This is a genomic window from Clostridium oryzae, assembly GCF_002029235.1.
In the GTDB taxonomy this organism is placed as follows: domain Bacteria; phylum Bacillota; class Clostridia; order Clostridiales; family Clostridiaceae; genus Clostridium_AE; species Clostridium_AE oryzae.
The window spans coordinates 1-57,671 of record NZ_MZGV01000021.1 but is presented as its reverse complement, the minus strand read 5'-3'; the positions used below and the strand labels follow the sequence as shown (position 1 = coordinate 57,671).

The 57,671-nt window shown below is 33.6% G+C and carries 49 protein-coding genes and 1 riboswitch (1 of these 50 running past the window's edge); of the genes, 43 read left to right on the top strand and 6 right to left on the bottom strand.

The window, feature by feature from the left end:
* From CLORY_RS11195 to CLORY_RS11170, 6 genes are all read left to right on the top strand, one after another.
* Positions 1–425, top strand: partial view of an ABC transporter substrate-binding protein gene (locus tag CLORY_RS11195; protein ID WP_079424349.1) — the end only. 874 nt of this gene lie to the left of the window's left edge; 425 of the gene's 1,299 nt are visible here — the last part of the coding sequence; the start codon falls outside the window, past its left edge; it ends in the stop codon at positions 423–425.
* An 87-nt stretch (positions 426–512) separates the two neighbouring features.
* Positions 513–2,291, top strand: coding sequence for a sensor histidine kinase (locus tag CLORY_RS11190; protein ID WP_079424347.1), 1,779 nt, complete (start codon positions 513–515; stop codon positions 2,289–2,291).
* Positions 2,292–2,294: 3 nt separating this feature from the next.
* Positions 2,295–3,608, top strand: coding sequence for a response regulator transcription factor (locus CLORY_RS11185; RefSeq protein WP_079424345.1), 1,314 nt, complete (start codon positions 2,295–2,297; stop codon positions 3,606–3,608).
* A gap of 143 nt (positions 3,609–3,751) precedes the next feature.
* Positions 3,752–4,570, top strand: a complete 819-nt coding sequence (locus tag CLORY_RS11180) for a carbohydrate ABC transporter permease (RefSeq protein WP_079424343.1) — start codon at positions 3,752–3,754, stop codon at positions 4,568–4,570.
* Positions 4,571–4,581: 11 nt separating this feature from the next.
* Positions 4,582–5,418: a carbohydrate ABC transporter permease gene (locus tag CLORY_RS11175; protein WP_079424341.1), complete on the top strand. Its 837-nt coding sequence runs from the start codon at positions 4,582–4,584 to the stop codon at positions 5,416–5,418.
* 315 nt (positions 5,419–5,733) lie between these two features.
* Positions 5,734–8,169, top strand: a complete 2,436-nt coding sequence (locus CLORY_RS11170; RefSeq protein ID WP_079424339.1) for a glycoside hydrolase family 94 protein — start codon at positions 5,734–5,736, stop codon at positions 8,167–8,169.
* A 53-nt stretch (positions 8,170–8,222) separates the two neighbouring features.
* On the opposite strand, the gene CLORY_RS11165 is transcribed toward CLORY_RS11170, so the two are convergent.
* A complete protein-coding gene (locus CLORY_RS11165; protein WP_079424337.1) occupies positions 8,223–8,858 on the bottom strand; it encodes a RusA family crossover junction endodeoxyribonuclease in 636 nt (211 codons plus the stop codon).
* A gap of 309 nt (positions 8,859–9,167) precedes the next feature.
* Here CLORY_RS11165 and tsaD point away from each other — a divergent pair, with 309 nt between their 5' ends.
* Genes tsaD through CLORY_RS11150 form a run of 3 tightly spaced genes read left to right on the top strand, consistent with a single transcriptional unit; the run spans position 9,168 to position 12,989 of the window.
* A complete protein-coding gene (tsaD, locus tag CLORY_RS11160; protein WP_079424335.1) occupies positions 9,168–10,190 on the top strand; it encodes a tRNA (adenosine(37)-N6)-threonylcarbamoyltransferase complex transferase subunit TsaD in 1,023 nt (340 codons plus the stop codon).
* A 13-nt stretch (positions 10,191–10,203) separates the two neighbouring features.
* On the top strand, positions 10,204–11,265 hold the full coding sequence (locus CLORY_RS11155; protein ID WP_079424333.1) for an alpha/beta fold hydrolase: 1,062 nt from the start codon (positions 10,204–10,206) through the stop codon (positions 11,263–11,265).
* Positions 11,265–12,989 carry a MutS-related protein gene (locus tag CLORY_RS11150; RefSeq protein ID WP_079424331.1) on the top strand — a complete coding sequence of 575 codons (1,725 nt, stop codon included), beginning with the start codon at positions 11,265–11,267 and terminating at the stop codon, positions 12,987–12,989. The genes CLORY_RS11155 and CLORY_RS11150 overlap by 1 nt, the downstream gene beginning before the upstream one ends.
* Positions 12,990–13,194: 205 nt before the next feature.
* On the opposite strand, the gene CLORY_RS11145 is transcribed toward CLORY_RS11150, so the two are convergent.
* Entirely contained in the window at positions 13,195–14,226 is a 1,032-nt protein-coding gene (locus CLORY_RS11145) for a M42 family metallopeptidase (RefSeq protein ID WP_079424328.1), read from the bottom strand.
* A 326-nt stretch (positions 14,227–14,552) separates the two neighbouring features.
* Here CLORY_RS11145 and CLORY_RS11140 point away from each other — a divergent pair, with 326 nt between their 5' ends.
* From CLORY_RS11140 to CLORY_RS11095, 10 genes are all read left to right on the top strand, one after another.
* Complete coding sequence (locus CLORY_RS11140) at positions 14,553–15,809, top strand: ATP phosphoribosyltransferase regulatory subunit (protein ID WP_079424326.1); 1,257 nt, start codon at positions 14,553–14,555, stop codon at positions 15,807–15,809.
* Positions 15,810–15,819: 10 nt separating this feature from the next.
* Positions 15,820–16,452, top strand: coding sequence for an ATP phosphoribosyltransferase (hisG, locus tag CLORY_RS11135; RefSeq protein ID WP_079424324.1), 633 nt, complete (start codon positions 15,820–15,822; stop codon positions 16,450–16,452).
* Positions 16,453–16,780: 328 nt separating this feature from the next.
* Positions 16,781–18,067 carry a histidinol dehydrogenase gene (gene hisD / locus CLORY_RS11130; RefSeq protein ID WP_079424322.1) on the top strand — a complete coding sequence of 429 codons (1,287 nt, stop codon included), beginning with the start codon at positions 16,781–16,783 and terminating at the stop codon, positions 18,065–18,067.
* Positions 18,068–18,664 (top strand): imidazoleglycerol-phosphate dehydratase HisB, encoded by a 597-nt coding sequence (gene hisB / locus CLORY_RS11125; protein ID WP_079424320.1) that lies wholly within the window; start codon positions 18,068–18,070, stop codon positions 18,662–18,664.
* 21 nt (positions 18,665–18,685) lie between these two features.
* Complete coding sequence (hisH, locus tag CLORY_RS11120; RefSeq protein ID WP_079424318.1) at positions 18,686–19,297, top strand: imidazole glycerol phosphate synthase subunit HisH; 612 nt, start codon at positions 18,686–18,688, stop codon at positions 19,295–19,297.
* A gap of 18 nt (positions 19,298–19,315) precedes the next feature.
* Complete coding sequence (hisC, locus tag CLORY_RS11115) at positions 19,316–20,374, top strand: histidinol-phosphate transaminase (protein WP_079424316.1); 1,059 nt, start codon at positions 19,316–19,318, stop codon at positions 20,372–20,374.
* 29 nt (positions 20,375–20,403) lie between these two features.
* Positions 20,404–21,165, top strand: coding sequence for an imidazole glycerol phosphate synthase subunit HisF (hisF, locus tag CLORY_RS11110; RefSeq protein ID WP_079424313.1), 762 nt, complete (start codon positions 20,404–20,406; stop codon positions 21,163–21,165).
* 25 nt (positions 21,166–21,190) lie between these two features.
* The gene (hisI, locus tag CLORY_RS11105; protein ID WP_079424311.1) at positions 21,191–21,523 is read left to right on the top strand and encodes a phosphoribosyl-AMP cyclohydrolase; all 333 of its coding nucleotides are present in this window, start codon (positions 21,191–21,193) and stop codon (positions 21,521–21,523) included.
* A 28-nt stretch (positions 21,524–21,551) separates the two neighbouring features.
* A complete protein-coding gene (gene hisE / locus CLORY_RS11100; RefSeq protein ID WP_079424308.1) occupies positions 21,552–21,869 on the top strand; it encodes a phosphoribosyl-ATP diphosphatase in 318 nt (105 codons plus the stop codon).
* 234 nt (positions 21,870–22,103) lie between these two features.
* The gene (locus CLORY_RS11095; RefSeq protein WP_242954397.1) at positions 22,104–23,534 is read left to right on the top strand and encodes a S1C family serine protease; all 1,431 of its coding nucleotides are present in this window, start codon (positions 22,104–22,106) and stop codon (positions 23,532–23,534) included.
* A gap of 43 nt (positions 23,535–23,577) precedes the next feature.
* Here the strand turns inward: CLORY_RS11095 and CLORY_RS11090 are convergent, their stop codons facing one another.
* On the bottom strand, positions 23,578–25,494 hold the full coding sequence (locus tag CLORY_RS11090; protein ID WP_079424306.1) for an ABC-F family ATP-binding cassette domain-containing protein: 1,917 nt from the start codon (positions 25,492–25,494) through the stop codon (positions 23,578–23,580).
* A 230-nt stretch (positions 25,495–25,724) separates the two neighbouring features.
* On the opposite strand from CLORY_RS11090, the gene CLORY_RS11085 reads away from it, so the two are divergent.
* The 9 genes from CLORY_RS11085 to CLORY_RS11045 all read left to right on the top strand — a co-directional run bounded on the left by CLORY_RS11085 (position 25,725) and on the right by CLORY_RS11045 (position 35,216).
* Complete coding sequence (locus tag CLORY_RS11085; RefSeq protein WP_079424304.1) at positions 25,725–26,381, top strand: redox-sensing transcriptional repressor Rex; 657 nt, start codon at positions 25,725–25,727, stop codon at positions 26,379–26,381.
* 142 nt (positions 26,382–26,523) lie between these two features.
* Entirely contained in the window at positions 26,524–27,306 is a 783-nt protein-coding gene (locus CLORY_RS11080; RefSeq protein ID WP_079424302.1) for a short-chain-enoyl-CoA hydratase, read from the top strand.
* Positions 27,307–27,356: 50 nt separating this feature from the next.
* Positions 27,357–28,496: an acyl-CoA dehydrogenase gene (locus CLORY_RS11075; protein WP_079424300.1), complete on the top strand. Its 1,140-nt coding sequence runs from the start codon at positions 27,357–27,359 to the stop codon at positions 28,494–28,496.
* A gap of 20 nt (positions 28,497–28,516) precedes the next feature.
* Positions 28,517–29,296 (top strand): electron transfer flavoprotein subunit beta/FixA family protein, encoded by a 780-nt coding sequence (locus CLORY_RS11070; protein ID WP_079424298.1) that lies wholly within the window; start codon positions 28,517–28,519, stop codon positions 29,294–29,296.
* A 270-nt stretch (positions 29,297–29,566) separates the two neighbouring features.
* Positions 29,567–30,568, top strand: coding sequence for an electron transfer flavoprotein subunit alpha/FixB family protein (locus tag CLORY_RS11065; RefSeq protein WP_079424296.1), 1,002 nt, complete (start codon positions 29,567–29,569; stop codon positions 30,566–30,568).
* A 1-nt stretch (position 30,569) separates the two neighbouring features.
* Positions 30,570–31,418 carry a 3-hydroxybutyryl-CoA dehydrogenase gene (locus CLORY_RS11060; RefSeq protein ID WP_079424294.1) on the top strand — a complete coding sequence of 283 codons (849 nt, stop codon included), beginning with the start codon at positions 30,570–30,572 and terminating at the stop codon, positions 31,416–31,418.
* 390 nt (positions 31,419–31,808) lie between these two features.
* Positions 31,809–32,690, top strand: a complete 882-nt coding sequence (locus CLORY_RS11055) for a sulfide/dihydroorotate dehydrogenase-like FAD/NAD-binding protein (protein ID WP_079424292.1) — start codon at positions 31,809–31,811, stop codon at positions 32,688–32,690.
* A 48-nt stretch (positions 32,691–32,738) separates the two neighbouring features.
* Complete coding sequence (gene gltA / locus CLORY_RS11050) at positions 32,739–34,121, top strand: NADPH-dependent glutamate synthase (protein ID WP_079424289.1); 1,383 nt, start codon at positions 32,739–32,741, stop codon at positions 34,119–34,121.
* Positions 34,122–34,313: 192 nt separating this feature from the next.
* On the top strand, positions 34,314–35,216 hold the full coding sequence (locus CLORY_RS11045; RefSeq protein ID WP_079424286.1) for a DNA-3-methyladenine glycosylase family protein: 903 nt from the start codon (positions 34,314–34,316) through the stop codon (positions 35,214–35,216).
* A 172-nt stretch (positions 35,217–35,388) separates the two neighbouring features.
* Here CLORY_RS11045 and CLORY_RS11040 read toward each other — a convergent pair whose 3' ends face one another.
* Entirely contained in the window at positions 35,389–36,066 is a 678-nt protein-coding gene (locus CLORY_RS11040) for a TIGR01906 family membrane protein (protein ID WP_079424283.1), read from the bottom strand.
* 381 nt (positions 36,067–36,447) lie between these two features.
* Between CLORY_RS11040 and groES the strand changes: the two genes are divergently transcribed.
* The 15 genes from groES to guaA all read left to right on the top strand — a co-directional run bounded on the left by groES (position 36,448) and on the right by guaA (position 55,746).
* Complete coding sequence (groES, locus tag CLORY_RS11035) at positions 36,448–36,732, top strand: co-chaperone GroES (RefSeq protein ID WP_079424281.1); 285 nt, start codon at positions 36,448–36,450, stop codon at positions 36,730–36,732.
* A 29-nt stretch (positions 36,733–36,761) separates the two neighbouring features.
* Positions 36,762–38,393, top strand: coding sequence for a chaperonin GroEL (gene groL / locus CLORY_RS11030; protein ID WP_079424279.1), 1,632 nt, complete (start codon positions 36,762–36,764; stop codon positions 38,391–38,393).
* A gap of 309 nt (positions 38,394–38,702) precedes the next feature.
* Positions 38,703–40,397, top strand: coding sequence for a GspE/PulE family protein (locus tag CLORY_RS11025; protein WP_079424277.1), 1,695 nt, complete (start codon positions 38,703–38,705; stop codon positions 40,395–40,397).
* A 27-nt stretch (positions 40,398–40,424) separates the two neighbouring features.
* Positions 40,425–41,630, top strand: a complete 1,206-nt coding sequence (locus tag CLORY_RS11020; RefSeq protein WP_079424275.1) for a type II secretion system F family protein — start codon at positions 40,425–40,427, stop codon at positions 41,628–41,630.
* 115 nt (positions 41,631–41,745) lie between these two features.
* A complete protein-coding gene (locus tag CLORY_RS11015) occupies positions 41,746–42,189 on the top strand; it encodes a prepilin-type N-terminal cleavage/methylation domain-containing protein (RefSeq protein ID WP_079424273.1) in 444 nt (147 codons plus the stop codon).
* A 268-nt stretch (positions 42,190–42,457) separates the two neighbouring features.
* Positions 42,458–43,594: a pilus assembly protein PilM gene (pilM, locus tag CLORY_RS11010; RefSeq protein ID WP_169911596.1), complete on the top strand. Its 1,137-nt coding sequence runs from the start codon at positions 42,458–42,460 to the stop codon at positions 43,592–43,594.
* A 12-nt stretch (positions 43,595–43,606) separates the two neighbouring features.
* Entirely contained in the window at positions 43,607–44,176 is a 570-nt protein-coding gene (locus CLORY_RS11005; protein ID WP_079424268.1) for a PilN domain-containing protein, read from the top strand.
* Positions 44,163–45,365, top strand: a complete 1,203-nt coding sequence (locus tag CLORY_RS11000; RefSeq protein WP_079424265.1) for a hypothetical protein — start codon at positions 44,163–44,165, stop codon at positions 45,363–45,365. The genes CLORY_RS11005 and CLORY_RS11000 overlap by 14 nt, the downstream gene beginning before the upstream one ends.
* 11 nt (positions 45,366–45,376) lie before the next feature.
* Positions 45,377–46,255 carry a prepilin-type N-terminal cleavage/methylation domain-containing protein gene (locus tag CLORY_RS10995; RefSeq protein ID WP_079424263.1) on the top strand — a complete coding sequence of 293 codons (879 nt, stop codon included), beginning with the start codon at positions 45,377–45,379 and terminating at the stop codon, positions 46,253–46,255.
* A gap of 10 nt (positions 46,256–46,265) precedes the next feature.
* The gene (locus CLORY_RS10990) at positions 46,266–48,584 is read left to right on the top strand and encodes a hypothetical protein (protein ID WP_079424261.1); all 2,319 of its coding nucleotides are present in this window, start codon (positions 46,266–46,268) and stop codon (positions 48,582–48,584) included.
* Positions 48,585–48,594: 10 nt separating this feature from the next.
* Positions 48,595–49,137 (top strand): PilW family protein, encoded by a 543-nt coding sequence (locus CLORY_RS10985; RefSeq protein ID WP_079424259.1) that lies wholly within the window; start codon positions 48,595–48,597, stop codon positions 49,135–49,137.
* A 46-nt stretch (positions 49,138–49,183) separates the two neighbouring features.
* The gene (locus CLORY_RS10980) at positions 49,184–51,424 is read left to right on the top strand and encodes a vWA domain-containing protein (protein ID WP_079424256.1); all 2,241 of its coding nucleotides are present in this window, start codon (positions 49,184–49,186) and stop codon (positions 51,422–51,424) included.
* 64 nt (positions 51,425–51,488) lie between these two features.
* The gene (locus CLORY_RS10975; protein WP_079424254.1) at positions 51,489–52,250 is read left to right on the top strand and encodes a prepilin peptidase; all 762 of its coding nucleotides are present in this window, start codon (positions 51,489–51,491) and stop codon (positions 52,248–52,250) included.
* A 163-nt stretch (positions 52,251–52,413) separates the two neighbouring features.
* A riboswitch (purine riboswitch) is annotated at positions 52,414–52,511 on the top strand.
* A gap of 233 nt (positions 52,512–52,744) precedes the next feature.
* Positions 52,745–54,199, top strand: a complete 1,455-nt coding sequence (gene guaB, locus CLORY_RS10970) for an IMP dehydrogenase (protein WP_079424251.1) — start codon at positions 52,745–52,747, stop codon at positions 54,197–54,199.
* A gap of 14 nt (positions 54,200–54,213) precedes the next feature.
* Positions 54,214–55,746 carry a glutamine-hydrolyzing GMP synthase gene (guaA, locus tag CLORY_RS10965; protein WP_079424248.1) on the top strand — a complete coding sequence of 511 codons (1,533 nt, stop codon included), beginning with the start codon at positions 54,214–54,216 and terminating at the stop codon, positions 55,744–55,746.
* A 79-nt stretch (positions 55,747–55,825) separates the two neighbouring features.
* Here the strand turns inward: guaA and CLORY_RS10960 are convergent, their stop codons facing one another.
* Positions 55,826–56,875: a site-specific integrase gene (locus tag CLORY_RS10960; protein WP_079424246.1), complete on the bottom strand. Its 1,050-nt coding sequence runs from the start codon at positions 56,873–56,875 to the stop codon at positions 55,826–55,828.
* Between the two features lie 22 nt (positions 56,876–56,897).
* Entirely contained in the window at positions 56,898–57,287 is a 390-nt protein-coding gene (locus tag CLORY_RS10955; RefSeq protein ID WP_079424244.1) for a helix-turn-helix domain-containing protein, read from the bottom strand.
* Positions 57,288–57,671 lie beyond the last annotated feature (384 nt).

The window sequence follows — 57,671 nt, the reverse complement described above, 5'->3', positions numbered from 1 at the left end:
ATATTAATGATACATCTGTGGATGTGATACCATTTCCTAAATTTAAAGATGGAAAAGCTGATGAATCTTCCGTTATATATGGCATAGGTAATGGTAACTTTCATATGAGTCAAAAAGCATATAAGAAAAAGAGAAAAGCTGCATTAAAATTACTTAAATTTCTCACTTCCTATGAAAACTCTGTACAATTAATAAGTTCTACGGGAAGTATAAGTAATACGAAGGGAGAAGATGGCAAAATTCAAAACAGATTTTCAGTGCAGGGAAACAACTTAATTAAGCACTCAAAGGAACTGGTAGAACCGGCAGACAGTATTATAAGGAGAAGTTCCTGGGAAAATATACTAGTTAAGAGTTTTCCAGAAATGCTTACTGGAAAGATTAAACCTGAGGATATATTTAAGAAAATCCAACAAAATGACTAGTGGCTAAGTTACTTTATTAGAAATTAAGAATTATGAATGTAATTCTGTTGCACAAAATTTCTACATGGTGAAATGGAATGGCGATAGATGAAAATAATATTTGCAAAAATAGGACAATTTTATAGAAATATGCCTCTTAAGAGTAAGATTTTGTTTATATGCTATGTTCAGGTTTTGGTACCTATGATATTTATAGGTTATAATTCCTATGTAAGATCTTCTATAGCTATAAAAAATAAATCCTTTAGTTATTCGCAGGATGTATTAAAGATGATAGAACTTAGGATAGATGACCTAAGAAGAGATATAGATTCTTTTAATCTTCAATTATTATATGATAATAGAGTGTATGACTTCTTGGTCAGTTCAAAGAAGAGGGATGCACTTAAGAATTATTCTGATACGATTTATACCAGGAATATTCTTAGGGATTCTGTACTTTCAAGAAGTGATATAGAATCAATATGCATCGTGACTAATAGTAGAAATTATATATATTATGATTTTGACAGAAGCAAACCAAGTATATCCAAAAGGCTTCCTTATTCGTATATATATAGTAAGGCTATGAAACAGCGCGGGAAAGCTACATGGGTAGTATATAAGAATAAAGATAATGTAAAAGATATATATGTTGCAAGAATAATATATAATAAAGACGATTATAAACCTATAGGCTTACTGGCACTGATAATTAAAAAGAATTTTATACAATCGCTGTATAATGATTTATCAGAAGACTTTGTACATAATATTTCTATATTATCGTATGATAATGGCGAGATATTAAACAATAAAGGAAATAACAAATACATAAGTGTACTTAGGAAAAGTAAGCTTACAAAGTCCGGAGAGCATTTTATAGATGCCAAAGATAAGATACTTATATCATATGTTGTTTTGAAACAACCTCATTGGAAAATAGTATATCATATTCCTTTTGATAAACTATATTCTGACATAAATAAATTACGATTAGATGTAATATTGATAGTAATTTGGTCTATAGTCATCTTATATGCTGTAAGCAGAATAATGGCCTATGATATTATAAAACCTATAATGAAATTAGTACATGCTATGAGAGATTTTGAAGCTAAGGGTGTTCACCGACCGGTAACGATGAAAAGAAATGATGAGATTGGCTACTTAGGGAATAGTTTTAACAACATGTCTGAGAAGATAGATTATTTATTAAATATGATGTATAAGGAAAAACTTACGAGGAAAGAGGCAGAATTAAAGGCGCTTCAAGCTCAAATTAATCCGCATTTTTTATTTAACACGCTGGAAAATATCAATTGGATGGCTCAGCTGAATGGTGTTAAGGAAATAAGTTCTACAGTTACAGCACTGGCTAATCTTATGGAGGCAAGCATAGGAAAAGGGGACAAACTAATAAGACTAGAAGATGAACTTAAATACATAGATAATTATGTAGAAATAATAAAAAATAGATTTGGCGACAGGCTTGTTGTGAAAAAAAATATTGATGAAAGAGCTTTGAATGTATATATTCCAAGACTTTTGATTCAACCTATCATTGAAAATGCTATAAGTCATGGTATAGAGCCTGTTAGAAGAAATGGGGTTATAGCTATTAAAGCTAAGGTTCAGTATAATGATGTTATTATAGAAATATCGGACAATGGTATAGGTATGGAAGAGAAAGAACTTGAAGAGGTTATTAAGTCTGTAGAGACTGGACAAATAAGCGATAATAAAAACAGTGTTGGACTTAGTAATGTAAATAAAAGAATAAAGCTTTTTTTTGGAGAAGAGTATGGTATCTCTATAAAGAGTCAATATGATAAATATACAAAAATTACAGTTACAATTCCATACGAAGTTAAGGGGGGTAACTAATATATGTTTAATGTACTTATAGTGGATGATGAGGCCATTATAAGAAAAGGTCTCAGAAATATAGTCGATTGGGAGTCTCTTCAATGTATCGTATGCGATGAAGCTTGTGATGGTGTGGAGGGAATGGAAAAAATCAAAAAATTAAAGCCGGACATAGTTATTGTAGATATTAAGATGCCTGGCCTTAATGGTTTAGAAATGATAGTGAATACAAAAGAGATAATACCACATTCTAAAATAATAATACTTACTGGTTACAGAGATTTTGAGTATTTAAAAAAAGCTATTCAATGTGGTGCTTTTGATTATATACTAAAACCTTCAAAGGTAGACGATATAAACTCTATAGTAAGAAGAGCTGTATCAGAACTTGAGAAGGAAGAAGAAACAGTTGAGCAAATGCAGAGTTTAAAGAGGAATATAGAGACTACTATTCCACTTCTAAAACAGAAAATGTTATATGATTTATTGTTTAATGTAAGTGCAAAGAATGAAAAACAGTTAAAAGATACTAAACTTTACGATTTACAAATTGATGAGTTTTATATCCTTGTAATAAGAATTGAAAACAGTGATAATCATGATAATATGAGCATGTATCATTATGGAATAATCAATTCACTAGTAGACATCTATTCAGATCTGTTTATTGTTGATCATATATCTATAAATGAAGAAACGATAGTTTTTGTAATTCAACCGGTGCCAGATATCAGGGATGATGAGGAAATTGAAGGAGTTATTAAAAACAAACTTAGAACTTTAAAAAAGTTGATCAAAGAGTACTATAGTTTTGAAACTGTAGCAGCTCTCAGTGGTAAAGGCAGCGGCAGAGAAGAACTTCATAGAAAGATGAAAGAAGCAATTGCTGCACTTGATGAGAAACTTTTAAACTTTACTATAGATAATAAAAATATAGATATAGATAAGATGAGGTCTATTGACTATAGGGACTGTGAATATAGAAAAGATGAGGGCTCAAGTGAAAAACGTTCTACTTCTCTTATTATAAGGAATGCAGTAGAATATATCTCCGATAACTATACAAACCCGATATCCTTGAATGATGTTGCTGAGCATACTTATGTAAGCAGTTATTATCTTAGCAGAATGTTTACAAAGGAACTTGGAAAAAATTTTGTTGATTATCTAAACGAAGTTAGAATAGAAAAGGCAAAAGAATATTTAAAAGAAGATTATCATAAAACTTATGAGGTAGCTGATATGGTGGGAATAAAGGATCCTCACTATTTCTCAAAACTTTTTAAAAAGTACACAGGACTGACTCCCTCTGAGTTTAAGGATAAAGCAGATTAAAAAGGTTGTAGCAATTTGCTACAACCTTTTTGTACAATAAATCAAACATATATGCAAAAAAATACACCGAATTTGTTCGAGTCAAAAAAGTACACTGTGTATTAAATTGACAAAACCAGGGTACAAGCTGTGCGAAATGAAAGGTGTATTTTTTTGTTGTAAAAATATACAAACTCAGTTTTACAAAATGGCAAGGAAGCATCGTAAGACCTCAATTTATAGGACTTCAGAATTACCAAAGAATCATACATGACACAATGTTTTTTCAGAGTATTAAGAACACTGCTATTATGTGGATAATAAATATCATTCCGCAAATTGTTGTTGCACTTTTTCTTGCAGTTATACTAAATGAAAGAAAAATCAAAGGAAAAGGTATTTTGAGATCTGTATATTATTTGCCTAATCTTGTGACGATGGCTTCAGTTTCTGTATTGTTTTCATTCATATTAGATTGGAAAACAGGATCATTAAATAGAATATTACAAGCTGCACATATAATTAATCAACCTATAAATTGGCTTCAAGATATAACGGCTGCTCGAGGTGCTGTAGCATTCATAAACTGGTGGATGTGGTTTGGGTACAGTATGATTATATTTATGGCCGGAATCAAGGCTATACCAGATGAACTCAATGAAGCAGCTATAGTGGATGGAGCTAATAAATGGCAGACGTTTAAAAACATAACACTACCGCTAATAAGACCTACGATGTTATATATTATGATAACCTCTCTTATAGGTGGAATGGCCATGTTTGATGTCCCATACGTACTTACTAATGGTGAAGGAGCTCCTCAAAATTCAATCTTGACCATGGTAATGTATTTGTATAACACAGCTTTTAAAAATAGATATTTTGGATATGGGGCTACAGTAGGAGTCGCACTATTTATATTAATGAGCATTGCAGTATCTGTTGCATACAAGTTTATTAATAGAAAATCTCTGTATGATTAGAGGTGAAAGTTATGAAAACTAAGAAAAAGAAATTTAGTTTTTCGAGATTAATTCTTTATATATTTTTAATAGCACTAGCTGTAATAAGTTTTGTACCGTTTTATATTATGCTTATCAGTTCAACTCAGACTAATACTGGATTAGCTTCAAGACTTTCATTAATACCAGGCACACAATTTTTAGCCAATTATCATAGAATGATGGCTAGAGTAAATATTTGGACTGGCTTAAAAAACAGTATATTGGTTTCAACAAGTGCCACAGTGTTAGCAGCTTATTTTGGAGCGCTTACAGCTTACGGTTTTGCTAAATTTAAATTTAAAGGAAATGGACTATTATTCGCGGTAGTATTAGTAGCACTTATGGTGCCGCCTCAGCTTGGTATTTTGGGTTTCTATAGAGTATGTAGATTTTTAAATATTGTAGATTCTAGATGGGCACTTATATTGCCGGCGATAGCTACAGCCAATATAGTATTTTTCATAAAACTATACATCGATTCTACTGTCCCGGACTCATTGATAGAAGCTGCTAGAATAGATGGATGCGGTGAGTTCAAAATATTTAACAAGGTTATTTTGCCCATAATCGTTCCATCAGTAGCTACCATGTCTATATTTACATTTATAACTAGTTGGAATACTTACCTCACACCATTAATAGTATTAAATAGTGAAGAGAAGTATACAGTTCCGCTTCTTACGGCGTTAGCTAAAGGTGTGTACCAAACTGACTTTGGAGCTGTATATGTATGTATTACGATGTCGATGCTGCCTATTATGATAGTATTTTTATTCTGTTCAAAATACATCATAGGCGGGCTGACGGTTGGTTCTATAAAGGGCTAGATAACCAATATAATTTTTTATCTAATGTTTTTTAAATAGCTTTTGAGTTTCCTTTATATAAGCATAAAGAGCAGTATTTATATCAAAAAACTGCTTTTTATGCAATTTTCAACGATAAGATGAAAATCCTATAGTGATATGAGAAAATTTGTGGTAGAATATTTCTGTGTTAATTTGTTTCGATTGTAACTATGATAGATAACATGTGTTAAGTAACATTTGCATCTTGTTAAGTGGATGCCATAAAACGTACAAGCTCTTGCTCTTTGTTATCTTGATTATTACTACAATAAAAGAAAGGTGATGAAGTATTACATGAAATTTGGAAAATTTGATGATGCAAACAGAGAATATGTAATAAATACTCCCGAGACTCCATATCCTTGGATAAACTATCTTGGAAGCCAGGATTTTTTTGGATTAATATCCAACACCTCAGGAGGTTACTGTTTTTATAAGGATGCTAGATTAAGAAGAATTACAAGATATAGATACAATAACATACCAGTTGATAATGGAGGACGATATTTCTACATAGTCGATGATAAGGATTACTGGACACACAGCTGGATGCCTGTTAAGAAGAACCTCGATTTTTATGAATGCAGACATGGTCTTGGTTATACTAAGATATGTGGAGAAAGAAATGGAGTAAAGGTAGATCAGCTTTCTTTCGTTCCTATAAATACTAATTGCGAAGTACATAGCATAACAGTTACTAATACTTCAAAAGCAAATAAATCCTTAAAATTATTTTCTTATATAGAATTCTGTCTTTGGGAAGCAAACGATGACATGACTAATTTCCAAAGAAACTATAGTACCGGTGAGGTTGAAGTAAAAGGGTCAGCTATATATCATAAAACAGAGTATAGAGAGAGAAGAGATCATTATTCCTTCTATAGTATGAATGAAGAAATGGATGGTTTTGATACTGATAGAGAAAGCTTTATAGGATTATATAATGGACTTGAAGCACCAAAGGCTGTACTTGAAGGTAAATCATATAATTCCATGGCTTCAGGTTGGTGGCCAATAGCTTCCCATAGAAAAGATATAGAATTAAAACCAGGAGAAAGTAAAACATTAATTTTTGTACTTGGTTATGTAGAAAATGCTGAGGAAGAAAAATGGGAAAGTAAGGGAATTATCAACAAGGAAAAGGCAGAAAAGATAATTTCAAAGTTTAAAACTGTTGAAGATGTAGAAAAGGCTTTCAACGAACTTAAAGATTATTGGACAAAATTATTATCTAAATATCAAGTTAAGAGTAAAGAAGAGAAAATGGATAGAATGGTTAACATATGGAACCAGTATCAATGCATGGTTACTTTTAATATGTCCAGAAGTGCTTCTTATTTTGAATCCGGTATAGGGAGAGGCATGGGCTTCCGTGACTCAAATCAGGATTTACTTGGCTTTGTTCATCAAATTCCTGAAAGGGCTAGACAGAGAATACTTGATATAGCTGCTACTCAATTTGAGGATGGAAGTGCATATCATCAGTATCAACCATTGACTAAGAAAGGAAACAATGATATAGGTTCAGGTTTTAATGATGACCCACTTTGGCTAATAATAGGAGTTATTGCATATATCAGGGAAAGTGGGGATGTAAGCATACTAGACGAGATAGTTCCATTTGATAACAGTGAAACTAATAAAGCAACACTTATGGAACACTTAAAGAGATCCTTTGATCATGTTATAAATAATTTAGGACCTCATGATCTTCCGCTTATCGGAAGAGCTGACTGGAATGATTGTTTAAATCTTAACTGTTTTTCAAAGACACCAGGTGAATCTTTCCAGACTTCTGAAAACCAATCCGGCGGAAAGGCTGAGTCTGTGTTTATAGCAGGTTTATTTGTTCTAGCTGGAAAGCAGTATGCTGCTCTATGCAATTTTATAAAGGACAGCAAGGAAGCTGAAAGAGCAGATAAAGAAGTTAAGAAGATGATTGAGACTACAGAGAAATATGGCTATGATGGAGAGTGGTTCTTAAGAGCTTACGATTTCTATGGAGATAAGATAGGAAGCAAAGAAAATGAGGAGAGCAAAATATTCATAGAGCCTCAAGGAATGTGCGTAATGGCAGGAATAGGAAAAGAAAATGGTCTTGCTGAAAAGGCACTTAACTCTGTTATAAAACATTTGGATACTAAGTATGGTATAGTACTTAATGATCCACCATATTCAAAATATTATATTAACCTTGGAGAAATATCTTCATATCCAGAAGGCTACAAGGAAAATGGTGGAATATTCTGTCATAACAATCCTTGGGTAGCTTGTGCAGAAGCAGAAATAGGAAGAGGAGACAGAGCTTTTGAAATATATAGAAAGATAGCACCTGCATATCTTGAAGATATAAGTGAAATACACAGACTTGAGCCATATGTATATTCACAGATGGTTGCTGGTAAAGCTGCTCCAAGATTTGGTGAAGCTAAAAATTCCTGGCTTACAGGTACAGCTGCTTGGAACTTCATAACTATTTCTCAGTGGATACTTGGAATAAAGCCAGACTTTGATGGACTTATAGTTGATCCATGTATTCCTGCAGTTTGGGATGGATATACAATTACAAGAGGCTTCAGAGATGACGTTTATGAAATAGAAATAAAGAATCCTAACCATGTATGCAAGGGTGTTGCTAAGCTTGTTGTTGATGGTAAAGAAATAGCTGGCAATAAGATACCAACACAGAATGATGGAAAGACTCATAAGGTTGAAGTTGTGTTAGGATAATACAAAGATAAAAATAAAGGTAGAAACCCTGTAAAGAGTTTCTACCTTTATTTTTAAAATAACTTTTTAATACAGTCCTTACATATTCTCATTTTGCCATTATTAGCTGTAACAGAATTTTCAGCATTTATTACTTTATTGCAGATTGAACAGTGTATCTTTGAATCCTCTGCGGCCTCCTTAGTGTTGGCGAATGTAGATTTCTTGGAAAGGTATGAATTTTTTTTATTGCTAGGCGGTCCATATTCCTTTGGTTCATCTAATATCTTTTTTGTACATATTTCGTATTTCATATTATAGCGGCTCTCTCCGAATAGCTCTAATTCAAAGCGGGGATTTTTAGAGTCATAAAATTCTTCTATAATTAACCTTGTGATTTGAGCGTCATTGACGATAAGCCCACTTTTTTCAATACCGTCAAATATACTTTTAGTAATATTATTTGTATCAGGATGCCTTTTTTCACTTTTATAGAATACTTTAAGCACTGCAATAAGGGATTGAGATAGAACTATATTAGGGTTTTGAAGCCTTGCACAAAAAGCAATCTCTTGTTCATATATTGCGTATCTGTCGTGATATTTTCCAGAGTTATATGGAAGAATAGCACGTCCATGCATGTTGAAGAGTTTGAAGTTCGATTTGGATATAGGGGAACCTGTAACGATAACTTTAGCATAATCAAGCATATAAAATCCTCCTCGTGGAAATAATTACTATGTGAAAATTTAATTAATATATATATAAAGTTCCAATTTTTGAAAATTAGTACATATATAGAGCGACAGCCAATAGAAATCAATGATTAATAATAGACTAAAAAATTTTAACTCATAATTTACAATCAAATGTGTTAATAATATAATTATAAATGTTAAAACAAAAAATAACATAAAAATCTTTTTTTTTTGTTTGTTTTTTAAAGATAGATAACCTATAAAGAAAAAATTAATTTTATAAATGAAAATTTACATAAATATATAAGATGAGGCGATATTGTGGATAAAGATATAAATATACTTGCAATAGAGAGTAGTTGTGATGAAACAGCAGCTGCAGTTGTTAGAAACGGTAGAGAGGTGCTTTCTAATATTATAGCATCTCAAATTGATATACATAAGAAGTTTGGCGGAGTGGTACCCGAAGTTGCCTCAAGAAAACATATTGAAGTTATAAATGCAGTAACACAGGAAGCTATAGAAGCTTCAAAGATGAGAATGCAGGACATAGATGCAGTTGCAGTAACTTATGGCCCTGGTCTTGTTGGAGCACTATTAGTTGGACTCCAATACGCTAAAGGACTAGCATATGCATTAAAAAAACCATTTATAGGTGTTAATCATATAGAGGGACATATAAGTGCTAATTTTATTGAACATAAAGATTTGGAGCCGCCGTTTGTGTGTTTAGTAGTTTCTGGCGGTCACACTTTTATTGTATATATGAAGGATTATGGTGTATTTGAAACTATAGGTGAGACAAGGGATGATGCAGCAGGTGAAGCATATGATAAGGTTGCTAGGGCTATAGGGCTTGGCTATCCTGGTGGCCCTAAGATAGATAAACTTTCTAAGGAAGGTAATGAGCAGGCCATCTATTTTCCAAGGGCCAGTTTTCATGATGACTCGTTAGATTTTTCATTTAGTGGGCTTAAGTCTTCTGTTTTAAATTATATTAATAAAATGGAGATGAAAGGTGAAGAAATTAATAAAGCTGATGTGGCTGCTTCATTTCAAAAATCTGTAGTAGATGTACTTACAGAGAATGTTATAAGAACATGTAAGTTAAAGAAAGTTGATAGAATCGCTATAGCTGGTGGTGTAGCTTCGAATTCAAGACTAAGGCAGGAACTCATAGCTGCAGGTGAAAAAAACAATATAAGTGTATTGTTTCCCTCACCTATACTATGCACTGATAACGCGGCTATGATAGGAAGTGCAGCCTACTTCGAATATATAAAAGGAGTAAGGTCGTCTTTAGATATTAATGCTATGCCAAATTTAAAATTGGGTGAAAGATAAGAGTTTATTAGAAATGAGTAAAGGTGATAAAATGAAATTTGCTTCAGCTAGTAATAGCGTTCATAAATATGGAAAAATGAAACCTAAATACAGCAAAAAAATAGAAAAGAAAAAAAGAATATGGGAAATTATTTTTTATTTAATTATAGTACTGCTTTGTGCTGGACTTATATATCAATCCGCCAGTACAAATATGGAGCTGAATAAATATAAAATGGATGGTGAATTAGTATCAGTGGGTAACCATAGACTGTTGGTAAATACCACAGGTTATGGAGATTATTCAGCAGTACTAATAGGAGATACTGGTTCCTATATAGGACAATGGGATAAGGTGAAAAATGGGTTATCGCAAAAGATGAAGGTATTTACCTATGATAGGTCAGGATTTGGGTGGAGTGATTCACCGCAAACTTATCCTAATATATCAAAGTCTGTGGATATGTTACGAGTTGCATTATACAGATCAGGTGTACCAAGGCAATATATTCTTGTTGCTCACGGATATGGCGCTATTTTAGCTGAAAAATATGCTGAAAAGTATCCTGATGAAGTTGTTGGAATTGTGGCTATAGATAGTATTATGGAGAATGACATCCAATCACCAGAGTTTCAGAAGCAGATTTCTTCTAAAATACAAAAGTACAAAATTAGTAAGATAGCTTCTTATTTTGGACTTGTTAGACTAGGTTATAAGTCTAAGCTTATATATCGCAGCAAAGGATATGTGACAAAGCTATCCCAAGAGGATAGAGCACTTTATAATTGTCAGAGGGCTACCTCTAAATACTTCAAAGCATCTATATCAGAAATGAATAATATCAAGAATTATAATGAAAGTCTTCAGAAAAAAAATGCATTAAAGAAAAAATATTTCACAGTTGTAACGCCTGGCAGAAAATATAAGGATGCTTCTAAAAATTCAGCTTATATTGAACAGCAGAAAAAACTATTAAGTATGTCGAAGGAATCACAGCAAATTGTAGTTAGGGATAGCGGAAGTTACGTTCAGGTATTTGACCCTAATGTAGTAGTAGATGCAGTAAACAGCATACTTCAGGAGGTAAATAGATAATGGATAAAGATTATATTTATGATAGGGCTATGAAAGGGCTGTTTGCAATAGCTGCTTTAACAGGATACTATTTTGCAGTAAATGGATATAATAAGGATCCTAAACTTTATTACGGACTTATTTTATCAGTCATATTTGCTGCGGCGGGTTATTATGCCAAGAAAAAAAGAGATCATTATAGAATGATAGATATGCTGAAGAAAAGCTGGCCAAAACAGATTGAAAAAAAGAGATATCTTAAATTTGTAGGAGGATATTTCTATAAAAAGTGCGAGCAGAATTCAGAACAAATCATAGATGATCAGACTTGGGACGATCTCGATATGGATGAGGTATATACCCTTTTAGATAGAAATCTGACTACTGCTGGAGAACATGTTTTATATGATATGCTGAGAAGGCCTAAAAGTGATAGAAAAGAACTGATAGAAAGAGATAAGATTATTGATAATATTATAAAAAATGTTGAGCTTCGCCAACAACTACAGGTAGCTCTAAATTATACTGGAAGATTGAGAGAAACAGATATAGTAGAGCTGCTTTACAATGATATGGAGGTTCAGTTTCACAAAAAAATTATTTGTAATATTATGGCTGCAATGCCTATAGCAATTCTTTTTACTATACCTATTTTTAAAGAGTTTGTTATATTTTTAGAAATTTTAGTATTTGCCATAAATTGTTATCTTCATATTTCATATACCAAGGAAAAAGGTAGATTTAGTGTTACGGCAATGAGATACCTTACAGATATCATAAACACTGCAGGATCTATTTCAAAAATAAATGAACCCTTGCTTAATGAACAGTTAAGTAAACTTAAAGTACTATATAATAAGTGTAAATCTATGGCTAGAAGTGCATCAGGTGTTGGAATACAAGAGGGTATAGATGTCATAGGAGACTATTTTAGATTAATGTTTCTTTTTGAAGAAAGAAATTTTTATAAAGTAATAGATGACATAAAAAAATTAAAGAATGAATTGTTTGAGTTATATGGTATTGTTGGAGAAATTGACGCATTAATTTCTATAGCTTCCTATAGGGAAGACATTAAGGAATATAGTAAGCCTAACTTTTGTGCAGATCCTAGAAAGCTTGTATTAAAGCAAGTAAGACATCCGCTTATAGAAAATGCTGTAGCAAATGATCTGCAGCTTGATTCAAAGGGCGTGCTGCTAACAGGTTCTAATATGTCTGGTAAATCCACATTTTTGAGAACTGTAGGAGTAAACGCTGTTTTGGCTCAGACTATATATACTGTCACTGCAGAAGAATATACAGCAAGCTTCTTTAATATAGTTACATCTATAAGCCCAAGCGATAATATAATGTCCGGCAAAAGCTATTATCTAGGGGAAGCGGAAGCCATGCTCAGAATAATCAAATCATGTTCGAATGATATGCCTGTGCTCTGTATAATAGATGAAATTTTTAGAGGGACAAACCCCACAGAAAGGATAAGTGCTTCATCTCAGATCCTTAAGTATCTTTCAGAACATAATGCACTGGCTATAGTAGCTACACATGATCTTGAGCTTACAGAGCTTTTGAAGGATCAGTATCAATGCTATTATTTTACCGAAGAAGTGGACAGTGAAGAAGGACTTAAATTTGATTATAAGATAAGAAAAGGCGTTTCGCCTACCAGAAACGCGCTAAAGCTTCTTCGATATCTTGGATACCCGGAAAGCATAGTAAGAGCGGCGGAAAAAAGCATATAAAGAGTAAAGAGTCAGGGCATAAAAAAGATAGTGGCAGTAGGCGACATGGAGTGAGTTTAGTAATTACACAAAGATTTTAGAGAATTTCCGTTAAGACGAGGCACTTGTTTGAGTGTAACGAGCTAGCCGAGTTAGGAAATTCACTAAAATCTGCCGTAGTAATTGCTTAACGAACGGGATTAGTCGCTGGATGTCACTATCTTTTTTATATATAACTTAGCACTAGTTTTGCTGTTGCTGTCATAGAATCTATGTGTGTTCTTTCATAAGCATGAGACGCAAAAACCCCAAGACCTATTAAAGCTGTTCTAACATCCCAGCCTGCATTTACTGCAGCTGAAGCATCAGAGGAATAATAAGGATATATATCTATTTTATAATCAATATCATTCTTTTCACACAGCTGAACAAGAGCCTTTTTTAAGTTTAAATCATATGGACCAGAGGAATCCTTTGCACAGATACATACCGCATATTCAGAAGAGTTTTGTCCAACTCCAGGAGCTCCCATATCCACAGAAATAAATTCGGTGGTTTTCTCAGGTATAGCAGCTTTTGCACCATGTCCTACTTCTTCGTAATTACTTATGAAAAAATTAATTGTGTTTTTAGGAACTATATTATTTGTGTTTATATGCTCAATGCAGTACATTAATATTGCCACGCTGGCTTTATCATCAAGATATCTGCTTTTTATGAACTTGTTTTTTGTTATCGTAAATTTAGGATCTACAAAAATATAGTCCCCCACTTGAATATCAAGCTTTTCAACATCCTCTTTTGAAAAAACCTTTTCGTCAAGAATAACTTCCATATTTTCAGGTGTTCTTTTCAGTTCTCTGGCTTCATTGCCGCTTATATGTACGGAAGGTTTTATTGTTTGAATAGTACCTTCATAATATTTACCATTTATTGTTTCTATGGTACAGTTCGCACCTTCTAAAGTGTTTGCCATATATCCGCCTATCAGAGAAAATTCGAGTGTACCTGTCGATTTTACTCCTTTGACCATAGCTCCAAGTGTATCAACATGAGCTGAAAAAGTCTTTTGATTGTCGTCACTCTTACCTTTAATAGAAGCTATGACTGCACCTTTATTAGTAGTGGTGAAAGCAATATTATTTTTTTTGAATTCTGATCTTATATAGTCCATTATCTTATATGTATTTCCTGTAGTACTAGGAATTGAAAATAATTTCTTAGCATAGTTAAGGATTAAATTTTCATCAATTTTCATATAATTACCTCCTCTGTTAATTTATATAAGTTGTAATAAAGTTCTTACATTGTGGCTTCTAAAATATCACTGCGAAATAGGTTCGACCCTAGGATGTTTTAGAAGTCAGAATGTATTAGAACTTTCACAACTTATTCATTCTCATCAAATTAATTATAATAAAGCAGTTTGTTATTAATGAATATTTTTTTATATTCTTGTTAAGTATAAACAATATTGCATGCAAATTCAACTTAATTGATTATTGACAAAAATGCAATTAGCTGATAATATTTTAGTATATTAGCGAGCTAAAGTGATAAAGCGAAAATGGGTTGGTGAAATTAATGGTGAAATGGAAAAAAAATATACCTGAAGGTACAAGGGACATACTGTTTCAAGATTGTGCTGATAAGAAATTTATAGAAAATACGTTAAGAAAAATATATGTGGATAGAGGATTTCTAGAGGTTATTACTCCGACACTGGAGTTTTATGATGTGTTTGATGGAGAGGAACAGGGCATAGAACAAGAGAAACTATATAAACTTTTTGATAATCACGGCAGGATACTTACAGTTAGGCCAGACATAACTATTCCGATCGCAAGGTTATCCGGAACAAAACTTAGAGATAGTTATTATCCATTAAGATTCTGTTACTGTGAGAATGTATTTAGAGCTAATGAAAATCTTAATGGAAAGAGAAATGAATTTACTCAATCTGGAGTTGAAATAATAGGTTCAGCAGATTTAAAGGCAGATATAGAGCTTATAGCATTGGCAGTAAAAGCTTTACGTGAAACAGGAATAGAAAATTTTAAGATAGAGTTAGGACATGCTGAATTTTTTAAGGGAATAGTACAAGGATTACCGCTGGACGATGATGATAAAGAAAAAATAAGAGGATACATTGAAAATAAGAATTATGGTTCACTTGGAAATATGCTCATGGAAAAAGAAGATATATTAGAGAAAAAGGATATCGAAATACTTAATTTATTTCCGTCACTTTTTGGTGATGTAAGTGTAATTAATAAGGCTAGAAAATATACTAATAATAAAAAATCGGAAGAAGCGCTGAACAGCCTAGAATATATGTATATAAGACTTAAGGAGATGGGATTGTCGCAATATATATATATGGATTTAGGAATGGTACATCATCTTGATTATTATACAGGGCTTATTTTCAGAGGATATATTGAAGGTGCCGGAGATGATGTCCTTTATGGAGGAAGATATGATAACCTTGTTAGTAATTTCGGAGTAGATGTGCCTGCCACAGGTTTTGCAATAGATGTTGATGGAATCTTGGAAGTGTTGAATAAACAAAATAGATTAAAACATATAAACGTGAATGCAGATTATATAGTTCATTGTGCAGTTGAATTATTTAATGTAGCTAATAATATTTCGGACAAAATAGTTCAGAGTGGTTCGAAATGTGAACTTTCACTTTTTACAGATACGCAGGATACTATAGAGTATGCAGAGAAGAAGAAAATTAAAAATATCATATTCGTAAATAGCCATGAGGAAATCTTGCTATATGATACGGCAAGCAAGGTGATAAAAAAATTTGAAGCTGAATTTATAATTTAGGGTGATTAGAATGAATAATATTAAAATTGCACTTACAAAAGGAAGACTTGAAAAAGGGGCTGTTGAAATATTCGAAGCTATAGGAATTGATTGCAGCCAGCTTAAAAATAAAGGAAGAAAACTTATTTTTCATGAAGATACGAGAAATTTGGATTTCTTTCTGGCTAAAGCAAGCGATGTTGTAACATACGTGGAGCATGGTGTAGCGGATATCGGTGTTGTGGGAAAGGATACTCTGATGGAAAGCGGGGGAAACTACTATGAAATGGTAGATTTAAATATAGGTAAGTGTAAATTCATAGTAGCTTCAAAGCCTGAAACTGACATATATGGTGGATATGCTAATAAGAAAATAGCAACTAAGTATCCACGTGTTGCTAGAGAATTTTTTGCAAAAAAAGGTATAGAGGTTGAGATAATAAAGATAGAAGGTTCAGTAGAACTTGCACCTATATTAGGACTTTCTGATGCCATCGTAGATATTATGGAAACAGGGACTACTTTGAAGGAAAATGGTCTAGTTGTTCTTGAAGATGTATGTGATATAAGCGCTAGAATGATCGTTAATGTAGCAAGTCTTAAAATGAAAAGAGAAGAAATACAAAAATTTATAGAAGATGTAAGAGGGTATGTTGGAAAATAAGAGTAAAGAGTAAAGAGAAAAGAGTAAAGAGAAGGTTAAAATTCAGACGGGCTGAAATTTGATTGTATAGATAATGCTAATTATTTAAATAATACTTTTGGAATATTAGGCATTATCTTAGTTTTTAAAAAGTTATCGCTGATAATCAGATTTAAATTCTCAGAAATTCTGCATAGCAGAATTTCTTCCTTCACTTTTCTCTCTACTCTTTACTCTTTTCTCTTACCTATTTAAAGCATACACTAACTACTTAATATTATCTTCTTTTAATTCACTTTCTTGGTTCGCAATTTATTGAAATTATTAATTATTGAAGGGAGTAATTGATATGATTGAAATAATAAAATCTGATGGAAATATTGAAAAACAGTGCATAGAAAATCTGAAGTCTCGAAGCAGCGAGGTTACACAAGAGGTTATAAATATCGTAGATTGTATCATAAAGGATGTAAAAAAGTACGGTGATGATTCACTTAGTGAGTATACGGAAAAGTTTGATAAGGTAACATTAAGAGATTTTTATGTTACAGAAGATGAATTTAAAGAAGCTATGGCAGTGGTGGATAAAGATTTTATTAAAGCACTTAACATAGCTAAGAAAAATATTCAAGAATTTCATGAAAATCAAAAGCAGAAATCCTGGATGATGACAAGAGAAAAGGGCGTGTTGCTTGGACAGAAGGTTAGAGCTATAGAAACGGTTGGACTTTATGTACCAGGAGGAACAGCAGCGTATCCGTCTTCAGTACTTATGAATGCGATACCTGCCAAAGTTGCTGGAGTAAAAAATCTCGTTATGGTAACCCCTCCTATGGAAGATGGAAAGATAAATCCTAATATATTGGCAGCTGCACGTATCGCAGGTGTAGATAAGGTTTATAAAATAGGGGGGGCGCAGGCAATAGCAGCATTGGCTTTTGGAACAAAGTCGATCCCGAAGGTAGATAAAATTGTTGGACCAGGAAATATCTATGTTGCTACAGCTAAGAGGAGTGTTTTTGGTTATGTAGATATAGATATGATAGCAGGACCCAGCGAAATACTTATAGTAGCAGATGAGGAGGCTAATGCCGAATATGTAGCGGCAGACCTGATGTCACAAGCTGAACATGATATGATGGCATCAGCAATACTTATTACGAATTCTATTGAATTGGCTCAAAATGTGCGACAGGAACTTATTAAGCAGGTAGAAGGTTTAAGCAGGAAAAATATCATTGAAAAATCCTTAGAGAATTATGGTGCAATAATAGTGACGCCAGACATAAAAACAGCAGTAGATGTAGCTAATGATATTGCTCCTGAGCATCTAGAACTTATGGTGAGGGAACCTATGACACTTTTGGGAGATGTAAAAAACGCAGGCTCAATATTTCTCGGGCAATATGCTCCTGAGCCATTAGGAGATTATATAGCAGGTCCTAACCATGTACTGCCTACAAGTGGTACAGCTAAGTTCTTCTCACCTCTTTCGGTAGATAGTTTTATAAAAAAATCAAGTTTTATCTATTATACGGAGGAGGCCTTTGGAGATATTGGAAAATATGCTGTCAAGTTAGCTGAAACAGAAGGACTTACAGCACATGCGAATTCCATTAAAGTGAGGTTGAAGTAAATGGGTGAAAAAAATAGAACGGCAGTTGAAAACAGAACTACTAAGGAGACTTCTATTGAAGTTAGTCTTAATCTGGATGGTAAGGGTGCAGGAAATATATCAACTGGAATAGGATTCTTTGATCATATGCTTAATTTATTTATAGCCCATGGAAGAATGGATACAAATATCAAAGTTAATGGAGATTTAGATGTGGATAGCCATCATACGGTTGAGGATGTAGGCATAGTTATTGGAAATTGCATAAAAAAAGCTCTTGGAGATAAGAAAGGGATAAACAGATACGGGACTGCTTATGTGCCTATGGATGAGGCGTTAGCTTTTGTTTCATTGGATATCAGTGGAAGAGCGTTTTTAGTATTTGATGCAGAATTTACTGTGGATTTGCTTGGAGGTTTTCAGACAGAGATGGTAGAGGAATTCTTTAGAGCTGTAGCTTTTAATGCAGGTATAACTCTTCATATAAAAGTTATGTATGGTAAGAATAATCATCATATGATAGAAGCTATCTTTAAGGCTTTCGGAAGAGCGCTTAATCAAGCCGTGACGATCGATCCAACAATTGAAGGAATTATGTCAACAAAAGGAATTTTATAATTTGAAAGGAGGAAGGCAGCTATGATAGGTATAATTGATTATGGCATGGGAAATTTACGTAGTGTTCAAAAGGCACTGGAGAGTTTAGGCAAGGATGCTGTGATAAGCTCTGAAAAGAAGGTGCTCAATGATTGTTCTGGCCTTATACTTCCGGGTGTAGGAGCTTTTCCTGATGCTATGCAAAATCTTAGGCAGAATTCATTAGATGAATTTATACTAGACTACACAAAAAAAGGGAATATGCTCTTGGGTATATGTCTTGGTATGCAGCTGCTTTTTAAAGTTGGTTACGAATTTCATACTTGTGAAGGGCTTGGCCTTCTGGACGGAAGTATTGAAAAACTCACTACAAATCTAAAGATACCTCATATGGGTTGGAATAATATATCTATATGCAAAGATACACCTTTGCTGGCAGGTATTAGAGATGGAAGTTATGTTTACTTTGTCCATTCCTTTTATGCTAATATGGGAAACACTGAAGATCTAAATGCATATGCGGATTATGGTCAAAGGGTTACAGCTGTAGTAAGCAGGGACAATGTGTACGGTACCCAGTTTCACCCGGAGAAGAGCGGCGATGTTGGTATAAAAATGCTGTCTAACTTTGCTGAGATGATTAAAAAGAGTTAATTAAAGGAAGTGTGGAAGTTGAACAAGTATTGGAGTAATATAACTAATCAAATAGAGCCTTATGTTTGTGGAGAACAGCCTCAGGATAAGAAATATATAAAATTAAATACAAATGAGAGTCCTTATGGACCGTCACCAAAAGTTATTGAAGCTATAAATAAATGCACTAACGATGATTTAAGATTATACCCTGACCCAAATTGTCAACGTCTTAAATCAGCTGCTGCAAAGTACTACAATTTGAAGGCTGATCAGATTTTTGTCGGAAATGGTTCTGATGAGGTATTGGCATTTTCTTTTCTGGCTTTTTTTAACCCGGATAATCCTATAATTTTTCCAGATATAAGCTACAGTTTCTATCCTGTTTATGGTGAATTATACAATATAAATTATAAGCAGATACCATTAAGTGAAGACTTCTCAATAACACCAGAAGACTATAGCTGTGAAAATGGAGGAGTGGTGATTCCAAATCCAAATGCACCTACGGGCAGGTATCTAGAGATTAAGGAGATTAAGAAAATTTTAGATAGTAACATTGAAAAAGTAGTAATAATTGATGAAGCGTATATAGATTTCGGCGGAGAAAGCGCAGTTTCAATAGTTAACGATTATCCTAATCTTTTAGTGATACAGACTATGTCCAAATCTAGATGTCTTGCTGGTATGAGAATAGGTATAGCTATGGGGCAGAAACATCTTATTGATGCGTTGGAAAGAATTAAGAATTCATTTAATTCATATACGGTAGATAGATTAGCAGCCGCTGCAGGAGAAGCAGCCCTGTTAGATAAGCAGTATCTTAAGGAGTGCACTTCAAAGATTATAAATACAAGAGAAAATGTTATAAATCAATTAAAAGAACTAGATTTTGATATAATACCTTCAAAGACAAACTTCATATTTGCAAAACATAGAAAAGTAAGTGGTAATGAGTTGTTTATGAAGCTCAAAGAAAAAGCGGTGCTCGTAAGACATTTTAATAAACCTAGGATAAAAGATTATCTAAGAATAACAATAGGGTCTGATCATGATATGAAAATGGTTATAGAAAGACTTAAAGAAATACTGTCATAATTTATTGTATTAGAAAAGAGGTGAAAAGCTTGCTTACAAAGAGAATTATACCTTGTCTTGATGTAAATATGGGAAGAGTTGTAAAAGGAATAAATTTTATAAATCTAAAGGATGTAGGTGACCCGGTAGAGATAGCTGAGTTTTATAATAAGGAAGGTGCAGATGAAATTGTATTTCTTGATATAACGGCTACCCATGAAGGAAGAAATACGATGATTGATGTGGTTAGAAAAACTGCAGAGAAAGTTTTTATACCTCTTACTGTTGGCGGCGGCATAAGAACCCTTGACGATTTTAAGGATATATTAAGAGCAGGAGCGGATAAGATATCTGTAAATTCCGCTGCTATACGTGATCCAGAGCTTGTTGCTAGAGCGGCGGATCGTTTTGGAAGCCAATGCGTCGTAGTAGCCATGGATGCGAGAAAGAGGCAGGATGGTTCGGGCTGGAACATAGTTATTAATGGAGGAAGAATAGATACAGGAATAGATACGCTTGAATGGGTAGAAAGAGTACAAAGCCTTGGTGCAGGAGAAATACTATTAACTAGCATGGACACTGATGGCACTAAGAATGGCTATGATATAGAGCTTACTGAAGCTGTAACGTCAGCCTGTAAAATACCAGTGATAGCCTCAGGAGGCTGTGGAGCTCTCGAACATTTCTATGATGTATTCCAGGATACAGGGGCAGATGCAGCATTAGCAGCCTCATTATTCCATTATAGGGAACTTACCATCAAGCAAGTAAAGGAATACCTTAGAAATAGAGAAGTTCAGGTAAGACTTTAAAAATACTTTAGAAGGATGAAAATATATGAGAGTAGAAGATATAGTAAAGCTTGTGGATTTTAACAAAGGTGATGGTCTTGTGCCTGCTATAGTTCAGGATTATGAAACAAAAGAGGTCCTTATGCTGGCATATATGAATGAAGAATCACTTACGAAAACAGTCGAAACAGGCAAGACTTGGTTTTGGAGCAGGTCTAGGAAAAGTTTTTGGAATAAAGGTGAGACATCAGGTCATTATCAATATGTAAAAGATATAAGTGTAGATTGTGATGGAGACACACTGCTTATTACTGTGGAACAGATAGGTGCTGCCTGCCATACAGGTAATAAGACCTGTTTTTACAGAAGTTTTAAGTAAGAAATTATAGATATTGTGGAGGAAAAAAATGAAAAGCGAATTATTAGAGGAATTATATGAAGTAATTGCAGATAGAAGGGAAAATCCTGTAGAGGATTCTTATACTAACTACCTTTTTACAAAAGGCTTGGACAAGATTTTAAAGAAGGTTGGAGAGGAAAGTACAGAAGTAATAATAGCAGCTAAAAATTCGGATAATAGTGAAACAGTTTATGAGATATGTGACCTTGCATATCATATTATGGTGCTTATGGTGGAGAAAGGCATAAAACTTGAAGATATAGAAGCAGAGCTTGAAAAAAGAAGGCAGAAGATTGGAAACAAGAAGCCTTCGAGAAGAGATTAATTAATAGGAAAGAGTAAAGAGAAAAGTGAAGGTAGGAATTCAGCTGTGCTGAATTCCTTTTTGGTTTATAGACAAGTAGAATTAGAAATAGACAATGAGGAACGAAAGAATAAATTTAATTGTTAACATTTTAAAAATTAGTAACAGACATGACACCAAATTGTCACATAGTAACTTTATTATATAACCATAGAGTGATTACGGAATAAAAAATTACATGGAGGTAAGCTTAATATGAGTGATTTCGAAAATAGAGATTTAAATAATGATAAAAATGAAAATGATTATACTAGCAACGGAACTGCAGGAGATAATTTTTATATGTACCAAGATAAAGAGAGCAATGATTCGACACAGGAAATTCCGGTACAAGATGACAAAGACAGCTATTCATCATACGAATTTAATTCACAAAATTATGATTCGAAGGAGGAGAGGACTATGCCTATTATATCTAGATATTCCGGAGACAATGAAGATATGACTAATACTCAAAAGAAGAGAAAAAGGAAGGGATTAAGCAGAGTACTTTCTTATGTGCTAGTTGGTGTTTTTTCTGCAACTATAGGGGGGGGTGCTGTTTTAGCTTCAACTCTGTATTTATTGCCAAATTCATCAGCATTTAAAAATACTCCTTTATATAAGAGTGTTGCAGCGTCTACCAATACTTCCAAAAACGGTAACTCTCAGAGTGCAGCAAGTTATAATGTGGATAACACATCCACTGAAACCAAAAGCAGCGGACTTTCAGTAACTCAGATAGCTAAGAAAGTCGGACCAGCAGTAGTAGGTGTATCAACTAAGAGTATAACGAGCACTGATGACTTTTGGGGAGGGCAAAATGAAGTTGATGGTATAGGATCTGGAATGATAATAAATGAACAAGGTTATGTGTTAACTAATTATCATGTTGTAAAAGATGCTCAATCTGTAAAAGTAATTCTATATACTGGAAAAGAAGTGTCAGCTAAAGTAGTAAATTGGGATCAAGCTTACGATGTGGCTATTGTAAAGATAACAGATAATGTAAAGATGCCTGGTGTAGTGGAACTTGGTGATTCTGATTCACTTCAGGTAGGAGAAACTACAGTAGCTATAGGAAACCCGCTTGGTAAAGAGTTCCTTGGAACAGTCACTAGTGGTATTGTAAGTGCAGTTAACAGAACAATAGATAGCAGCAATAAGCTAAAATATATACAGACAGATACAGCAATCAACAGCGGAAACAGTGGCGGACCATTATTAAATTCAAAAGGACAGGTAATTGGAATAAATACTGCGAAGATAAACAATCAAAGCAGTGATACTACAGTAGAAGGAATGGGATTTGCAATACCAATAAATACTGTAAAGAGTAAGATTAAAAATCTTTCAAAACCTATACTTCTTATGGGAATATCAGCATACGACTACAATAAACAACAATTTGCTCAATATAATTATCCAAAAGGAGTATATGTTCAGACAGTAGAAGACTTTAGTCCGGCAGAAAAAGCAGGATTAAGAACAGGTGATATAATACTTAAATTTGATGGTAAGGCTGTAAGTAGTGTAAGTGAAATCAATGAGTTAAAAGCAAAGCATAAGGCAGGAGATAAAGTTTCAATTGAGATAAGCAGAGATGGTAAGAAACTAAACCTTACTTTAGGTCTTGTTGCAAAATAGTGAATCAATATATTAGAAATCAATAGCATAAGAATGGGAAGAACTACATTAGTTCTTCCCATTCTTCATATAATCCATCAATTGCTTCTTGCAGTTGTTGAATTTGTTTGTTTACTTCTTGACTTTTTTCCGGGTTAGAATAGACTTCCTCAAGGCAAAGAGCTTCATTCAGTTTTTTTAATTCCTCTTCGTTTTTAGCTATGGCTTCTTCTATATCCTTAACTCGTTTTTTTTCTTCACGGAGTTTCTTTTCCTGTTCACGTTTTTTCCTTTTTTCTTCCTGCTGCTTAGTTTTAGTGACTCCATTCCCCGAGGAGTCTATTATGTCAAATCTGTTGGGATTTTTCTTCTTTTCAATATAGTAGCTGTAATTGCCTAGATATTCTTTTATGCATGCAGGCTCTAGTTCAAATATTTTAGTAGCTATCTTGTTTAGAAAATATCTGTCATGGGATATTACGAGTAAAGTGCCGTCATAATCAAGTATGGCATCCTCTAAAGCTTCTCTTGAAGCTATATCTAAGTGATTTGTAGGCTCATCTAGAAGAAGAAAATTATTCTTGTAAAGCATCAGCTTTAAAAGATTTATTCTGCATCTTTCACCACCACTTAGATTAGATACCTGCTTAAATACATCATCACCAATAAATAAGAAAGCAGCTAAGGCATTTCTTACCTCTGTAGTAGTCATTTCAGGAAAGTCATCCCATACTTCATCAATTACTGTTTTATCCATATTCAAATCAGATTGTTCCTGATCATAATATCCTATGTTTACATTTCGGCCTATACTTACTACACCCGTATCAGGTCTTATTTTTTCTAAGATAATTTTGAATAGTGTCGTTTTTCCTATACCATTTTGGCCTATCAAGGCAACCTTATCCGTCCTTTTTAAATCAAAAGATATATCATGAAACAGGACTCTTTCATCAAAGCCTTTTGACAACTTATCTATATGGAGTACATCATTACCGCTTTGAATAGAACTTTTAAAACTTATTCTAGTAGGAGGACCTTCTTTAACAGGAGCTTCCAGTCTTTCAATCTTTTCTAATGCCTTTTCACGGCTTTCAGCAGCTTTAATGCTTTTTTCACGGTTAAAAGAGCGATACTTTTCTATAATCTTTTCCTGCCTCTTTATCTCAGCCTGTTGAAGATTATAGGCTTTTAATTCAACTTCATACTCTTTTTTTCGAAGATCAATGAATTTGGTGTAATTTCCAGCATATCCTTTTATTTTTCCCTGAATCATTTCGTAAGTATAATTTGTGACAGAGTCCAAAAAATATCTATCATGTGATATTACAAGTACAGTTCCTTTATATGATTTTAAATAATCCTCAAGCCACTCTATCGCATCGAGATCAAGATGGTTAGTAGGTTCATCCAGAAGTATAACAGAGGGCTTAGTAAGCAGCAATTTACAGAGTGCTACTCTGGTTTTTTGTCCACCACTAAGGATATTTATGCTTTTATCAAAGTCTTCATTAATAAAACCTAATCCAAGCAACACCTTGCTAATCTCAGCTTTATAAGTATATCCGCCTCTGCTCTCAAAAAGATCACAGGCTGTTGTATAATCACTTATAACTTTGTTATGAAGATCTTCCCTTGTACTATCGTAAGGCTCATTCATTTTTTGTTCGAGGAGCTTTATTTTGTTTTCCAATCGAAGAAGATCACTAAATACTTTCTCAAGTTCAGAATAAATTGTACTGTCATTATCTAAAGAAAGGTGTTGTGATAAATAGCCTATGGTCTTACCTTTATCAATAAATATTTCACCGCTGTCTTGAGACGTCTCTCCAGTCAGAATCCTAAAGAGAGTAGATTTACCAGCTCCATTAGGACCGATCAACCCTACTTTATCTCCTTCATTTAAACTAAACGTAACATCTTCTAAAACTACATCTATACCAAAGCTTTTCTGTATGTTTTTACAGCTTAAAACTATCAATTTATATTCCTCCGTTTTGATAATATATCTAATAGCATATATTAAATAGTAACATATTAAATGTATTACAGGCAAATACTATGTAATATATTTAAAATACGTTGTAAATAAGTTGACATTATTGTTATTGTTTAATATCATTTATTAAGATGCATTCATATTGCTAATAATAAGAGCTGGATTACATATTGTTTATCTGTATGACTTATTGGAATATAAAGAGGTGGAACATGGATAAAAAGAAAAATATATCAATGGCAGTTATAAAGAGACTCCCAAAGTACCATAGGTATTTACAAGAGATGCTGAATAATGATATAGATAGGATATCTTCGAAAGATTTAAGTGAAAAGATAGGTTTTACTGCTTCTCAGATAAGGCAGGATTTAAATTGCTTTGGAGATTTTGGACAGCAAGGATATGGATATAATGTACGTGATCTATATACGGCTATAGGAAATATTTTAGGATTAACTAGAGAGTATAAAACTATAATAGTCGGTGCGGGTAATATCGGCCAGGCTATAGCAAATTATACAAGATTTGAAAAGGTAGGATTTAGTCTTCAGGGCATTTTTGATATAAACCCAAAACTTACTGGCATGAAGATAAGGGATGTTGAAATAAGAGACATCGATGAGCTGTCTTCTTACGTAAAGACTAATCATGTAGATATTGGGATAATATGTGTACCTAGGATAAATGCACAAAAAGTATGTGATATATTAGTCAATAATGGGATAAAAGGGATATGGAATTTTGCACCAGTTGATTTAAATGTTCCAGAGGATGTTGTGACAGAAAATGTACATTTGAGCGAAAGCTTAATGACATTATCATATTTAATCAATGAAAAAGAAAAAGATCAGCAAAAAAGTGAAAAATAAAATAAAATATAATACTGGTATATATTGAAATACATATTCCAAATGTATATAATGTAATTGGAGCGTTTTAGCTTCAATTATTTTTAAATTTGATTGTTATATAATTAACAAGTGCTTAAATAGATCGAAGGAGGATCATTTAATGGAATTGAACAATGTTATCCTTGAAAAAGAGGGAAAAGTAGCAATCGTAACAATTAACAGACCAAAAGCTTTAAATGCATTAAATTCAGCAACACTTAAGGATCTTGATGTAGTAATCGATGAACTTGAGAAAGATGATGACATCTATGCTGTAATAGTAACTGGTTCAGGCGAAAAAGCATTTGTTGCCGGGGCTGATATAACTGAAATGAAGGATTTAAGTACTATTGAAGCAAGAAAATTTTCTTCCCTTGGTAATAAAGTTTTTAGAAGACTTGAGAACCTAGAAAAGCCAGTAATTGCAGCAGTAAACGGCTTTGCATTAGGGGGAGGCTGTGAGCTTTCTCTATCCTGTGATATAAGAATAGCATCTGAAAAGGCTAAGTTTGGCCAGCCAGAAACTGGACTTGGAATTACACCTGGCTTTGGTGGAACTCAAAGACTTGCAAGGCTTGTTGGAACTGGAGTTGCAAAGGAATTAATATATACATGTAAAATCGTAAAAGCTGATGAAGCTTTAAGGGTAGGATTAGTAAATAAAGTGGTAGAACCTGAAAAATTGATGGAAGAAGCTAAAGCTATGGCAACTGCTATAGCAGCAAATGCTCCTATAGCAGTTAAACTAAGTAAGGTAGCTATAAACAGAGGAATTCAATGTGATATTGATACTGCAGTTATGTATGAAGCAGAAGCTTTCGGAGAATGTTTCTCTACTGAGGATCAGACTGAAGGAATGACTGCATTTGTAGAAAAAAGGGATAAAAGCTTTAAAAATAAATAATAATTATATATAAGTCCATATTTATTAGAATATGAGGAGGTAAAGGATAAATGGATTTCGCATTAACAAGAGAACAAGAATTAGTTAGACAGATGGTTAAAGAATTTGCAGAAAATGAAGTTAAACCTATAGCAGCTGAGATTGATGAGACAGAAGAATTTCCTATGGAAAACGTAAAGAAAATGGCTAAATACGGTTTCTTCGGTATTCCTTTCAAAAGTGAATTTGGTGGAGCAAATGGAGATTATCTATCATACATCCTTGCAGTAGAAGAGCTTTCAAAGGCATGTGCAACTACTGGAGTTATACTTTCAGCTCATGTTTCACTTTGCGCATCAGTAATAAATGAATTTGGTACACCAGCACAAAAAGAAAAATATTTGCCACCACTTGCAAAAGGTGAAGTGTTAGGTGCTTTTGGATTAACAGAGCCTGGTGCTGGAACAGATGCAGCTGGACAGCAGACTGTAGCAGTTCTTGATGGTGATCATTATGTATTAAACGGATCAAAAATATTCATCACTAATGGTGGAGTAGCAGATACTTTCATAATATTTGCAATGACTGATAGAAGCAAAGGAACAAAAGGAATATCAGGTTTCATAGTTGAGAAGAGCTTCCCAGGATTCTCCATTGGTAAAATTGAAAACAAGATGGGTATTAGAGCATCTTCGACTGCAGAGCTTGTTATGGAAAACTGCATAGTTCCAAAAGAAAACTTACTTGGACAAGAAGGCAAAGGCTTTGGTATAGCAATGAAAACTCTTGATGGAGGAAGAATTGGTATAGCAGCTCAAGCTCTTGGTATAGCAGAAGGAGCATTTAACGAAGCAGTTGCTTATTTAAAAGAAAGAAAGCAGTTTGGCAGATCATTATCAAAATTCCAGGGACTTCAATGGATGGTAGCAGATATGGAAGTTGCAATTGAATCTGCTAGATATTTAGTATATAAAGCTGCTTGGAATAAACAAAATGGACTTCCTTATACAGTTGATGCGGCTAGAGCAAAACTACATGCAGCAAATGTAGCTATGGAAGTTACAACTAAAGCAGTTCAGTTATTTGGTGGATATGGTTACACTAAGGAATATCCAGTTGAGAGAATGATGAGAGATGCTAAGATAACAGAGATCTACGAAGGAACTTCACAGGTTCAGCAGATGGTTATCGGCGGTCATATATTGAAATAATTAATGCAGGAGGAATAAGAATGAATATAGTAGTATGTTTAAAACAAGTACCAGACACTACAGCTGTTAAGATAGATCCTAAGACAGGAACTTTGATAAGAGAAGGAGTACCTTCGATAATCAATCCTGAAGATAAGAATGCTTTAGAGGAAGCATTAAAAATAAAAGATAATAATGGAGCAACTGTTACAGTTATAAGCATGGGACCTCCTCAGGCTAAGAATGCACTTAGAGAAGCTCTTTCAATGGGAGCAGATGAAGCTATACTTATAACAGATAGAGCATTTGGTGGAGCTGATACACTAGCTACTTCAAATACAATAGCAGGAGCTTTGAAAAAACTTGACTATGATATAATATTTGCTGGAAGACAGGCAATAGATGGAGATACAGCACAGGTTGGACCAGAAATCGCTGAGCATCTTGGAATACCACAGGTAACTTATGTTCAAGAAGTTAAAGTTGAAGGAAATAAGCTTATAATAAATAAAGCTTTAGAGGATGGTTATGAAATAGTTGAAGTTAATACTCCAGTACTTCTTACAGCTATAAAAGAACTTAACACTCCAAGATATATGAATGCAAAAGATATATTTGCATCTGCAAATAAGGAAATAAAGATGTGGACTGCTGCTGATATAGATGTTGATCCAGCAAAGCTTGGATTAAAAGGCTCACCTACAAAGGTTAAGAAGTCAATGACTAAAGAACTTAAGGGTGCCGGTGAAATTGTTAATAAGCCTGCAGATGAAGCGGTATCATATGTAATTGGTAAGCTTAAGGAGAAACACTACATCTAAAGAGAAACATTACGGAAACTTAACCTATACATAGCGAAATATCGAACGGTTCAATGATCTTTCGGGGTGTGTAGGTTAATAGTTGAAGTTGTTTATCTATATAAGTTGTAATAAAGTTCTTATATTATGGCTTCTAAAATATCACTGCTGAATCGGTTCGACCCTAGGATTTTTTAGAAGTCAGAATGTATTAGAACTTTCACAACTTATCTAGTATTTGAAAATAAAAATTAGATAATTGTACGGATAGAAATACGAGGAGGTTTTGAAATGAATATAGCAGATTACAAAGGCGTATGGGTATTTGCAGAACAGAAAAATGGTGTTTTGCAGAAGGTATCCCTTGAGCTTTTAGGTGAAGGAAAAAAGATAGCAGATAAATTAGGGGTAAAACTTACAGCATTACTTCTTGGTGAAAATGTTGGAGAGATAGCAAAAGAATTAGTTGCTTTTGGAGCAGATGAAGTTCTTGTTGCTGACAGTCCACTTCTTAAGCATTACACAACAGATGGTTATACAAAAGTTATATGTGATTTAGTTAATGAGAAAAAACCAGAAATACTTTTCATAGGTGCAACTTTCATAGGAAGAGATCTTGGACCTAGAATAGCAGCTAGACTTAGCACTGGACTTACTGCTGACTGTACTTCACTTGATATAGATGCAGAGGGAAAATTCCTTCTTGCTACAAGACCAGCTTTCGGCGGAAACCTTATGGCAACTATAGCTTGTGCTGAACACAGACCTCAGATGGCTACAGTTAGACCAGGAGTTTTTGGAAAGCTTGAGAAAGATGATAATAGACCTGGTGAAATCGTAAATGTTAAACTTGATCTTAAGGATTCAGATATAAGAACAAAGGTTGTTAAAGTAGTAAATACAGCTAAGGATCTTGTAGATATCGGAGAGGCTGAATTCATAGTATCCGGTGGTAGAGGAGTAGGAAGTGCTGAAGGCTTTAAGCTTCTTCATGAACTTGCTGATGTTCTTGGTGGAACTGTTGCTGGTTCAAGAGCTGCTGTTGATAAGGAATGGATTGAAAAGCATCTTCAAGTTGGTCAAACAGGAAAGACTGTTAAACCAAAGGTATATATAGCTTGTGGAATTTCAGGGGCTATACAGCATCTTGCAGGTATGCAGGATTCAGACTTTATAATTGCTATCAATAAAGATGCAGAGGCACCTATAATGAAAATAGCTGACTATGCTATAGTTGGTGATTTGAATAAGGTAGTTCCTGAAATGATAGCACAATTAAAGGGAGGTAAATAATATGGCAAAGGTATTTGTTCTTGGTGCAGGTACAATGGGCTCAGGAATAGCTCAGGCATTTGCAGCAAAGGGTTGTGAAGTTGTATTAAGAGATATAAAAGATGAATTTGTAGAAAGAGGACTTGGAAATATAAACAAGAGTCTTACTAAGCTTGCTTCAAAGGGTAAAATTACAGAAGAAGTTAAAGAAGAAATACTTTCAAGAATAACTGGTACAGTTGATATGAATTTAGCAGCAGACTGCGATTTAGTTGTTGAAGCAGCTGTTGAAAGAATGGATATTAAAAAGAGCATATTTGCTGAACTTGATAAGATATGTAAACCAGAAGCAATTTTATCATCAAACACTTCCTCACTTTCAATAACAGAAGTTGCATCAGCAACTAACAGACCTGATAAGGTTATAGGAATGCATTTCTTTAACCCAGCACCTGTTATGAAGCTTGTTGAGATAATAAGAGGAATAGCTACTTCCCAAGAAACTTTTGATAAAGTAAAAGCAATATCACAAGAGATTGGAAAAGAGCCAGTAGAAGTTGCAGAAGCTCCAGGATTCGTAGTTAACAGAATACTTATCCCAATGATAAACGAAGGTATAACAGTACTTGCAGAAGGTACAGCTTCAGCAGCTGATATTGATAAGGCTATGATGCTTGGTGCTAACCATCCAATGGGACCTCTTACACTTTCAGATTTCATAGGTAATGATATAGTTCTTGCAATCATGGAAGTTTTGTACAAGGAAACAGGAGATCCAAAATACAGACCTTGTCCATTACTTAAGAAATATGTAAGAGCAGGATACCTTGGAAGAAAGAGCGGAAAAGGATTCTTTGATTACAGTAAATAATATTACTTGGGAATATATTGCATAGTTATGCAGTATATACAAAAGGAGCTTACCACAGTTGGCTATACGTCGCTGTGTGAAGCTCCTTTTATCTATTGATTTGTAGCAGCTGCGTCATAAATATTATGTTCTATTTATACAATTAAATAGTGTATGTCTTTACATTACTATTAAAGTTTGATAAATTAGAGTATAAAGGAATTACGTTGTACAATATGCAGAAAATTATATTATAATAGAAAGAATTTAATGAATTTCTTTATAGATAAACAACTTAAACTATTAACTTTCTATGATGAAAATGTGTTTATGATAATATTTTGTGGCTTATATAGAGAGTTAATCAGTCATATTGGTTATCTAGTAATAAAATACTTCGGAGGTAACATTATGTATAAAATTGTTAATAAAAAGCTTCTTGCTTCTAATATCTATCTTATGGATATAGAAGCTCCAAGAGTAGCAAAATCAGCTTTGCCTGGACAATTTATTATTGTAAAAATGGATAAAAAGGGTGAAAGAATACCACTAACAATCTGTGATTACAATGCAGAAGAAGGAACTGTTACAATAGTATTTCAAACGCTGGGAGAATCAACCAAAAAAATGGCTGAATATGAAGTCAATGATACCTTCTTAGACTTTGTTGGACCATTAGGACAGCCATCTGAATTAGTTCATGAACCTATAGAAGAATTAAAGAAAAAGAATATTATGTTTATTGCAGGAGGAGTTGGTACTGCACCAGTTTATCCTCAGGTAAAATGGCTGCATGAACATGGTGTAAATGCTGATGTTATTATAGGAACTAAGACAAAGAGTACTCTTCTTTTAGAGGATGAAATGAAAAAGGTAGCAGGAAATGTATATGTAGCTACTGATGATGGTTCATATGGATTTAATGGAATGGTTACAAATTGTCTTAAAGACTTAGTTGAAAATAAAGGAAAGAAATATGATTTAGTTGTAGCTATTGGACCAATGATTATGATGAAATTTGTTGCCTTATTAACAAAGGAACTTGAAATAAAGACAGTTGTTAGCTTGAATCCTATAATGGTAGATGGAACTGGAATGTGCGGAGCTTGTAGAGTTACAGTCGGTGGACAAGTTAAATTTGCATGTGTTGACGGACCTGAATTTGACGGTCATTTGGTAAACTTTGATGAGGCTATGAGAAGGCAGGCAATGTATAAAACTGAAGAAGGTAAAAAAGTTCTCGAGAAGGTTGAAGGTGATACTCATCACGGCGGATGCGGAATGTGTCACTAGAAGTAACAATAGTGAGCTATTTAGTATAGTTTGGGGAGGAAATTATTAATGGATAGAATGAAAAGAACACCAATTAGAGAACAAGATCCAAAGGTAAGAGCTACTAATTTTGGCGAAGTATGCCTTGGATACACAGAGGAAGAGGCTATACAAGAGGCCTCTAGATGTTTAAATTGTAAGAAACCTATGTGTGTTACAAAGTGCCCAGTAACGATAAGTATTCCTGCATTTATCGCTCATGTTAAAAATGGTGAGTTTGAAGAAGCCGCAAAGGTTATAGCAAAATCTTCTGCCCTTCCAGCTGTTTGTGGAAGAGTTTGTCCACAAGAGAGCCAGTGTGAAGGAAAGTGTGTGCTTGGAATAAAAGGTGAAGCTGTAGCTATTGGAAAGCTTGAAAGATTTATTGCGGATTGGACTAGAGAACATAATGTTGATATAAATGAAACTTTACCAAGCAACGGAAAAAAGGTTGCTGTCATAGGAAGTGGTCCATCAGGGCTTACTTGTGCAGGTGATTTAGCTAAACTTGGATATGACGTAACAATATTTGAGGCACTACATGAAGCAGGAGGAGTTTTAGTTTATGGTATTCCTGAGTTTAGATTGCCAAAGGATACTGTAGTTAAGCACGAAATAGAAAATGTAAAGAAATTAGGAGTTAAGATAGAGACTAATGTTATTATTGGAAGAACATTAACTATAGATCAGATTTTGGACGAAGAAGGTTTTGATGCAGTTTTCATAGGATCAGGAGCTGGACTTCCAAGATTTATGGGGATACCTGGTGAAAATGCAAATGGAGTATTTTCAGCAAATGAGTTCCTTACTAGAAACAATCTTATGAAAGCTTTCAAAGAAGGATATGCTACTCCTGTAAAACTAGGTGATAAAGTTGCTGTAGTTGGTGGTGGAAATGTTGCTATGGATGCAGCAAGAACTGCATTAAGACTTGGAGCAGAAGTCCATATAGTTTATAGAAGATCAGCTGAGGAACTTCCAGCAAGAGCAGAAGAAGTTCATCATGCAAGGGAGGAAGGAGTTCAGTTTGATCTATTAACGAATCCGACTGAGATTATTCAAGATGAAAAGGGTTGGGTAAAAGGAATGAAATGTATCAAAATGGAGCTTGGAGAGCCTGATGCTTCTGGAAGAAGAAAGCCGGTTGAAGTTCCTGGTTCTGAGTTTATTATGGATGTTGATACAGTTATCATGTCTCTTGGTACTTCTCCAAACCCACTAATATCATCTACCACAAAAGGTCTTGAAATCAATAAGAGAAAATGTATAGTTGCAGATGAGGAAACAGGTCTTACATCTAAAGAAAAGGTATATGCAGGCGGAGATACGGTAACAGGTGCGGCTACAGTTATACTTGCTATGGGGGCAGGAAAGAAAGCTGCAAAGGCAATACATGAGTTTTTGTCTAAATAGCATAAAAAAGAGAATAGAGTAAAGAGAAAAGAGAAAAGATAAGAGAGTAGAGAACAAAGAGGAAAATTATGGGGGAATTTGGCTTATGCTGAATTCCCTTTACATTTTAGATAAAATTTTTTTAAAATGGATTTATACGTAATAGATAAAAATTATGAATTAATAATTACTTATTTATGAAGGAGGATTATATTGGATTACGATAGAATTGAAGTGGCAGATGGATCTGTAATTATAAAATCAATAAGAAACTTTGAATTAGCTCATATTTTTGAATGTGGTCAATGTTTTAGGTGGAATAAGATTTCAGAAAATAAATTTATTGGTGTTGCCTGCGAAAAGGTGCTCGAAGTTGAAAAAAATGATGAGGATGTGATACTTCATAATTGTACCGAACAGGATTTTTACTCTATTTGGGAAAAATATTTTGATCTTAAGAGGGAGTATGGAAACATTAAAGAAGAGCTTAGTAAAGATCCTTTGCTTAAAAAATCTGTGGATTTTGGGTACGGGATAAGGCTTTTACAGCAGCAGCCTTTTGAGATAATTCTATCATTTATCATATCAGCTAATAATAGAATTCCTATGATTAAAAGGACTATCGAAAAAATTTGTGATAATTGGGGAAATCCGATAGAGTATAATGGCAAAGTATATCATACGTTTCCTAAACTTGAAGTACTGTCAAAAGTTACTGAGGAGGAACTAGAGAGCTGCGGCATGGGGTTTCGAGCTAAATATGTTAAGGATACTGTAGATAAAATATTTAAAGCCCAATCAGGTGAAGATGACTTCCAAAGTTATAAGATAGATAGTATAGTACAGCTTAATGACGATGGCTGTCACGATGCACTTCAGAAATTTAACGGTATTGGTCCGAAAGTAGCTGATTGCATAATGCTTTTTTCGATGGGAAAATACTCTGCTTTTCCAGTAGATGTATGGGTTAAAAGAGCTATGATGCACTTTTATGTAGCTCCAGATGTTTCATTAATAAAGATAAGAAATTTTGGAAGGGAGAAGTTTGGAAAGCTTTCAGGCTTTGCACAGCAGTATTTATTTTACTATGCAAGAGAAAATAATATAAAAATATAATTAACTGTTTCATTTTTTATTTATATCTGTTATAATGAATAAGAGCAGTAAAAACTGCAATATTTAGTTCTGTACTGATAACCGTAATATATAAATATAAAAAACAAGCCCGTTTTGTTACGGTTACGTTCTAAAAATATATATGTAACATGGAAAGGTAATGGCTGATGATTTAATCATCAGCCATTACCTTTTTTAATATTCTATAAATGGTAAATAGTAAAACACTGAATATAACGATACATAGCAATATTAGAAAAGCAGTATGCATAAAAAATGCTTCTGGCAATGCATTTATTATTGGATCTGTGCTAGGATCTAAAAGCCAATAGTTATTACTAAAAGCTAGTTTATGAAATATTATAAATGAAGCATTAAAATTAATTATAAAGGGAATAGATAATATAATTGGTATAACTATAAGAAGTATGGAACTCCATTTAATATAGCTTAAGGCCGCTTTTTTTACGCAATAGATGCTGCCTAGTATTCCAAGTATAAGTGTCACATAGAATACTATATCCAGGTTCATAAAGATATTTTTTACTTCTTTAAAGTGAATAAGGCCGTCTTTAGAAAAAGGAAAATCAGGCAGTGCTAGGACGGATATGTTTCTATTGTTAATATATGACAAGAGTAAATCGTAATTTTTCATAAGAGTTGCTTTGTTCATATTTACACTTTGAGTTATATTTAACTTATTTACATCAAAAGAGTATAAAGGTTTTGCATTTAAACCTATTTTGATTGAAGCTATAATGAAAAAAATAGAAATAGATAATGCTGTTGCAATTTTTATGGCTGGGATTAATTTAGACTTCTTTTTGCTGCTGTATGTCATTGCGTACATAGTGTCATCTCCAAACGTTTAAATATTTTACGAACCATGGTAAGAGAAAAGTGTAAAGAGAAAAGTGAAGCAAGAAAATCTGCTATTCAGAATTTAGATCACATCTTATATATTAGCTGAACTAATAACATAAAACAAGTGGTATATAAGATTTGTACAATATAGTATTATTGAGATATTAATTGAAATAGTGTATAAATAGAAGATTATTACTGATAATTAGAGAAATCAATCAATATTCTTGAAAGAATTATCATAATTGGATTTGATAATATGCATTGGTTTATTTATTATAATAATTGTATTAGCACTCAATGTTAATGAGTGCTAACAAAGAGATGATATAAAATTAATAATATAAACATATAAGGAGGGGTTTAAATGAATATTAGACCACTTGGTGACAGAGTAGTATTAAAAAAATTGGAAGCTGAAGAAACTACAAAAAGCGGAATAGTTCTTCCAGGAGCTGCTAAGGAAAAACCTCAGGAAGCTGAGATAGTTGCAGTTGGACCAGGAGGAGTAATCGACGGTAAAGAAATAAAAATGGAAGTTAAAGTTGGAGACAAGGTTATAATTTCAAAATACTCTGGAACTGAAGTTAAATACAATGGTGAAGAATACACTATAGTAAAGCAAGAAGATATACTTGCAATTGTTGAGTAATATTATAATATTAACAGGAGGGATTATAGATGGCTAAAAGTATATTATTAGGCGAAGAAGCAAGAAGAAAGATGCAAAATGGTGTTGATTTACTTGCTAATACAGTAAAAGTAACATTAGGACCTAAGGGAAGAAATGTTGTACTTGATAAAAAATTTGGTTCACCACTAATAACTAATGATGGTGTTTCAATTGCTAGAGAAATAGAACTGGAAGATCCATATGAAAATATGGGAGCACAGCTTGTAAAAGAAGTTGCTACAAAGACTAATGATGTTGCAGGAGATGGAACTACAACTGCTACATTACTTGCACAGGCTATAATAAGAGAAGGATTAAGAAACGTTACAGCTGGTGCAAATCCAATGCTTATAAGAAATGGTATAAAGCTTGCTGTAAATAAGACAGTTGAAGAATTAAAGAAAATATCAAAGCAAGTTGATGGAAAAGAAGACATAGCAAGAGTTGCTGCAATATCAGCTGCTGATGAGGAAATCGGAAAACTTATCGCTGACGCTATGGAGAAAGTTGGAAACGAAGGAGTTATCACTGTTGAAGAATCCAAATCCATGGGAACTGAGCTTGATATAGTTGAAGGAATGCAGTTTGACAGAGGATATGTAAGTCCATACATGGTAACTGATACAGAAAAGATGGAAGCTTCTTTAGATAATCCATATATACTTATTACAGATAAGAAGATATCAAATATTCAAGATATACTTCCTCTACTTGAGCAGGTAGTTCAGCAGGGTAAAAAGTTACTTATAATCGCCGAGGACATCGAAGGCGAAGCAATGGCTACATTAGTAGTTAACAAATTAAGAGGAACATTTACATGCGTAGCTGTTAAAGCACCAGGATTTGGCGACAGAAGAAAAGAAATGCTTCAAGATATAGCTATACTAACAGGTGGAGAAGTAATTTCAGAAGAACTTGGAAGAGATCTTAAAGAAACTACAATGGAAATGTTAGGAAGAGCTGAAAGCGTTAAGGTTTCAAAGGAAAACACTACAATAGTAAATGGTAAAGGTGATGCATCTGCAATAAAAGACAGAGTATCACAGATAAGAAAACAAATCGAAGAGACTACTTCAGATTTTGATAGAGAAAAGCTTCAGGAAAGACTTGCTAAACTAGCAGGCGGAGTTGCTGTAGTCAAAGTTGGTGCTGCAACTGAGACTGAGCTTAAAGAAAGAAAACTTAGAATAGAAGATGCTTTAGCAGCTACAAAAGCAGCTGTTGAAGAAGGAATAGTACCTGGTGGTGGAACTGCTTATGTTAATGTAATTAACACTGTTAAGGCATTAAAAGCAGAGGATGCAGATACTCAGGTAGGTATCAATATAATCGTAAGATCCTTAGAAGAGCCATTAAGACAGATTGTCGATAATGCAGGACTTGAAGGTTCAGTTGTAATTGAGAAAGTTAAAAACAGTGAAGTAGGAATGGGCTTCGATGCTTTACACGAAGAGTATGTAAACATGATTAAAGCAGGAATAGTTGATCCAACTAAGGTTACAAGAAGCGCACTTCAGAATGCAGCTTCCGTAGCATCAACATTCTTAACTACTGAAGCAGTAGTTGCTGATATTCCGGAAAAGAACCCAGCACCAATGCCAGGAGCACCAGGTGGAATGGGAATGGACGGAATGTACTAAAATATAACAAAGAAAATTATATATAAGTACGGTAAGACATCCAGTTGAATGTAATGTTCAACTGGATGTCTTTTTTGAAACTGTAAATATATCCCTAAAATTAGTAATTTCCTTTTGAAAACGTTACTTTAATTAATTGTTAAAAATATTTATATAAAGAAAACATAAAAAAGTATAAAAGTAATAATATGTAAATATTTTAAACATATTATTGCATTTTTAAACCTAAGCTCTTATAATAAAAGTATAAAAAAGTTATAAATTGGTAAAAAATTAATATATATCCATAAAAGTGATAAAGGTGATCATATGATAAAAAATAATAAAAAAAGATTAGGAGATCTACTTGTACAATCCGGCAAAATAACAATTAGACAACTGCAGGATGCTCTAGTTAGACAAAGAACTTTAGGTAAAAAGCTAGGTGAACTGCTTATAGATGAGAATCTTGTAACTGAAGAGGATATTATCAATACGATAGAGACTCAAACAGGGATAAAGCGCATCGAATTAGATTCTATAGTAATCGATAAAGCAGCAATTAAATCACTGCCTCAAAGTATATGCTTAAAAAATGATCTGATACCTATAGGCTTTAAAGATAATAGAATTCAGATAGTTATGTCAGATCCATTAAACATATTTGCCATAGATGATGTAGCCATATCTACTGGTTTTGAGGTTGAAACGTTCATTGCCGTGAAAGATGAAATAAGAAAAGCAGTATATAAGTATTATTCCGATGAGCAGGTACTTAAAGCAGCACAGGAACTATCAAAAGAAAGAGAAGAAGAAATATCTGAAAGTATATCATCAAGAGATGCAGACTTTGATGATATAAGAAATGCTCCTGTTGTGAAAATGGTGGATTACCTTATAAAAAATGCTGTCGAAGCTAGAGCTAGTGATATTCATATCGAACCATTTGAGAAAATTATACGGATTAGATATAGAATTGACGGTGAGCTTCAGGAAGTTTCTAAGCTGTCATCTGATTCGCTTGCATCATTAGTCACTAGAATAAAAATTCTTGCCAATCTAAATATAGCTGAAAAAAGACTGCCGCAGGACGGAAGAATACTTATAAAGCAGGAAAAAGGTGATGTGGACTTAAGAGTATCCATATTACCTACTGTATTTGGAGAAAAAGTAGTAATAAGAATTCTAAGTAGAGATAACTATAGTATAGGCATGGATATGCTAGGTATGAATGAATATGAACGGAATCAGTTCAATAACATAATTAAGAGTCCTCATGGAATAATATTAGTTACGGGCCCCACAGGAAGCGGAAAATCAACAACTCTTTATAGTGTGCTTAATGAGCTTAATACTGTGGACAAAAATATTGTTACTGTGGAAGATCCTGTGGAATATACACTGAAAGGTATTAATCAGGTAAACGTAAATGCTAAAGCTGGGTTAACGTTTGCCAGCGGACTTAGGTCTATATTAAGACAAGATCCTGATATAGTTATGATAGGTGAAATAAGGGATGTAGAGACCGCTGAGATAGCTATAAGGGCAGCTATAACAGGGCATCTTGTACTAAGTACATTACACACTAACGATGCACCTTCTACGATAATGAGACTTGTGGATATGGGAATTCAATCATATTTGGTAGCTACTTCATTAAGTGGTGTTATAGCTCAAAGGCTGGTAAGAAAAATATGTCCTAAATGCAAAGAGGCTCATATGGCTACTGATTACGAGAAGAGACTTTTAGGGGTTCCTAAAGATCAACAACAGGTGATATACAACGGAAGGGGATGTGTACACTGCAATAACACAGGTTATTCGGGAAGAAGAGGCGTGTATGAAATTATGGAAGTTACGAGGGAGCATAGGAATGCTATGATAAATTTTAATGACAGTCAGCTTCTTAAGGATATTTCAATAAAGAATGGAATGAAAACTCTTGGACAATCTTGTGGTGAGCTTGTAAAGCGGGGAGAAACTACTATAGAAGAACTTGTAAAAATTGCCTATATCCATGAATAACTTTTTCAAAAGAGGTGATAATCATAAATGGCTAATTACAGGTATAAGGCTACGAATGATAAGGGTGAAAAGATAGAGGGAGTATATGAGGCTTCTAGCAGAGAAGCAGTCATCGAAATGATAGGTATAAACAATTGTTATCCTTTAAAGGTAGAGAAGATTCAAAAAGGTGCAGAAATTAATCTCAGTGATTTTCAGAAAATTAAGACAAAAGATATGGCTATATTCGCAAGACAATTTTATACGATGCTGGACGCAGGTTCTTCAATTAATATGTGCCTGCAAGTACTTTCAGAGCAGCTTGCCAACAGAAGATTCAGAGATGTAGTGGCTAAGCTTAATGAAGAAGTGAAAAAAGGTGTGACATTATCCGAAGCCATGGCTCAGCACAAGGATGTATTTCCAAATCTGTTTATAAGTATGGTTCAAGCTGGAGAAGTTACTGGTAACATGGATATAATTATGCTGAGAATGGCTAGTCATTATGAAAAAGAGAATAGGATGAATAACAAGATAAAATCGGCTATGATCTATCCAATTGTACTGGGCGTAGTAGCGATAGCCGTTGTAGGAATGTTGCTTGTATTTGTAATGCCGACCTTTGTGCAGATGTTTAAAAGCAATGGGGTAGAACTTCCGGCTTCTACAAAGGCGCTTTTGGCTGTGAGTTCAGCAATTATTAATGATGGCATTATTGTGCTACTTATATTGATTGCAGTTATATGGGCAATTAGATACTATTTTAAGACCCCTAGCGGAATATTTCTTAAGGATAAGGTGAAACTTAAAATACCTATTATTAGGAACTTAAACGAGATGATAATAGTGTCAAGATTCACAAGAACTTTATCTACAGTTATAGCCAGCGGTATCACACTTGTGGATGGTTTAAATTCAGTATCTGAAGTAATAGGAAATACTATAGTTCAGCATAAAATAGACAAAGTGAGAGATATGGTAGTTAAAGGAGAAGGACTTGCAAAATCTATGGGTGAAACTGATATTTTTCCACCAATGTTAATATCAATGATAAATACAGGTGAGGAATCTGGTTCTATGGATGCTATTTTAAATAAAACGGCAGATTTTTATGATGAGGAACTGGAAACACAGATACAAATGTTTACGAGTTTACTAGAACCATTAATGATAGTGGTCAAGGGGGTTGTAATAGGACTTATGGTCGTAGCAATAGTTCAACCGATGTTTGGAATGTATAAGGATATAAAATAATGGATAGTACTTAAATAAGGTTGAAATTGCTGCTTGATTTTAAACTGATTTCTCGATTAATTACGCCCGTAGCTGGTAAAACCAGTTAAAAATATAAAAAACAGGAGGAATAACTATGAGTAACAATTTAAAAAAGAAGAAAAAGAAAGGATTCACGTTAATTGAACTTATTATAGTTCTAGCAGTTCTAGCAATAATTGCAGCCATCGCTATACCAAATTTTATCGCAGTAAGAAACAATTCACGAAATAAGGCAGACGCCCAAAGCTGTCTTACAATTAAGCGAACGGTATTGATGCTAGTGTCAGACGGGACGGTACCTGAGACCGCTGATTTTTATGTCACAGGTCCGAGTACTACAAGCTTAAATACTGAAAAATATAAAGATGATGTAAATGAAGCGATGAAGGATGTAAACAATGTTCAAGGAACAAAACTTGTGTCAGGATTTGACGCCAAAGGGCAACCTCAATACTCAGATGGAACTCCAGCAATGTATCATGTGGTGATATCTAAAGGTGACGTTTCAGTAACAACGGTTGTGGCAGCCGCACATTAAAATGAAAATAAGTATCAGCACACACCGTGACATGTTTCAGCCCTCGAAACCCGACTACTTTGTAGAGCCGTGTCACGCTTAACAAGGTGCCAAAGAGACAGCAAATTAAACAGCAACTTGAGATTAGCACACACCGTGACATGTCTCAGCCCTCGAAGCCAGACTTCTTCGCAGAGCCATGTCACGCTTAACAAGGTATCCAAGAGAAAGCAAATTAAACAGTTTATAAGAAACAGTAAATAAAAGATATAACTAAGAGGTGAACATATTGGAAAAATTAAGAGATATCAATATTAAAGAGATACTTAGTAAGGATATAACGGATTTAAAAAAAGAGAAGAAATCACCAGAAAAAATAAAAAAGCTTAGACCTCTTATAAATAAAAAAGTGGTTTCTCTAGACATAGGATCACAAAATACAAAAGTAGTAGTGGGCAGGTACACTAACAGCGGTATCGTGATAGATAAGGCGTTCATGTTTAAAACCGTTATGAGTTCTATTTATGATACTGTGATACAAACCTCCACGTTTTTTGCTGTGGAAATTGACAAGTATATGAAGAAAAACGGTGTAAAAATAAAAGATGCTAATTGTACTGGCAATAGCACTAGTATCATTAATAGAGAATTAATAATTCCCGAAGCCAGTGGAGATGAATTAGATACGTTAATTAAATTTGAGCTTCAAAGATATCTTCCGCTAAATATGGATAATTACATCGTACAATATAATATACTTGAAAAATTACAAGTAGATGAAGTGGACAAGCTTAGAGTACTGACGATAATTTATCCAGTAAAATTATCGAGACAGTATATGGAACTAATTAAAAATGCAAAGTTAAAGCCTAATGCGCTGGATATAAATTATAACGTATTAAGAAAGCTTATAATGCAGCATCATATAGAAAATGAAAATACGCCTCAGCATACCTGTGCCATTATAGATATGGGAGCTAAAAGTATTGAGGTTAACATATATGAAGGAGTCAATCTCGAATTTGCTAGAATAATAAAAAGCGGTGGAGAGCAGCTTGATATTTCTATATCAAAATCTTTAAATATATCTCCTGTGGAAGCAGAAGGAAGAAAGATAAATGAAGGTAATCTGCTTGGAATGGATAATAGTGAATTGAATATTGTGCTACGAGATGAAGTAAATAATTGGATAGAAGAAATAGGTAAGATATTTCAATTTTTTAGAAATAAGAAATTTGGTAACAACGTAGATACTATATTTATATATGGCGGGAGCTCTAGATTAAAAGGCCTAGAGCAATACATGTCTAATTATTTCAATATTCCAGTAAACAGGTTAACAGCTCTTAATAATGTTGAATTTAAAACTGAAAATGAAGTTGAAGATATATATATAAACGCCATTGGCGCCATTATACGATATTAGGCAGGTGAGATTATGAATGATTTGAATTTTTTTACCAGCTATAACGAAGCAGCGAAAGAATCTAAGAATACTAGGTATATCATCATTACTGCAGCAGGTATTATTGGAACTTTGATTTTATTGTCTAATATATGGTATATCATTAACAGCGTTATGCTTAACATCAATATAAGTAAGATAAATACGCAGATAAACGCTTCTGATATTCAGAAGGAATATTCACAGGTTCAAGAACTTAAAAAAAAGCAGGATATATTGAAAAAGTACTTTCAGACGTCATCAAGTATTGTAAATGCAGTGGACAATAAGAATAAAGTTACGACAAAATTGATAAATGAAATTAATAGTTGTATGCCGTTAGATGTATATATGAGCAATATATCTATAAATGAAGATATAATTCAATTGAACTGTTCTGCTAAAAGTATGATTACAGCGGCGCAATTTGGCCACAATATTACGGAATTAGCGAATATGGAAAGTGCTAATTTTGCTGATATAAATTATGACACGTCTAAAAAACGGTACAATTTTTCTTTAAAATGTTCATTTAAGGATGTGGTGCAAGATGAAGATAAGTAAAACTGAAAAGCTCATTCTCGCGGTACTGTTAAGTTTGCTTATAGCTATAGGTTATTATAACGTTATATATATAAATCAAAGAAATAGTATTCTATCGCTGAGACAGCAGAAAGAAAAGGGAGCTGCAAAGCTGGAAGATATGAAATTACAGATTGCTTCCGGTTCGAATATCAAAAAGAATATAAAGGTATTGAATTGTAAAATAGAAGGAGGAGCTGGAAAGCTATATCCAAAGCTGGAACAGGATAGATTGCTGCTTCAATTAAACTCAATATACGCAAAGGCAAATATAAAAGGAAATGTTAGTTTTATATCAGAGAATGCTAATGAAAACAGTGCTGACAGCAGTGGTGATAATAAGGAAAAGGAACAGAATGAAAAAAATGCTGAAATACTTAAATTAAATAAGCTGGTAGCAATGTACAATACTGATGTTTTACGAAAAAATAGTGATGAAACAGAAACTTCCGATTTATCAAACTCATTAAAAGCTAATATAACCTTTAAGGGATCTTATAGTAATATAATTAAGTTTATTTCTACCATAGAAAAAAATGAAAGCAAAATTGTTGTTTCAGGTTTTACACTGGGCGGAGGAGATTCTTCCAACCTAAGTGGGACAGCAACACTGGAGTTTTATTCAATACCTCAATTTGCAGATACAAATATGAATTACGACGAATGGAAATATAGTAATAAATATGGAAAGAATAATCCGTTTTCATCAAAGGCACAGGGCACTTATTATATGTCAAATGCAAATGATAGTCCAGACTTTGCCATGTCTATAAAATCTGTAAATTCAGATTTACCAGCGATAATGCTTGGGAAGTCTGACGATTCTGAGCGTAAAAGTTATATATATGAAGATGAAAATAAGACAGAAAATATAGAAATAGTGATTACTGAAAAAAATAATAAGTTTTATTACAAATATAAATCTAAAAATGGTTCATATCCTATGCAATACAGTAGCACGGGATTTGAATTCACACCTGAAGGTGAGGATATTTCAATAATGATATATTCCAGTAAGAGAACATCAGATTCAGATGAATGTTCAGTTAACTTAACAGTTGATAATAAGACATCAAAGAATATTAATGTTATTGTTACTAACGATGATACATCTAGACCTAGGGTGACGGTTAAGAGCAAAGAAGGCAATGTTGAAACAATAAATAAGTAGGTGATGTGTAGATGAAAGAACTGCTGGGAAACAAGAAGAAGGGCATGACGTTAATAGAAGTAATTGTGACCATAGCTATTTTTAGTATAATCATCATTCCGTTAAGTGTATTGGTAACTACAGCAGTGAAATACAATAAACAGGCTGAAAACACGCAGCAGGTGTCACTTACTGCACAGAAAATCATTGAAAGTATAAAAGCAGACCATAAAATTGAACATAATTCTATAGCATTAAGACTAACAAATTCGACACAATACCTGAATAAAATGGAAAGTACCACAGATGCTTCAAAATATGATATAGGATATTCGATATATGATGCAGATATTGATGTAGGAAATTATATAACTTCAGATATAACTTTTCAAAGGAAAAGAGATATAATCTATGATTTAGGACAAGCTTCTGCTGTGAGCAGTGATGGTACTGTAACTGTAAAAGAGAATAACACTCTTCGGTTAGATGAAGCTGGAAGTTCAGATAATGTATATCCAATGACTGGTGATTTAGAGATAATTGGGAAAGATGATACAGTAATTTTAAAAAATAAGTCTGGTGAAGATATTGCAATTATCAATAAAAAAGCTGGTTCTTCTGGAAGCATAAAAATAATTAATATGAAGACAGAGGAAATACACGTTTATGTGAGAAATGATTCTGAGTCAGCTGATAAAATATTTAACATCCTTTGCTGTAAGAATTCTAGTTATGGAGACATTAAGATATGTTCAGAAGGAGGCGCTGTAAGAAAGTATTTGAACGTGCCCAGCGGTAACTTAAAGGACAACAAAAATGGAGTATATGATGTGAATGTTAAGATATACAAAAATGATGGAGGCAAAAAGAAAATTTATGAAATTACTTCTTCTATAGATATTGAAAATTAGAGGTGAAAATATGGCTTTAAAAAAGAAGAAAGGTTCTTCAATGATAATGTTGCTCATTATTTTTGCACTAATAGTTATATTTGGAACAGCAATACTTGCACTTACTGCCGCAGATTATTCTATGAGGGTTGTAGCAAGTGAGAAGATTGAAAATTTTTATGCTGCGGATTCTGGCATCTGTATTATACAGGGTATAGTGAAAAAAGAGGTAGAATGTGCCGTAGTTAGCGGAAATGAGAAGGCTGCAGACTATCTGAAAAATGATGCAGATACAGATAAAAGTATTTTGAAGAAGGATGGCAGTACTGTTGATGAAGATAAGTTGTACGCTGCAGCAAATGCAAAGTTTAAGAATGCATATAAAAGCTATATTGTAGATTTTCTCAATAAACGAGATGAGGATAATAATATAACTCAAGGAATATATACCGGTTCTGATGGTAAGAAAGATTTGTTCAGAAATATTACAAGTAAGCCTAATATAGATATACCTTCCAATGCGAAATTTAATGAAGAAAATAGAATGGATTTAAAAGTAATTTCAACTTTTGAAACGGCAGTTAAAAGAGGTCAAACCTCAAATAAAAAAACTGTAAGTGCGCATATTATAATAACTGTCCCAAACTATGGAGATACATATTCAATAACTACTAAAGAAGGAGAAGTGGCTTTAAATCCTGTTTGGCAAAATGCAGTGTCTATCGACGGCAATATGAATCTAAATGGACAAATGGAATTTGACGGAGACATATTTGTCAGAGGTATTAATAACATGCCCCGGGAGGATTTGCTGAAAAATATTTCATATAATAAGTATTATGGCGGGATATCCATCGGAAATGATAAAAGCAGCAATTATGCTGATATAAACTTTAATAACTGCAAAATAGTTACAGCTAATAGTTTTTGCATTAATGGATCTAATAACCATGTGAATTCAGGAGATATTTATGCGGGAAACCTTTATGTCGGCAGTGCCAGTAAAGAAGCGGGAGAGGTTTCAGAATCAAACAATATACATTGCCATAATGTGTATCTTAGTAATGATTTATGCTTAAATTCAGAAAAGACGAGCATAGGCATAGCGCAATTCTATGGCATAAATGATGTAAGTTCACCAAGAACAACAGGTGTGGATAACGAAAACTATAAATCCTCCAGCAGCATAATAGTCAATAGTGACGACATCGGAAAAGGTTCTGCTATTAATATTGAAAATAAGGCTATTATTATGGGTACAGCCTATATTGATACAAAACCTGAAGCGTACCAGACAGGAGAGGCAGTTGCGATAAAGGGAAACTATAAAACCTATGGAATTCATATACCTGATGATGCTGCAAATAGTGGCGATCAAGCTGCTATTGATAAATATAAACAAGGTAATGTTAATTTTGCATATATAAACCCGCTTATGCTTATTAAAAGTCTGAAATCAGGTTCCGACAGTGAACTTACGGTACAGCAGAAGATAGAATACTTTAAGCTTTGTCAGAAGCTAGGGCTAACTGCAAATGGGACTTCTATTAAAAGCAGTGGTATAACCTTACCGGGCGGTAGTGATAGTGTAATTAGTTTTGGACTTTCGCCTCAAAGTGGAAACAATAATTTTGATACGAACTATAAGGCAGAGGATCAGAAAATAGTTAGTGAAAAACAGAAGCAGTTAGCGGAGAAAGTGTATGAAATGAGTGCACCTGAGGAAAGTTATGTTACACCGGCAGATAAGCTTTACGCTCAAGGTAATCAGAACAGAACGGTTATGGACGGAGATAAAAATAGAGTAACAGATCCTAGTACAGGCTATCAGACTAATACAGTAGCGCAGGTTGCTTTTGTAGATGAAGCAGGCAATTATAAAACATACGATGTTAAGAAAATAGATTATGCTAGCAGCAGTGTAGTGTATGTGAATAGTGAAGCTAAAAAAGTAGTTTTATTAGGCAGAGGTGCTCAATATGACGGTGATGAAAAGGCTGATAACGTAATAGATCTTAAAAATATGAATTCGTCAGCATCTTCAGGGGTAATAGTAGTAAAAGGAGATGTTGAACTATATGGTGACATAGATTTTACTGGCAGCATAATAGCAGGCGGCGATTTTACTACAAAAGATAATATAGGTGTCAAGAAAATTAGGTGGGACAACAGTAAAGTTAAACAATTTATAGCTTCAAATTATAACGGGCTTTTTAAAAATATCTTTATTAATAGTACTGGAAGCAGTTCGGAGGGAAGTACTTTCAGTGTAGATGCGGGAGATGATACAGTGGGATATCAAATAGATGATGATGTTGTAAAATTGAGTCAATGGAGAATGGAACGTTAGAGGTGCAGATATGAAATATAATAAAACTTTAAAAGGCATCACTTTAATAGAATTGGTGATAGCTCTTGCATTATCTGCAATTATATCGGCAATAATGTTCTCATTTTACATGCCTCATCAAAAAGCACTAGCTGAAACAGAAAAAAGGTCACAGCTTCAAATGGATGCACAGAACTTGATGCAGTATTTTTCAAAGAGTGCGCTGGAAGCATCTAAAATAACAACCTTAAATGGAATAAGCGGCGAAGCAGAATTGAATTCATATACAGGTAATCATACAGTATCCAATATAATTTTCTCAGTGAATGATATAAATGGTACAAGTCAATATACCTACAAATATGTCTTAGACGGGAGAAGTTTAAAATACACTGATTCAAAGGTTACAGATAAAGTAATAGCAAATGATATTAATAGCATAGATATTAAACCTTTAAATGGACAAACCGTAGGTAAATGTTCTGGTATATCTATAATCGTAGAGCTTATAAGTGATGACAACAGGATAACCTACAAGGTCATGGATAATTTGTATTTTAGAAATGAAACATAACGCAAGAATTAGAGTTTGTGCAGTAAGTGTGAAATGAGGTTGGAATATGAAAAAGAGAATAATCAAAATAGGGCTATTTATTGCGATAGTGTTTTTGTTTACGCAGTTATTCTATGGAAGTGTAACTGCTAAAGCCGATACTACCGTTGTAGATAACTATATATCATTAAGCAAAACTGTTACTAATACGAAAGGTGAGACGGGTACTGATATAACTGCAGCTGGAGGTGAAAGGCTTGCAATTAGTTACGCTGTCACTTCAAAGAATATACCTAAGGATAATATAAATGTTACTGCTAAAAAGAAAAAGGTTATATTGGTTGTGGATACATCAGGAAGTATGAGAATCAAAGACATGGCTCATAATCACTCCAGGGCAGAAACAGTAAAAAATGCAGCTAAGAAGTTTATAGCAAAAACTGCAGGAAAAGATGCTGATATAGCAGTAGTACCATATTCCGCAAGTGCTGAAGCGTACTCAAATGAAATACAAGATTTTACGAACAGCATTTCTCAGCTCGATAGTTATATTGATGGCATGACAATATATGGAGGAACAAATATAGGAGATGGAATGAGAAAAGCATATTACATGCTGAAGGACATAGACAGCAGTGCATATGATAAATATATTGTACTGCTTACTGATGGACAACCCAATGAATGGAGTGTTAATAATGATAAGAGCTATTATACAGGCGGCTATGATGCACCATACGTCCTTGGAGAAGATAATTATGATTCCACAGGAGATGGATTAAAATACGCAGATAAAATTGGTGACATAATAGCTGGTACAGATATAAATACCTATATGATAGCTTTTACTCGAGATACAGATATCAGTAAAATGAAAGATATGGCTGGACATGCAAAAGCTCAGCTATCGTCTGCAAGAGATGAAGATGGGTTAAATGATGTCTATGATGAAATATCGAATCAGATATTGAACTCTTTTACTGTTACCAGTGTGAATTTCAGAGAAGAATTTCCAGCCAACGTTACCATATTAGATGTACCTCCAGGCTTTATTGTGGATAATGATAAACATATTGTCACTGGTGAGCTGACTAATTTATCCTATACGTTGGATGGTGATGTATATAAACTTTCTAATCAGCTTGATTTTACAATAGATATAAAATTTGACGATAAGATATCCGGAAAATATTCTCTTAGTCCCGTATCCGAGTTGTTTTATACCGATTATAATAAACATTCTAATAAAGCAGATTTTAATACTGTAAACATAAAAGTATCCTCAGCTAAAGAAAAGATATCAAATGCACCTATAGAATTCTTGAGGATTATAGATAAGGATGAATTTGCTCTTCAAGATGGAAGCACAGAGGACATAAAGATAGAATATTCTATAATTCCTAAGAAGATAGACTTTTATTCTGTAGACACAGATTTTTATTTTAATAATATGAAAAATACAACATCTAATGTCGTCAAAGAATTGCCTGTATCAGATGGAATATATACAGCAACGATACCTGCAGGACTTCGGATTAAAAGTATCCAATATAATGGTATGGAGTTTTCAAAAAACAAATATAAAGTTATGTCAGATAGTGCTGGAAATTCTGTGATAACCTTTGATTTAGACGATATGGGAGGCATAAATTATAAGCTGGATGATAGTAAGGAATTCTTTAAAGCTGATCCAATTAATTTTGATATTGTCCTCAAAGGCACAGAAACAGGAACTTACATATTACATAAGGAGAATACTTATTTAACGTATAAAGATATAAAATATCAAACTACAAAGCTTTATACTGATAAAGCTTTGAAAATTGTAGTATACCAATCAAGAGTAAGACAGCATGGATTATATACAAATAATGATAATACTATAGGGGACAGTAATTTTGTTTTTAGTATTGGAGGACAGCCGATAGATACTTCTAAGGAAAATAGCTATACTGCAGCAGTAGTAGCAGACATAACTGGAGCAGATTCGCTGCTAAATATAAACATAGGAGCAGGAACACAGCGCTACAATAGCAGCGATATCAAGGTTAATGTGTTTAAAATAAAAGATGATGGATCAAGCTTTAATGATAAAGTTAACTATAACAACGCTGCAGTAATAAAATTCAATTCTGATAATAGCACAGATATAAATGTGAAATTTCATGATAAAGGCACTTATATTGCAATTTACACGTTTAAAATGGATGTAGATGAAGAAAAAACATTAACAAACACCGCTTCAATAGGAAGCAGCAGACAGGATTTAATACTTAGAGAAGTTAAGGAAATACCTGATCTTTTTTAGTAGATTAATTTATGAGGCAGCATAGGATGCCTTTTGTCGAATAACTTGAAAGAAGGAGTAAATAGTGAATTTCTTTATTTTGATATATATTTTTATACTTGGAACAATAATGGGAAGCTTTTATAATGTATGTATTTATAGAATACCATCAGGGCAATCTATTATTAATCCGCCATCTCGCTGTACAAGCTGTGGGAGCAAACTAAAGGCTATAGATTTAGTACCTATTTTCAGTTATATATTTTTAAAAGGTAAATGCAGGTATTGTCAGAGTAAAATATCACCTAGATATGCATTGATAGAATTATTTACGGGGATAATATTTGCCTGTGTGTACATTAGATATGGAATAGGTACGGAAATGATAAAATATGAAGCGCTTTGCAGTTTTTTAATCGTCATAGGATTTATAGACTTTGATACTACAGATGTCTATAGCATTATAACCTACACTGGAATAGCTGTTGGAATAGTATTTACAGTCGTAGCATTTTTCCTGGGAAATGATATAAGAAGCTATATATATGGATTGCTGCTTTCAGGTGGTGTCATTGCTGGTATAGTATTTGTGACTAAAGCTATGGGAACAGGAGATATAGCGATATGTGCTTTATCTGGTTTGTATTTAGGCTTTAGTAAAAGTGTTGTGATGTTATTTTTTTCATTTTTAATTGGAGGAGCTGCGGGAGGTTTTCTTATATTGTCAGGTAAAAAACGAAAGGAAGACTACATAGCTTTTGGGCCATATATAGCTTTGGCATCAATAATTTCTGTCTTGCTCGGTGACTCGATAATAAGTGCATACATGAATATTATTGTAGTATAGATTTTTGCTGCTGACTGCCTCGGTAATAGTCAAAAAACTTAGAAAAATAAACCTTTCTAAAAAAATTTGTTTTGGTAACGTTTAGATGATTTTATTGCAATTGACAAAGACCAGTGTATAAATTAAAATGAAATAAACCAATTCAATTCACTTCTAAAAATGAAGGAAAAGTTTTAAAACAGCTCATATATACCCATAATATGGATGGGAGTTTCTACCGGAAGCCGTAAATTTCTGACTATGAGCGAAAGTTATTTGCATTTCAGCATATTAATTTTTCGCTATACTCGCTGTATGTGGAAATTGATATGTTTTTTGTTATATTTGCAGTTATATATAACGGAAAAATTCTATTACATTTACCATATTCCAGGTGAAATATTCTATGTTAAAAAGAATTTTTGACAATAATATTTTTAAAATATAATGTTAGGATTTTAATTTGTTATATATGGGTTATCTATATAATTTTTTAGAAAGAAAGGATGAGACGAGTGGCAAGAATATTAAAACAAGCCTATACTTTTGATGATGTACTACTTATGCCAAACAAATCAGAGGTGCTGCCAAGAGAGGTCAGCCTAGCAACAAATCTTACAAAAACAATAAAATTGAACATTCCGTTTATGAGTGCAGGAATGGATACTGTAACTGAATCTAAGATGGCTATTGCTATTGCAAGAGAGGGTGGAATCGGAATTATTCATAAGAATATGTCAATTGAAGAACAAGCTTCTGAGGTAGATAGAGTTAAAAGACAAGAGAATGGGGTAATAACCGATCCGTTTTATCTTTCACCAGAAAATAGTATTGAAGAAGCCCTATTTTTAATGAAGAAATATAGAATATCAGGTGTACCAATAACTGAAGAAGGTAAGCTTGTTGGTATAATTACAAATAGAGATATAGTATTTGAAACAGATTTTAAAAGACCTATCGCAGACTTAATGACTAAGGAAAACCTTATAACAGCTTCTGAAGGAACCACTATGGAGGAAGCAAAAGCACTTCTAAAGACTCATAAAATCGAGAAACTTCCTTTAGTTGATAAAGACAATAATCTTCGTGGATTAATTACTATTAAAGATATTGAAAAAGCTATAAAATTTCCTAATGCAGCTAAAGATGCCCAAGGAAGACTTCTATGCGGAGCAGCCTTAGGAGTTACTAGTGATATACTTGAAAGAGCCGCAGCTCTAGTAAAGGTTGGAGTGGATGTAGTAGTTGTTGATAGTGCACATGGTCATTCAAAAGGGGTTCTAGAAGCAGTTACAAATTTGAAGGAACACTTTCCTAAGCTTCAAGTTATTGCAGGAAATGTTGCAATAGCTCAAGCAGCTGAAGATTTAATAAAAGCAGGAGCAGATTGCATAAAGGTAGGAATAGGACCTGGCTCAATCTGTACTACAAGAGTAGTTGCCGGTGTAGGAGTTCCTCAGCTTACAGCTGTTATGGACTGTGTTGAAGTTGCAGAAAAGTACGGAATACCTGTAATTGCAGATGGCGGTATTAAATATTCAGGAGACGTGGTAAAGGCTTTAGCAGCCGGTGCAAGAGTTACAATGATGGGATCAATGTTTGCAGGATGTGAGGAAGCACCAGGGGAAACTGAAATTTATCAGGGAAGAAGCTATAAAGTATATAGAGGAATGGGTTCCATAGGAGCTATGAATAACGGAAGTAAGGATAGGTATTTTCAGGAAGAAAACAAGAAGCTTGTACCTGAAGGCGTTGAGGGAAGAATACCATTTAAAGGACCCATTTCAGACACAATATATCAGTTAATAGGCGGAGTAAGATCAGGTATGGGATATTTAGGAGCTAAAACTCTAAGAGATCTTTATGAAACAGCAAATTTTGTAGTTCAGACCTCAGCGGGGTTGAGAGAAAGTCATCCACATGATATAGTAATAACTAAGGAAGCACCAAACTATAGTGTAAATCAATAAATTGGAGGAAAAAGATGGATAAAGAATTAGTATTGGTTATCGACTTTGGCGGACAATACAATCAGCTTATCGCAAGAAGAGTAAGAGAATGTGGAGTATATTGCGAAATAGTTCCTTTCAATTATTCAATAGATAAGATCATTGAAAAGAATCCTAAGGGAATAATTTTTACCGGTGGACCTAACAGTGTGTATGAAGAAAATGCGCCTAAAGTAGATCCTAAGATATTTGAACTTAATGTACCTATCCTTGGAATATGCTACGGTCATCAGCTTATTTCCTATATGCTTGGCGGAAAAGTTCAAGGAGCTGATGTTAGAGAATATGGAAAGACAATGGTATCACTTTCAGAAGAATGTGATATGTTCACAGGAATAGGCGGAGACAATCAGTGCTGGATGAGTCATACAGTATTCGTTTCCGAGCCGCCGGCAGGATTTGAAATCAAAGCTACAACGAAATCATGTCCTGTAGCAGCTATGCAGAATACTGAAAGAAAAATATATGGAGTTCAATTCCACCCAGAGGTTGAGCACACTCCATTCGGCAAAAAAATGCTTTCAAACTTCCTTTTCAATGTTTGTAAAGTTAAAGGAGATTGGACTATGTCCTCCTTTGCTGAGGGAAAAATAAAGGAAATAAAAAAGTTAGTTGGAAAGAAAAAGGTTATCTGTGCACTTTCAGGTGGAGTAGATTCCTCTGTTGCTGCTGTTTTGGTACATAAGGCAGTAGGTAAACAGCTTACCTGTATATTTGTTGACCATGGTCTTCTTAGAAAAGATGAAGGTGATCAGGTTGAGCAGATATTTAAGAAGCAATTTGATATGAACCTTATAAGAGTAAATGCAGCTGACAGATTTCTTGGAAAACTTAAGGGCGTATCAGAGCCTGAAAGAAAGAGAAAGATCATAGGCGAAGAATTCATCAGAGTATTTGAAGAAGAATCTAAAAAATTGGGAGAAGTTGATTACCTTGTTCAAGGTACAATATACCCAGATGTTGTTGAGAGCGGAACCTCAACTTCTGCTACAATAAAGAGCCATCACAATGTTGGCGGACTTCCTGAAGATATGGATCTTAAACTTATAGAGCCATTGAGAGAGCTTTTCAAAGATGAGGTAAGAGCAGTTGGAGAAGAGCTTGGAATTCCTCATAAATTAGTATGGAGACAGCCTTTCCCAGGACCAGGTCTTGCAATAAGAGTTCTTGGTGAAGTTACTGAAGATAAACTGTTTATTACAAGGGAAGCAGATGCAATCTTCAGAGACGAAATAGCAGCAGCAGGTCTTGATGAAAAGATATGGCAGTATTTTGCCTGCCTTCCAAACATTCAATCTGTTGGAGTAATGGGAGACGAGAGAACTTATTGTCACACAATAGCTTTAAGAGCTGTAACATCTTCAGATGCTATGACTTCTGACTGGGCTAAGATACCTTATGATGTACTTGATAAGGTGTCAAGAAGAATTGTTAATGAAGTTAAAGGTGTTAATAGAGTAGTTTATGACGTAACTAGTAAGCCACCTGCTACAATTGAGTGGGAATAATAACAGCTAAAATTGCTGTTAAGCCTTGAAAATAAATGATTTGTAGTTTTACGAAAATCAAAAGCGTACTAAAAACGTACTAATATAGATCATTAAGCTTGTTTGCTACAATATCACCTTTATTAGGATATAAGTGAGAGTAGGTATTTAATGTAGTTTCTACCTTTTCGTGACCTAGTCTTTCTGAAATCAAAAGTGGGGTAAAGCCAAGTTCGATAAGTAATGATGCATGAGAATGCCTAAGATCATGAATTCGAATTTCCTTTACGCCACTTTTTTTGCATACTCTGACCATTTCATGCTTTAGAAAAAATTTGGTGAAGGCAAAAATCCTATCTGATAGTTTGTAATCGTAGAGTTTATCTCTATAACTTTTTATATCTTCACATAAAGCATCGGATATAGAAATTTTTCTTTTGCTCTTAGGAGTTTTAGGGCTATTGATAATATCCTGACCATTAAGTCTTGTATAGCTTTTGTTTATATTTATAGTTTTACTATCAAGGTTAACATCTCTCCAAGTAAGCGCCAACAATTCTCCACTTCTCATTCCAGTCCAAAATAAAACCTTAAACGCTAGTTCGGAGATAGGCTTATCATTGAAGGAGATAAACTTTTTAAATTCTTCGACTGTCCAGAACTGCATGTCTTCAGCATTCTTTTTTCCCATAGAACCAGCCTTTAATGCTGGACTGCTTCCTAGATTGTAATATTTTATAGCAAAATTAAATATAGCAGAAAGCTGATTGTTAATAGTTCTTAGGTATGTTTGAGAATACCCCTTTTTTATAAGCTTGTTTTGCCACTGTCTGATGTGATTAGGTGTAATTTCATTTACATTCAGTTTTTCAAAATAAGGCAAAACCTTTAGATTTATTACATACTTTTTGTTATCTAGGGTGGTTGCTCTAACTTTAGCAGCAGCATCTTCTAAATATAATTCAACCAAATTTTTAAAGCTCATATCGCAATCATTTTGTTGCTTGCTTAAGAATTCTCGTTCAAATAGTTTGGCATCACTTTCTTTCCTAAAACCCTCCTTCTTTTTCTTCTTTCTAACTCCTGTCCAATCCTTATAGTAGAAAGAACAATAATAGGTGTTACGTTTTTCATCTTTGTAAATAGGCAATTTAGTTACTTCCTTTCAGTGATTATACAAAGTCAAGTTGATTTATTATGAGTATTTTATATTTAGTGACGTCTAAACGGTATAACGTTATTTTTTTTAGCTGCTTACCTTCAGCTTTATTTTCTGAAAGCTTATACTCTATCATTCCTTCAATCTTTAGTTTATCATTTATAGAAAGTTTTCTGAATAGATTTAGCACTTTTATTTCGTAATTTGAGAAAGAGTTCTCAGCTTCTAATAGCGAATCTATAGAGACATCAAAGTACTTGGATAATTTAATTGTATAACATATAGCCTTTGGATAATCGTTGCTTTCTATAGCTTCTATAAACTTAGAAGGTATATTTAATATGTTTGATAATAGCTCTATACTGAGATTTCTATTTTTTCTTAAGTCTTTTAAAGTATTCAATAGTATAGCACATCCTTTATTGTTTATAATAGTATAAATTGTACAAAATAAATATAAGGTACCAATAATAAACTATTTTACTATAAAAGTAAAATAAAGAGATAGAAGTAATTATATAAAATAAATTATTATTAAAGGTTAAATGTATTTTATTATGTACGTAAAATGAATTTGTAAATTCCGTTTTTTTGATATAACGGAATTTAGTAATGCAAAGAATTTGTTATAATTAACTTTGATATTTGTCCTAAGAATATTAGACCAGCTAGTAAAAGTCAATAAGTTTTTATAAAAAAATTAATTGATAAAAATAAGCAACACAAAAAGACCATTGAAAAACACGAACAATGGAAAATTGCTCTTAATTGTTAGGGTTGTTAAGCA

Bases quoted from the DNA above. Each gene is read 5' to 3' on its own strand.
- hisB (WP_079424320.1), top strand. From the start codon at position 18,068: ATGGGTGAAAAAAATAGAACGGCAGTTGAAAACAGAACTACTAAGGAG.
- hisG (WP_079424324.1), top strand. From the start codon at position 15,820: ATGAATAATATTAAAATTGCACTTACAAAAGGAAGACTTGAAAAAGGG.
- CLORY_RS11145 (WP_079424328.1), bottom strand. From the start codon at position 14,226: ATGAAAATTGATGAAAATTTAATCCTTAACTATGCTAAGAAATTATTT.
- CLORY_RS10985 (WP_079424259.1), top strand. From the start codon at position 48,595: ATGAAATATAATAAAACTTTAAAAGGCATCACTTTAATAGAATTGGTG.
- CLORY_RS11040 (WP_079424283.1), bottom strand. From the start codon at position 36,066: ATGTACGCAATGACATACAGCAGCAAAAAGAAGTCTAAATTAATCCCA.
- groL (WP_079424279.1), top strand. From the start codon at position 36,762: ATGGCTAAAAGTATATTATTAGGCGAAGAAGCAAGAAGAAAGATGCAA.
- CLORY_RS11095 (WP_242954397.1), top strand. From the start codon at position 22,104: ATGAGTGATTTCGAAAATAGAGATTTAAATAATGATAAAAATGAAAAT.
- CLORY_RS11185 (WP_079424345.1), top strand. From the start codon at position 2,295: ATGTTTAATGTACTTATAGTGGATGATGAGGCCATTATAAGAAAAGGT.
- CLORY_RS11020 (WP_079424275.1), top strand. From the start codon at position 40,425: ATGGCTAATTACAGGTATAAGGCTACGAATGATAAGGGTGAAAAGATA.
- CLORY_RS11055 (WP_079424292.1), top strand. From the start codon at position 31,809: ATGTATAAAATTGTTAATAAAAAGCTTCTTGCTTCTAATATCTATCTT.
- CLORY_RS11150 (WP_079424331.1), top strand. From the start codon at position 11,265: ATGGATAAAGATTATATTTATGATAGGGCTATGAAAGGGCTGTTTGCA.
- CLORY_RS11005 (WP_079424268.1), top strand. From the start codon at position 43,607: ATGAATGATTTGAATTTTTTTACCAGCTATAACGAAGCAGCGAAAGAA.
- groES (WP_079424281.1), top strand. From the start codon at position 36,448: ATGAATATTAGACCACTTGGTGACAGAGTAGTATTAAAAAAATTGGAA.
- CLORY_RS11165 (WP_079424337.1), bottom strand. From the start codon at position 8,858: ATGCTTGATTATGCTAAAGTTATCGTTACAGGTTCCCCTATATCCAAA.
- CLORY_RS10990 (WP_079424261.1), top strand. From the start codon at position 46,266: ATGGCTTTAAAAAAGAAGAAAGGTTCTTCAATGATAATGTTGCTCATT.
- hisH (WP_079424318.1), top strand. From the start codon at position 18,686: ATGATAGGTATAATTGATTATGGCATGGGAAATTTACGTAGTGTTCAA.
- CLORY_RS11190 (WP_079424347.1), top strand. From the start codon at position 513: ATGAAAATAATATTTGCAAAAATAGGACAATTTTATAGAAATATGCCT.
- CLORY_RS11060 (WP_079424294.1), top strand. From the start codon at position 30,570: ATGGCAAAGGTATTTGTTCTTGGTGCAGGTACAATGGGCTCAGGAATA.
- CLORY_RS11140 (WP_079424326.1), top strand. From the start codon at position 14,553: ATGGTGAAATGGAAAAAAAATATACCTGAAGGTACAAGGGACATACTG.
- hisD (WP_079424322.1), top strand. From the start codon at position 16,781: ATGATTGAAATAATAAAATCTGATGGAAATATTGAAAAACAGTGCATA.
- CLORY_RS11085 (WP_079424304.1), top strand. From the start codon at position 25,725: ATGGATAAAAAGAAAAATATATCAATGGCAGTTATAAAGAGACTCCCA.
- CLORY_RS11015 (WP_079424273.1), top strand. From the start codon at position 41,746: ATGAGTAACAATTTAAAAAAGAAGAAAAAGAAAGGATTCACGTTAATT.
- CLORY_RS11175 (WP_079424341.1), top strand. From the start codon at position 4,582: ATGAAAACTAAGAAAAAGAAATTTAGTTTTTCGAGATTAATTCTTTAT.
- guaA (WP_079424248.1), top strand. From the start codon at position 54,214: ATGGATAAAGAATTAGTATTGGTTATCGACTTTGGCGGACAATACAAT.
- CLORY_RS11065 (WP_079424296.1), top strand. From the start codon at position 29,567: ATGAATATAGCAGATTACAAAGGCGTATGGGTATTTGCAGAACAGAAA.
- CLORY_RS11080 (WP_079424302.1), top strand. From the start codon at position 26,524: ATGGAATTGAACAATGTTATCCTTGAAAAAGAGGGAAAAGTAGCAATC.
- CLORY_RS10980 (WP_079424256.1), top strand. From the start codon at position 49,184: ATGAAAAAGAGAATAATCAAAATAGGGCTATTTATTGCGATAGTGTTT.
- CLORY_RS11155 (WP_079424333.1), top strand. From the start codon at position 10,204: ATGAGTAAAGGTGATAAAATGAAATTTGCTTCAGCTAGTAATAGCGTT.
- hisI (WP_079424311.1), top strand. From the start codon at position 21,191: ATGAGAGTAGAAGATATAGTAAAGCTTGTGGATTTTAACAAAGGTGAT.
- hisE (WP_079424308.1), top strand. From the start codon at position 21,552: ATGAAAAGCGAATTATTAGAGGAATTATATGAAGTAATTGCAGATAGA.
- CLORY_RS10995 (WP_079424263.1), top strand. From the start codon at position 45,377: ATGAAAGAACTGCTGGGAAACAAGAAGAAGGGCATGACGTTAATAGAA.
- CLORY_RS11000 (WP_079424265.1), top strand. From the start codon at position 44,163: ATGAAGATAAGTAAAACTGAAAAGCTCATTCTCGCGGTACTGTTAAGT.
- CLORY_RS11170 (WP_079424339.1), top strand. From the start codon at position 5,734: ATGAAATTTGGAAAATTTGATGATGCAAACAGAGAATATGTAATAAAT.
- CLORY_RS11070 (WP_079424298.1), top strand. From the start codon at position 28,517: ATGAATATAGTAGTATGTTTAAAACAAGTACCAGACACTACAGCTGTT.
- gltA (WP_079424289.1), top strand. From the start codon at position 32,739: ATGGATAGAATGAAAAGAACACCAATTAGAGAACAAGATCCAAAGGTA.
- CLORY_RS11025 (WP_079424277.1), top strand. From the start codon at position 38,703: ATGATAAAAAATAATAAAAAAAGATTAGGAGATCTACTTGTACAATCC.
- CLORY_RS11075 (WP_079424300.1), top strand. From the start codon at position 27,357: ATGGATTTCGCATTAACAAGAGAACAAGAATTAGTTAGACAGATGGTT.